General features: G+C 72.3%; 54 protein-coding genes. 25 read left to right on the top strand and 29 right to left on the bottom strand.

Annotated features, from left to right (window positions below):
* Positions 1 to 48 precede the first annotated feature (48 nt).
* Together ABT354_RS12530 and ABT354_RS12535 are read right to left on the bottom strand one after the other, a co-directional pair.
* Positions 49 to 1,395, bottom strand: coding sequence for an MFS transporter (locus tag ABT354_RS12530; protein WP_351492488.1), 1,347 nt, complete (start codon positions 1,393 to 1,395; stop codon positions 49 to 51).
* Positions 1,396 to 1,422: 27 nt separating this feature from the next.
* The gene (locus ABT354_RS12535) at positions 1,423 to 1,890 is read right to left on the bottom strand and encodes a MarR family winged helix-turn-helix transcriptional regulator (RefSeq protein ID WP_351492490.1); all 468 of its coding nucleotides are present in this window, start codon (positions 1,888 to 1,890) and stop codon (positions 1,423 to 1,425) included.
* Positions 1,891 to 2,007: 117 nt separating this feature from the next.
* On the opposite strand from ABT354_RS12535, the gene ABT354_RS12540 reads away from it, so the two are divergent.
* Complete coding sequence (locus ABT354_RS12540) at positions 2,008 to 2,190, top strand: CopG family antitoxin (protein WP_351492492.1); 183 nt, start codon at positions 2,008 to 2,010, stop codon at positions 2,188 to 2,190.
* 193 nt (positions 2,191 to 2,383) lie between these two features.
* On the opposite strand, the gene ABT354_RS12545 is transcribed toward ABT354_RS12540, so the two are convergent.
* Positions 2,384 to 3,832, bottom strand: a complete 1,449-nt coding sequence (locus ABT354_RS12545) for an NCS2 family permease (protein ID WP_351492494.1) — start codon at positions 3,830 to 3,832, stop codon at positions 2,384 to 2,386.
* 214 nt (positions 3,833 to 4,046) lie between these two features.
* Between ABT354_RS12545 and ABT354_RS12550 the strand changes: the two genes are divergently transcribed.
* The 3 genes from ABT354_RS12550 to ABT354_RS12560 all read left to right on the top strand — a co-directional run bounded on the left by ABT354_RS12550 (position 4,047) and on the right by ABT354_RS12560 (position 8,450).
* Positions 4,047 to 4,343, top strand: a complete 297-nt coding sequence (locus ABT354_RS12550; RefSeq protein ID WP_351492496.1) for a DUF2530 domain-containing protein — start codon at positions 4,047 to 4,049, stop codon at positions 4,341 to 4,343.
* A gap of 66 nt (positions 4,344 to 4,409) precedes the next feature.
* The gene (locus tag ABT354_RS12555; protein ID WP_351492498.1) at positions 4,410 to 7,154 is read left to right on the top strand and encodes a cation-translocating P-type ATPase; all 2,745 of its coding nucleotides are present in this window, start codon (positions 4,410 to 4,412) and stop codon (positions 7,152 to 7,154) included.
* A 180-nt stretch (positions 7,155 to 7,334) separates the two neighbouring features.
* On the top strand, positions 7,335 to 8,450 hold the full coding sequence (locus ABT354_RS12560; RefSeq protein WP_351492500.1) for a WD40 repeat domain-containing protein: 1,116 nt from the start codon (positions 7,335 to 7,337) through the stop codon (positions 8,448 to 8,450).
* A gap of 46 nt (positions 8,451 to 8,496) precedes the next feature.
* Here the strand turns inward: ABT354_RS12560 and ABT354_RS12565 are convergent, their stop codons facing one another.
* The 3 genes from ABT354_RS12565 to ABT354_RS12575 form a co-directional block, all read right to left on the bottom strand.
* The gene (locus tag ABT354_RS12565; RefSeq protein ID WP_351492502.1) at positions 8,497 to 9,873 is read right to left on the bottom strand and encodes a DUF4241 domain-containing protein; all 1,377 of its coding nucleotides are present in this window, start codon (positions 9,871 to 9,873) and stop codon (positions 8,497 to 8,499) included.
* Positions 9,874 to 9,959: 86 nt separating this feature from the next.
* Complete coding sequence (locus ABT354_RS12570; RefSeq protein ID WP_351492504.1) at positions 9,960 to 13,109, bottom strand: sacsin N-terminal ATP-binding-like domain-containing protein; 3,150 nt, start codon at positions 13,107 to 13,109, stop codon at positions 9,960 to 9,962.
* 345 nt (positions 13,110 to 13,454) lie between these two features.
* On the bottom strand, positions 13,455 to 14,351 hold the full coding sequence (locus ABT354_RS12575; protein WP_351492506.1) for a DUF3027 domain-containing protein: 897 nt from the start codon (positions 14,349 to 14,351) through the stop codon (positions 13,455 to 13,457).
* A gap of 315 nt (positions 14,352 to 14,666) precedes the next feature.
* On the opposite strand from ABT354_RS12575, the gene ABT354_RS12580 reads away from it, so the two are divergent.
* From ABT354_RS12580 to ABT354_RS12595, 4 genes are all read left to right on the top strand, one after another.
* Complete coding sequence (locus ABT354_RS12580; protein ID WP_351492508.1) at positions 14,667 to 16,016, top strand: MFS transporter; 1,350 nt, start codon at positions 14,667 to 14,669, stop codon at positions 16,014 to 16,016.
* A 290-nt stretch (positions 16,017 to 16,306) separates the two neighbouring features.
* Positions 16,307 to 16,783 (top strand): DUF2771 domain-containing protein, encoded by a 477-nt coding sequence (locus tag ABT354_RS12585; protein WP_351492510.1) that lies wholly within the window; start codon positions 16,307 to 16,309, stop codon positions 16,781 to 16,783.
* 5 nt (positions 16,784 to 16,788) lie between these two features.
* A complete protein-coding gene (locus ABT354_RS12590) occupies positions 16,789 to 17,550 on the top strand; it encodes a futalosine hydrolase (protein WP_351492512.1) in 762 nt (253 codons plus the stop codon).
* Positions 17,547 to 18,386, top strand: coding sequence for a 1,4-dihydroxy-6-naphtoate synthase (locus tag ABT354_RS12595; protein WP_351492514.1), 840 nt, complete (start codon positions 17,547 to 17,549; stop codon positions 18,384 to 18,386). The genes ABT354_RS12590 and ABT354_RS12595 overlap by 4 nt, the downstream gene beginning before the upstream one ends.
* Before the next feature lie 91 nt (positions 18,387 to 18,477).
* Here ABT354_RS12595 and ABT354_RS12600 read toward each other — a convergent pair whose 3' ends face one another.
* Positions 18,478 to 18,861 carry a cold-shock protein gene (locus ABT354_RS12600; RefSeq protein WP_351492516.1) on the bottom strand — a complete coding sequence of 128 codons (384 nt, stop codon included), beginning with the start codon at positions 18,859 to 18,861 and terminating at the stop codon, positions 18,478 to 18,480.
* 184 nt (positions 18,862 to 19,045) lie between these two features.
* On the opposite strand from ABT354_RS12600, the gene ABT354_RS12605 reads away from it, so the two are divergent.
* Entirely contained in the window at positions 19,046 to 19,282 is a 237-nt protein-coding gene (locus tag ABT354_RS12605) for a hypothetical protein (protein WP_351492518.1), read from the top strand.
* Here the strand turns inward: ABT354_RS12605 and ABT354_RS12610 are convergent.
* The gene (locus ABT354_RS12610) at positions 19,279 to 19,956 is read right to left on the bottom strand and encodes an HAD family hydrolase (protein ID WP_351492634.1); all 678 of its coding nucleotides are present in this window, start codon (positions 19,954 to 19,956) and stop codon (positions 19,279 to 19,281) included. The genes ABT354_RS12605 and ABT354_RS12610 overlap by 4 nt on opposite strands.
* 202 nt (positions 19,957 to 20,158) lie before the next feature.
* Here ABT354_RS12610 and ABT354_RS12615 point away from each other — a divergent pair, with 202 nt between their 5' ends.
* From ABT354_RS12615 to ABT354_RS12625, 3 genes are read left to right on the top strand one after another with little or no spacing between them, the layout of a single operon-like run.
* On the top strand, positions 20,159 to 21,169 hold the full coding sequence (locus ABT354_RS12615) for a FecCD family ABC transporter permease (protein ID WP_351492520.1): 1,011 nt from the start codon (positions 20,159 to 20,161) through the stop codon (positions 21,167 to 21,169).
* Positions 21,166 to 22,263 (top strand): FecCD family ABC transporter permease, encoded by a 1,098-nt coding sequence (locus ABT354_RS12620; RefSeq protein ID WP_351492522.1) that lies wholly within the window; start codon positions 21,166 to 21,168, stop codon positions 22,261 to 22,263. Before ABT354_RS12615 ends, ABT354_RS12620 begins: the two co-directional genes overlap by 4 nt.
* Positions 22,260 to 23,078: an ABC transporter ATP-binding protein gene (locus tag ABT354_RS12625; RefSeq protein ID WP_351492524.1), complete on the top strand. Its 819-nt coding sequence runs from the start codon at positions 22,260 to 22,262 to the stop codon at positions 23,076 to 23,078. The genes ABT354_RS12620 and ABT354_RS12625 overlap by 4 nt, the downstream gene beginning before the upstream one ends.
* A 43-nt stretch (positions 23,079 to 23,121) precedes the next feature.
* Here the strand turns inward: ABT354_RS12625 and ABT354_RS12630 are convergent, their stop codons facing one another.
* From ABT354_RS12630 to ABT354_RS12640, 3 genes are all read right to left on the bottom strand, one after another.
* Positions 23,122 to 23,730 (bottom strand): GNAT family N-acetyltransferase, encoded by a 609-nt coding sequence (locus tag ABT354_RS12630; RefSeq protein WP_351492526.1) that lies wholly within the window; start codon positions 23,728 to 23,730, stop codon positions 23,122 to 23,124.
* Positions 23,731 to 24,198: 468 nt separating this feature from the next.
* Entirely contained in the window at positions 24,199 to 24,525 is a 327-nt protein-coding gene (locus ABT354_RS12635; RefSeq protein ID WP_351492528.1) for a hypothetical protein, read from the bottom strand.
* Between the two features lie 194 nt (positions 24,526 to 24,719).
* The gene (locus ABT354_RS12640; protein WP_351492530.1) at positions 24,720 to 25,940 is read right to left on the bottom strand and encodes a hypothetical protein; all 1,221 of its coding nucleotides are present in this window, start codon (positions 25,938 to 25,940) and stop codon (positions 24,720 to 24,722) included.
* A gap of 107 nt (positions 25,941 to 26,047) precedes the next feature.
* Between ABT354_RS12640 and ABT354_RS12645 the strand changes: the two genes are divergently transcribed.
* The 3 genes from ABT354_RS12645 (at position 26,048) to ABT354_RS12655 (ending at position 29,720) form a co-directional block, all read left to right on the top strand.
* The gene (locus ABT354_RS12645) at positions 26,048 to 28,615 is read left to right on the top strand and encodes a helicase-associated domain-containing protein (RefSeq protein ID WP_351492532.1); all 2,568 of its coding nucleotides are present in this window, start codon (positions 26,048 to 26,050) and stop codon (positions 28,613 to 28,615) included.
* Between the two features lie 55 nt (positions 28,616 to 28,670).
* Positions 28,671 to 29,138, top strand: a complete 468-nt coding sequence (locus ABT354_RS12650) for a GNAT family N-acetyltransferase (RefSeq protein WP_351492534.1) — start codon at positions 28,671 to 28,673, stop codon at positions 29,136 to 29,138.
* 192 nt (positions 29,139 to 29,330) lie between these two features.
* Complete coding sequence (locus ABT354_RS12655; protein WP_351492536.1) at positions 29,331 to 29,720, top strand: hypothetical protein; 390 nt, start codon at positions 29,331 to 29,333, stop codon at positions 29,718 to 29,720.
* An 87-nt stretch (positions 29,721 to 29,807) separates the two neighbouring features.
* Here the strand turns inward: ABT354_RS12655 and ABT354_RS12660 are convergent, their stop codons facing one another.
* Positions 29,808 to 30,155, bottom strand: a complete 348-nt coding sequence (locus tag ABT354_RS12660) for a hypothetical protein (RefSeq protein WP_351492538.1) — start codon at positions 30,153 to 30,155, stop codon at positions 29,808 to 29,810.
* Positions 30,156 to 30,298: 143 nt separating this feature from the next.
* On the opposite strand from ABT354_RS12660, the gene ABT354_RS12665 reads away from it, so the two are divergent.
* On the top strand, positions 30,299 to 31,936 hold the full coding sequence (locus ABT354_RS12665) for a DNA repair helicase XPB (protein ID WP_351492540.1): 1,638 nt from the start codon (positions 30,299 to 30,301) through the stop codon (positions 31,934 to 31,936).
* Between the two features lie 54 nt (positions 31,937 to 31,990).
* Here ABT354_RS12665 and ABT354_RS12670 read toward each other — a convergent pair whose 3' ends face one another.
* Entirely contained in the window at positions 31,991 to 32,170 is a 180-nt protein-coding gene (locus ABT354_RS12670; RefSeq protein ID WP_351492542.1) for a hypothetical protein, read from the bottom strand.
* A 408-nt stretch (positions 32,171 to 32,578) separates the two neighbouring features.
* Here ABT354_RS12670 and ABT354_RS12675 point away from each other — a divergent pair, with 408 nt between their 5' ends.
* Positions 32,579 to 34,582, top strand: a complete 2,004-nt coding sequence (locus tag ABT354_RS12675) for a HelD family protein (protein ID WP_502983401.1) — start codon at positions 32,579 to 32,581, stop codon at positions 34,580 to 34,582.
* 144 nt (positions 34,583 to 34,726) lie between these two features.
* On the opposite strand, the gene ABT354_RS12680 is transcribed toward ABT354_RS12675, so the two are convergent.
* Genes ABT354_RS12680 through ABT354_RS12690 form a run of 3 tightly spaced genes read right to left on the bottom strand, consistent with a single transcriptional unit; the run spans position 34,727 to position 36,851 of the window.
* Positions 34,727 to 35,446, bottom strand: coding sequence for a hypothetical protein (locus tag ABT354_RS12680; protein ID WP_351492546.1), 720 nt, complete (start codon positions 35,444 to 35,446; stop codon positions 34,727 to 34,729).
* Positions 35,443 to 35,988 (bottom strand): RNA polymerase sigma factor, encoded by a 546-nt coding sequence (locus ABT354_RS12685; RefSeq protein ID WP_351492548.1) that lies wholly within the window; start codon positions 35,986 to 35,988, stop codon positions 35,443 to 35,445. Before ABT354_RS12685 ends, ABT354_RS12680 begins: the two co-directional genes overlap by 4 nt.
* Before the next feature lie 47 nt (positions 35,989 to 36,035).
* Positions 36,036 to 36,851 carry a hypothetical protein gene (locus tag ABT354_RS12690; protein WP_351492550.1) on the bottom strand — a complete coding sequence of 272 codons (816 nt, stop codon included), beginning with the start codon at positions 36,849 to 36,851 and terminating at the stop codon, positions 36,036 to 36,038.
* A gap of 193 nt (positions 36,852 to 37,044) precedes the next feature.
* Between ABT354_RS12690 and ABT354_RS12695 the strand changes: the two genes are divergently transcribed.
* Positions 37,045 to 37,788, top strand: a complete 744-nt coding sequence (locus ABT354_RS12695; RefSeq protein WP_351492552.1) for a sporulation protein — start codon at positions 37,045 to 37,047, stop codon at positions 37,786 to 37,788.
* 123 nt (positions 37,789 to 37,911) lie between these two features.
* Positions 37,912 to 38,712, top strand: coding sequence for a hypothetical protein (locus ABT354_RS12700; protein ID WP_351492554.1), 801 nt, complete (start codon positions 37,912 to 37,914; stop codon positions 38,710 to 38,712).
* Positions 38,713 to 38,932: 220 nt separating this feature from the next.
* On the opposite strand, the gene ABT354_RS12705 is transcribed toward ABT354_RS12700, so the two are convergent.
* The 5 genes from ABT354_RS12705 to ABT354_RS12725 form a co-directional block, all read right to left on the bottom strand.
* Positions 38,933 to 39,694 (bottom strand): HAD family hydrolase, encoded by a 762-nt coding sequence (locus ABT354_RS12705; RefSeq protein WP_351492556.1) that lies wholly within the window; start codon positions 39,692 to 39,694, stop codon positions 38,933 to 38,935.
* 253 nt (positions 39,695 to 39,947) lie between these two features.
* The gene (locus ABT354_RS12710) at positions 39,948 to 40,889 is read right to left on the bottom strand and encodes a 3-oxoacyl-ACP synthase III family protein (protein WP_351492558.1); all 942 of its coding nucleotides are present in this window, start codon (positions 40,887 to 40,889) and stop codon (positions 39,948 to 39,950) included.
* Positions 40,886 to 41,470 carry a DUF2165 family protein gene (locus ABT354_RS12715; RefSeq protein ID WP_351492560.1) on the bottom strand — a complete coding sequence of 195 codons (585 nt, stop codon included), beginning with the start codon at positions 41,468 to 41,470 and terminating at the stop codon, positions 40,886 to 40,888. Before ABT354_RS12715 ends, ABT354_RS12710 begins: the two co-directional genes overlap by 4 nt.
* 127 nt (positions 41,471 to 41,597) lie before the next feature.
* On the bottom strand, positions 41,598 to 42,374 hold the full coding sequence (locus tag ABT354_RS12720) for an AfsA-related hotdog domain-containing protein (RefSeq protein WP_351492562.1): 777 nt from the start codon (positions 42,372 to 42,374) through the stop codon (positions 41,598 to 41,600).
* 880 nt (positions 42,375 to 43,254) lie between these two features.
* Entirely contained in the window at positions 43,255 to 43,854 is a 600-nt protein-coding gene (locus ABT354_RS12725) for a TetR/AcrR family transcriptional regulator (RefSeq protein ID WP_351492564.1), read from the bottom strand.
* Between the two features lie 351 nt (positions 43,855 to 44,205).
* On the opposite strand from ABT354_RS12725, the gene ABT354_RS12730 reads away from it, so the two are divergent.
* The 4 genes from ABT354_RS12730 to ABT354_RS12745 all read left to right on the top strand — a co-directional run bounded on the left by ABT354_RS12730 (position 44,206) and on the right by ABT354_RS12745 (position 47,005).
* Complete coding sequence (locus ABT354_RS12730) at positions 44,206 to 45,348, top strand: MFS transporter (RefSeq protein ID WP_351492565.1); 1,143 nt, start codon at positions 44,206 to 44,208, stop codon at positions 45,346 to 45,348.
* Positions 45,349 to 45,479: 131 nt separating this feature from the next.
* Entirely contained in the window at positions 45,480 to 46,295 is an 816-nt protein-coding gene (locus ABT354_RS12735) for a hypothetical protein (RefSeq protein WP_351492566.1), read from the top strand.
* Between the two features lie 40 nt (positions 46,296 to 46,335).
* Positions 46,336 to 46,542, top strand: a complete 207-nt coding sequence (locus tag ABT354_RS12740) for a hypothetical protein (protein WP_351492568.1) — start codon at positions 46,336 to 46,338, stop codon at positions 46,540 to 46,542.
* A gap of 181 nt (positions 46,543 to 46,723) precedes the next feature.
* Complete coding sequence (locus ABT354_RS12745) at positions 46,724 to 47,005, top strand: peptidylprolyl isomerase (RefSeq protein WP_351492570.1); 282 nt, start codon at positions 46,724 to 46,726, stop codon at positions 47,003 to 47,005.
* Between the two features lie 90 nt (positions 47,006 to 47,095).
* On the opposite strand, the gene ABT354_RS12750 is transcribed toward ABT354_RS12745, so the two are convergent.
* Genes ABT354_RS12750 through ABT354_RS12760 form a run of 3 tightly spaced genes read right to left on the bottom strand, consistent with a single transcriptional unit; the run spans position 47,096 to position 48,340 of the window.
* Positions 47,096 to 47,302 (bottom strand): DUF397 domain-containing protein, encoded by a 207-nt coding sequence (locus ABT354_RS12750; RefSeq protein WP_351492572.1) that lies wholly within the window; start codon positions 47,300 to 47,302, stop codon positions 47,096 to 47,098.
* Positions 47,299 to 47,514 (bottom strand): DUF397 domain-containing protein, encoded by a 216-nt coding sequence (locus ABT354_RS12755; protein ID WP_351492574.1) that lies wholly within the window; start codon positions 47,512 to 47,514, stop codon positions 47,299 to 47,301. The genes ABT354_RS12750 and ABT354_RS12755 overlap by 4 nt, the downstream gene beginning before the upstream one ends.
* The gene (locus ABT354_RS12760) at positions 47,498 to 48,340 is read right to left on the bottom strand and encodes a helix-turn-helix domain-containing protein (protein WP_351492576.1); all 843 of its coding nucleotides are present in this window, start codon (positions 48,338 to 48,340) and stop codon (positions 47,498 to 47,500) included. The genes ABT354_RS12755 and ABT354_RS12760 overlap by 17 nt, the downstream gene beginning before the upstream one ends.
* A gap of 874 nt (positions 48,341 to 49,214) precedes the next feature.
* On the opposite strand from ABT354_RS12760, the gene ABT354_RS12765 reads away from it, so the two are divergent.
* Positions 49,215 to 50,465: an alpha/beta hydrolase family protein gene (locus ABT354_RS12765; protein ID WP_351492578.1), complete on the top strand. Its 1,251-nt coding sequence runs from the start codon at positions 49,215 to 49,217 to the stop codon at positions 50,463 to 50,465.
* Between the two features lie 239 nt (positions 50,466 to 50,704).
* Positions 50,705 to 51,574 (top strand): helix-turn-helix domain-containing protein, encoded by an 870-nt coding sequence (locus ABT354_RS12770; protein WP_351492580.1) that lies wholly within the window; start codon positions 50,705 to 50,707, stop codon positions 51,572 to 51,574.
* 70 nt (positions 51,575 to 51,644) lie between these two features.
* Here the strand turns inward: ABT354_RS12770 and ABT354_RS12775 are convergent, their stop codons facing one another.
* The 5 genes from ABT354_RS12775 to ABT354_RS12795 form a co-directional block, all read right to left on the bottom strand.
* Positions 51,645 to 51,893 carry a hypothetical protein gene (locus ABT354_RS12775; protein WP_351492582.1) on the bottom strand — a complete coding sequence of 83 codons (249 nt, stop codon included), beginning with the start codon at positions 51,891 to 51,893 and terminating at the stop codon, positions 51,645 to 51,647.
* Between the two features lie 324 nt (positions 51,894 to 52,217).
* Positions 52,218 to 52,721: a GNAT family N-acetyltransferase gene (locus ABT354_RS12780; RefSeq protein ID WP_351492584.1), complete on the bottom strand. Its 504-nt coding sequence runs from the start codon at positions 52,719 to 52,721 to the stop codon at positions 52,218 to 52,220.
* On the bottom strand, positions 52,718 to 53,611 hold the full coding sequence (locus ABT354_RS12785; RefSeq protein WP_351492586.1) for a protein kinase domain-containing protein: 894 nt from the start codon (positions 53,609 to 53,611) through the stop codon (positions 52,718 to 52,720). Before ABT354_RS12785 ends, ABT354_RS12780 begins: the two co-directional genes overlap by 4 nt.
* On the bottom strand, positions 53,527 to 54,240 hold the full coding sequence (locus ABT354_RS12790; protein ID WP_502983402.1) for a hypothetical protein: 714 nt from the start codon (positions 54,238 to 54,240) through the stop codon (positions 53,527 to 53,529). Before ABT354_RS12790 ends, ABT354_RS12785 begins: the two co-directional genes overlap by 85 nt.
* Positions 54,240 to 54,641 carry a hypothetical protein gene (locus ABT354_RS12795; RefSeq protein WP_351492590.1) on the bottom strand — a complete coding sequence of 134 codons (402 nt, stop codon included), beginning with the start codon at positions 54,639 to 54,641 and terminating at the stop codon, positions 54,240 to 54,242. Before ABT354_RS12795 ends, ABT354_RS12790 begins: the two co-directional genes overlap by 1 nt.
* Positions 54,642 to 54,781: the final 140 nt, after the last annotated feature.

Raw genomic sequence — 54,781 nt, forward strand, 5'->3', positions numbered from 1 at the left:
TCGGGGCGTCGGGGCGGGGAGCCGGGCCGTCGGGGCGGGGCCGGTGGTTCAGGCGGCGGCCGTCAGGCCCTCCGCCGTCTTCTCCCGCGCCTCCTCCCGCCGCTTCGGGACGAAGGCGAGATGCCGGTGGCCCCTGCGGAGGTCCACCTTCAGCCGGAGCCCGCCCGCACGGGCCAGCAGCAGACCCACCACCAGGGCGGCGGTCAGCGAGATCAGCCCGCCGAGGGCGAGGCTGACCCGGGGCCCGTACACATCGGTGAGCCAGCCGAAGACCGGGCCGCCGATCGGGGTGCCGCCGACGAAGACCATCATGAAGAGGCTCATCACCCGGCCGCGCATGGCCGGGTCGGTCGCGGTCTGGACGCTGGAGTTCGCGGTGACGTTCACCGTCAGGCCGAACATGCCGACCAGGACCATCAGCAGCGCGAAGAGCCAGAATCCGGGGGCGAACGCCGCCAGCACCTCCAGCGCGCCGAAGAGCAGCGCCGCGCCGACCAGGATCCGCAGCCGGGAGGTGCCGCGCTTGGCCGCGAGCAGGGCCCCCACCAGGGAGCCGACGGCCATCAGCGTATTGAGCAGGCCATACGTCTCGGCCCCGGAGTCATAGACGTCGTGGACGAAAGCGGTGAGCCAGATGGGGAAGTTGAAACCGAAGGTGCCGACAAATCCGACCAGGACGATGGGCCAGATCAGTTCGGGATGGGTGGAGACATAGCGCAACCCCTCCCGCAGCTGGCCCTTGGCGCGCGGCGGGCGCTCGGTGGGGGTCAGCTCGGCGGGGCGGATGAGCAGGAGCGCCGCGATGGGCGCGAGGAAGGAGAGGCCGTTGAAGAGGAAGGCGTAGCCGCTGCCGACGGCGGTGATCAGGACACCGGCGACGGCGGGGCCGACGAGGCGGGCGGACTGGAAGTTGGCGGAGTTGAGGCTGACCGCGTTGGGGAGCTGGTCACGGCCGACCATCTCGGAGACGAAGATCTGCCGGGCGGGGTTGTCGACCACGGTCACCAGACCGAGGAGGAAGGCGGTCACATAGACATGCCAGAGCTGCACCTGCCCGGTGAGGGTGAGCACCGCGAGCGCGAGACCCGTGAGGGCCATGGCGGCCTGGGTCGCCAGCAGCAGGCGCCGCTTGGGCAGCCGGTCGGCGAGGACGCCTCCGTACAGCCCGAAGAGCAGCATCGGCAGGAACTGGAGGGCGATGGTGATACCGACGGCGGAGGCGGAGCCCGTGAGGGTGAGCACCAGCCAGTCCTGGGCGATGCGCTGCATCCAGGTGCCGGTGTTGGATATGAGGGCGCCGGCGGCGAAGAGCCGGTAGTTCCGGATCCTCAGTGAGCTGAACATGGTGGTAGGGGCGGGTGCGGGTGCGGAGTCTGCTCCGGGTCCCGTACGCAAAAGTGTTCGCCTCCTCGAAGGTGGGGGTTACAGGTGCGCGAGCTTCTCCAGGATCGGGGCGGCGGCACGGAGCTTCGCCCATTCGTCCTCGTCCAGACCCTCGGCGAGATCGGTCAGCCAGACATTCCGCTTGCGGCGGCTCTCTTCGAGCATGGCCTCGGCCCGCTCGGTCTGGCTGACCACCTTCTGCCGGCGGTCCTCGGGGTGGGGCTCCAGCCGGACCAGCCCCTTGGCCTCCAGCAACGCCACGATCCGGGTCATGGACGGCGGCTGGACGTGCTCCTTGCGGGCGAGCTCACCCGGGGTCGCGGAGCCACAGCGGGCGAGGGTGCCGAGCACCGACATCTCGGTGGGGCTCAGCGACTCGTCCACACGCTGGTGCTTCAACCTGCGTCCGAGCCGCATCACGGCCGAGCGCAGGGCGTTGATCGCGGCGGCGTCCTCGGCCTCCGCGCGGGCGGCGTGGTCGGCGCCGCCAGGGGGTTGGTCTGACATGTTCTTTAGCATAACTCATTACCCTTCCTAAGGACCACTCGGGGGTGATATCACCCGTACGGGTGAGATGCGTAGGGAAATCTGCCCGGTGGTACGGCGGCACGGGACCCTGGGCGGATGGCATCGACTGTGCTCAGCCTGCGCATAGACAGTGAGCTGCTGGAGCGGGTCCGCGAGCGGGCCACCAGACGCGGCATGAGCGTCCAGGACTATGTGACCCGGACGCTCCGGCACGACGACTTCGACGAGCGTTTCCAGGCGGCGGTGGAGGAGACCGAGCGGTTCTACGGGCGGGCCTGAGCGCGCCCGTGCCCCGATGTGCCCCGGCGGACCGGGCACCGGACCCCGACCGGGAGGCCACCCGGGCCGGGAGGCCGGGATCCGGCCGCCCGGGGCATGGCGAGGCCCCCGGCCCCGGGCGGTGCGGCCCGGGGTCCGGGGGCCATGAAGCGCGTCGGGCCCGGCGCGGCTCCGCGCCGGGCCCAGCGCGGTCCTACGTGAGGCCCAGCGCGGGCATCGCGTAGTAGAAGACGAAGACCGCCGAGACGGCGTACATCGCGGCCGGCACCTCCCGGCCCCGGCCCACCGCGAGCCGCAGCACACAGAAGGTGATGAAGCCGATCCCGATGCCGTTGGTGATCGAGTAGGTGAACGGCATCATCACCATCGCCAGGAACGCCGGGACCGCGAGGGTCCAGTCGCTCCAGTCGATGTCACGGATCGACCCGGCCAGGATCAGGAAGCCGACCGCCAGCAGGGCCGGGGTCGCCGCCTGCGAGGGGACCATCGTCGCCAGCGGGGTGAGGAAGAGCGCCACCGAGAAGAGCGCGCCGGTGACCACCGAGGCGAGACCGGTACGGGCGCCCTCGCCGACGCCCGCCGTGGACTCCACGAAACAGGTGGTGGCCGACGAGGAGGTGGCGCCGCCGGAGGCGACCGCGATGCCGTCCACGATCAGCACCTTGTTGATGCCCGGCAGATTGCCGTCCTTGTCCAGCAGCTTGGCCTCGTCGCCGACGCCCAGGATGGTGCCCATCGCGTCGAAGAAGCAGGACAGCAGCACGGTGAAGACGAAGAGCGACCCGGTGAGGAGGCCGACCTTCTCGAAGCCGCCGAAGAGGCTGACCTCGCCGACCAGACCGAAGTCGGGCGTGGAGACCGGGTTGCCGGGCCACTGCGGGGTGGTCAGGCCCCAGCTGCCCTTGGGCAGCTCCGCCACCGCCTCGATGACGATCGCGATCACCGTCATCACCACGATGGAGATCAGGATCGCGCCCGGCACCTTGCGGATGATCAGGACCAGGGTGAGCAGCGCGCCGAGGACGAAGACCAGGACCGGCCAGCCCATCAGATGGCCGCCGTGGCCGAGGGTGAGCGGGACGGTGGTCTGCGCGGCGTCCGGGATACGGGAGACAAAGCCGGCGTCGACCAGGCCGATCAGCATGATGAAGAGGCCGATACCGATGGCGATGCCCTTGCGGAGGCTGCCCGGGACGGCGCTCATCACCCGTTCCCGGAGCCCGGTGGCGACCAGCAGCATCACCACGAAGCCCGCGAGGACCACCATGCCCATGGCGTCCGGCCAGGTCATCCGGGGGGCGAGCTGGAGGGCGACGACGGTGTTGACCCCGAGGCCCGCCGCGAGGGCGATCGGGACATTGCCGATGACACCCATGAGGAGCGTGGAGAAGGCGGCGGTCAGCACGGTCGCGGTGACCAGCTGGGCGTTGTCCAGCCGAGCGCCGTTCATGTCCACGGCGCTGCCGAGGATGATCGGGTTCAGCACGATGATGTACGCCATCGCGAAGAAGGTGGCGAATCCGCCCCGGACTTCACGGGCGACCGTCGATCCGCGCTCGGAGATCTTGAAGTAGCGGTCCAGGCCGCTGAGGGGGCCCTTCGGCTGATGCTCGGGGGCGGCGGCGGAGGCCGTCGGGGTCATTCCGTCCTCATTTGCAGCTTGGATGTTCCTACGAAGGATTCAGGTCAAAAGCAAACCGTTTCAGTATGAACATATAAGGGGAAGATCGCCATCTTCGCGCGTAGACCCTTGGGGCGACTGGCACCGCGCCGCGCCGGGCACCCGGATCACCCGAACGCCCGGATGCCCCGAGCGGGGCGGGAGGGCCGAGGGGGCGGCGATCTAGACTGTGGGCATGGCGAAGTGGACCCCCAAGCACGAGGCGCCCGAGCCCCTGGAGGGGCCCGTGGTCGCCACGATCACCGGTGGCACGATCATCTGGTTCGTCCTCTTCCTGGTGCAGATCCCGTTCTACGGCTGGTTCGAGGAACGGGACCTGATGTGGTGGGTCTGGACCTGTCTCGCCGGTGCCGGACTCGGGCTGATCGGCATCTGGTACGTACGGGGGCGCGAAGCCGCTATCGCGCGGGACGAGGCGGCCCGGCGCGCCGAGGCGGCGAAGGGGGCCCAGGGGGCCCAGGGGGCGGTCTAGCCATAGCCGCCCGTTTCAGGCCAATCCAAGGGGTGGGCACTGCCCCGCGCCCGTACCGTACGAATCATGACCCAGCGGGCAGGGATCGACCCGGGCGACGGCCGTGAGCAGGACGGCCCGGCAGACGGCGACGGCGATGGGCGACCGGCCGGCCGGGGAGCGGGCGCCGGGGGAGCCCCGGCGGCGCGGACGGCCCGGCCCCGGGACACCGGACCGGCCATGAGCCGGGGGCCCGCCATCGACGCGGGAGCGGAGCTGGACCCCGTACACCCCAGAAAGCCGCCCCGGCACGGGATCGACGCCGGGTCGGAGCTGGACCCCGTTCACCCGATGCGGTGCCCCGTTTCCCTCACCGCTCCGGCGGCTCCGGTGACCCAGGCGGCAGCGGCTGCGGCGGACGGTCCGCGCGGGCTCACCGCCGCCGAGGTCGCCGAACGGATCGCGCGCGGCGAGGTCAACGACGTACCCGTCCGCTCCTCCCGCTCCACCGCCGATATCGTCCGGGCCAATGTCCTCACCCGCTTCAACGCCCTGATCGGCGTCCTGTGGGCGATCATGCTGGTGGTCGCCCCCATCCAGGACAGCCTCTTCGGCTGGATCATCATCGCCAATACCGGTATCGGCATCGTCCAGGAACTGCGGGCCAAGAAGACCCTCGACGGGCTCGCCGTCATCGGCGAGGCCAGGCCGACCGTCCGCCGCGACGGCCGGGCCACGGAGGTCTCCACCAGCGAGATCGTCCTCGGGGACCTGGTGGAGCTGGGCCCCGGCGACAAGGTCGTCGTGGACGGCGAGGTGGCCTGGACGGACGGCCTGGAGGTGGACGAGTCGCTGCTCACCGGGGAGGCGGACCCGGTGCTCAAGCGCCCCGGCGACCCGGTGATGTCCGGCAGCTTCGTGGTCGCGGGCGGCGGCGCCTTCACCGCGACCCGGGTGGGCCGCGAGGCCTACGCCGCCCAGCTGGCCGAGGAGGCGTCCCGCTTCACCCTGGTCGACTCCGAGCTGCGCAACGGCATCAGCGTCATCCTCAAGTACGTCACCTGGATGCTGGTGCCCACCGCCCTCGGCCTGATCATCAGCCAGCTGGTGGTCAAGGACACCGACTTCCGGGACTCCGTCGCCCGGACCGTCGGCGGCATCGTGCCGATGATCCCCGAGGGGCTGGTGCTGCTCACCTCCATCGCCTTCGCCATCGGGGTCGTCCGGCTGGGGCGCAAGCAGTGCCTGGTGCAGGAGTTGCCCGCGATCGAGGGGCTCGCCCGGGTGGACGTGGTCTGCCTGGACAAGACCGGCACCCTCACCGAGGGCGGGATGGACGTCAGCGGGATCCGGCCCCTCGGCGGCGCGGACGAAGGGGCGGTCCGTACGGTCCTGGGCGCGCTGGGCGCCGCCGACCCGCGCCCCAACCCCTCCCTGCGGGCGGTCGCGGACGCCTGCCCGGCGCCCGCCGGATGGAGCGCGACCGAGACCCTGCCCTTCTCCTCGGCGCGCAAGTACAGCGGTGCCCGCTTCACGGAGGCGGACGGGACCGTGTCGGCATGGCTGCTGGGCGCGCCGGACGTCCTGCTCGCGGGGGCCGCGCCGGGTGCCTCGCCCGACCCCTTCCCCGACCCCTCCCCCGACCCCTCCGCCTCCGCCTCCGCCTCCGCCTCCGAAGCCTCGGCCGCGCTCGCCGAGGCCGAGGAACTGAACGAACAGGGGCTGCGGGTGCTGCTCCTGGCCCGTACCGACGGCCCCCTGGAGACCCCCTCCGCACCCCGGCCCGTCGCCCTGGTCGTCCTGGAACAGCGGCTGCGCCCCGACGCCGCCGCCACCCTGCGCTACTTCGCCGAGCAGAACGTCAGCGCGAAGGTCATCTCCGGGGACAACGCCGTCTCCGTCGGCGCGGTGGCGGCCCAGCTCGGTCTCCCGGGCGCGGACCGCACGGTGGACGCCCGTTCGCTGCCCGAGGACCGGGAGGCCCTGGGTGAACGGCTCGACACCCACTCCGTCTTCGGGCGGGTCACCCCCCGGCAGAAGCGGGACATGGTGGGCGCGCTCCAGTCCCGGGGCCATACGGTCGCGATGACCGGCGACGGCGTCAACGATGTGCTCGCGCTGAAGGACGCGGACATCGGGGTCGCCATGGGCTCCGGCTCCGAGGCGACCCGGGCGGTCGCACAGATCGTGCTGCTGAACAACAGCTTCGCCACGCTGCCGTCGGTGGTCGCCGAGGGCCGCCGGGTGATCGGCAACATCACCCGGGTCGCGACCCTCTTCCTCACCAAGACCGTCTACTCGGTGCTGCTGGCCATCCTGGTCGTGTGCAGCCAGGTCGAATACCCCTTCCTCCCCCGGCATCTGGCGCTGCTGTCCACCCTCACCATCGGGGTCCCGGCGTTCTTCCTGGCCCTGGCGCCCAACCGGGAGCGGGCGAAGCCGCACTTCGTCCGCCGGGTGATGCGGTACTCGATCCCGGCGGGGATCATCGCGGCGGCGGGCACCTTCACCACCTATCTGCTGGCCCGCAGCCACTACAGCGGCCCGAACGCGCTGGACGCGGAGACCAGCGCGGCGACCCTGACGCTCTTCCTGATCGCGATGTGGGTGCTGGCGATCATCGCCCGTCCCTACACCTGGTGGCGCGTGGCCCTGGTGGCGACGATGGGCCTGGCCTTTGTGATCGTGCTGACCGTGCCCTGGCTCCAGGAGTTCTTCGCGGTGAAGCTGGTGGGGACGACGATGCCCTGGACGGCGGTGGCCATCGCGGTGGTGTCGGCGGGACTGGTGGAACTGGCGTGGCGCTGGGTGGACCACCGTTTCCCCGCGTGAGCCCGGGAATCCGCGAGTCCACATGGGCTGTTGCGTCGCGGACCGCTCACATATGACCGAAACCGTATCTCTCGGCATGTGATGTGGCGCATTGACGCATTGACCCCACCGTGCCGTCGCGATTGCATGCGTGGGGTCCTCCGGTGGGGTACCGGAGGCAACGGCAGCCTTGGGGGGAACATGAGGGAGAACACGAACCGGAGCACCAGCAGACGGGTACGGGCCGCTGTGAGTGCGGCGGTCGCGGTCTGCGCGGTCACGGTGGTACTGCCGGGGGCCGCCTGGGCCGGGACCACGGACGCGGCGGACGGCGCGCTCCCCCGGGTGGCCGGTGTCGAGAGGCTCAGTGTCACCACCGACGGCATCCAGGCCGACGACAACTCCGCCGACGCCGCGATCTCGCCCGAGGGCGACCGCGTCGTCTTCTCGTCGCATGCGCGAAACCTCAGGCCCGGGGACACGGGGACGGGCGACCGGGTGTACGTCCGCGACCGGAGGTCGGCGCAGACCACACGGCTCGGGATCCACTCCCCGCTCGAACCTGCGGTGATCAGCCCCGACGGCGGGTATGTCGCCTATCCGGCACGGGTGATGAGGGCCGATCAGATCCACCAGTTCCAGCTCAGCTCGGGACGGTCGATCGGCACCCACTGCTCGGCCCGCGCCTGCCGGGTGGCACAGGGCGCGGACGGCCGCCATCTGGTCTACGGCGTTCTCTTCAACCCGCCGGAGCCCAACCAGCGGGTCGAGGTCTACGACCGGGACGCCAACACCCGCCAGACCATCGACATCATCCACAACATCGCGTCGATCGCGCCGTCCATCAGCGCCGACGGCCGCTTCGTCGCCTACCAGGACGGCGTGGAGCAGGACGTCTTCCTCTGGGACCGGACCGACAACACCCCCGCCGGCCCGATCGAGGGCCCAGCGAAGGCGGCGACCCTCGTCCAGCTCAGCGCCGAAGGCGGCAAGGTCGTCTACCTCTCGGGCTCCGACACCTATGTCCATGACACCGGCTCGGGCACCGCCCAGCTGGTCCCGAACGTCAAGGGCGTGGCCATCGACCCCACCGGCCGCTATCTGCTGTATGCCCCGAACGGCACCGGCGGGCCCTCGCTCGTCCTGCGCGACCTGCGGACCGGGACCGACGAGACCGTCTCCGACCAGCCCGCCTCGGCCCGGGCCGGCGCGGTCAGCGCCAACGGGCGCGATGTGGTCTTCCAGTCCGCCGCCGCCGACATCGTGCCCGGTGACAGCAACGGCAAGACGGACGTCTTCGTCCGCACCTTCCACTGACCGACCCGGCGCACACCGCCGCCCTCACGCGTCACCGTCACCGCCGTCAGGCGTCATCGAGGATCGTGGGCATCCCCTCCACCAGCACCACCACCTCGGCCACGGCCCCGTCCCCGGAGCGCCCCACCCATACGGGGTAGGTGCCGTCGCCGGTCGTCGCGAAGGCGACCAGCTCGCCGCCGGTCGCCTCGTCCCGGGTGCGCAGGAAGTACATCGAGTCGGGTATCGCCTCCCCGGCCTCCTGCTCCCCCTGGACGAGGCTCCGCTCGAAGAGCCGGTGGAGGGGTGCCCAGGCCCCGGCGTCGGCGAAGCATCCGGTCGCGCCGTCGGTGTCGAAGCCGAAGATCCCGTCCGCCCCGAGCAGCCGGGGGTCGTCGTCCGGCCCGAGGCACATCTCCCACGACAGGGCGGGGGCCCCGCCGACGCGCAACCGGACCGCCGTGGTGTCCGTACGGGTCACCCAGGCCCTGCTCCACTCGCAGTCGTAGCCGAAGCGGACCTGTGCCTCTTCGAGGACATGCTCCCCCGGCGGGACGGGGACCGTGAGGGCGGGCCCCCCGCCGGGGCGACGGTCCGGCCCCGAGACGGCGAGCACTCCGCTCGGCACCCGCAGGGTCCCCACCCGGCGCGGCTCCACCACGGTCATCTCGGGGTGGTACCCGTCGGTCACCCGTGTCCCGGGCCGGAAGAGCGCGTCGAGCCGCCCGGCCCGCGCGGGGCGGGGCGGCCGCCAGCAGGTGACGGGGACGGCCCCGGACACCTCGTCGAACACCTCGTCGGGCATCTGATCCGGTATCCCCTGCGGTATCCCATCGGACGGGTCCGCCGCGCCCGGATCCGGCGCCGCCCGGAGCACCACCGGCCCCGCCAACCCCCGTCGGCCGGCGCTCTCCACCGGCCAGCCGCCGAACCCGGGGCGGGGCCGCCAGCGCGGCACATCGGCACCGGGCCGCGTGAAGAGTTTCTCCCCGCGCTCGCCCCGGGGCTCCCGCGCGACCGATCCCTTGCCGTCCGGGAACAGCTCCGTCGCGGCGCGGGGGCACGCGGGATCGAACTCGGCCATCCCCGGCCCGGTGTACCGCCACTCGCTTCTCCGGCGGACGAGCAGTCGGCCCGGGTCGTCCAGCAGCCGCAGGTCCAGCTCGTCGGTGCGGCGGCCCCGGTCGTCGTAGACCCAGAGACCGGCGTAGTGGTCCCGCCAGGAGACCAGCCGGACCTCCAGCGGAATCTCCCGCCCGGGGATCCGGTGCACCACGGCATACGGCAGCCCCGCCGCGTCCCGCTCCCGCGCCGCCCCGGCGGTCAGGGGCCGCCAAGGCGCACGGGCCTCCAGATCCCACCCCAGCGCGTACGCCACCTCGACGACCGTCCCCGGCCCCCGCTCCCCGTCCATCAGGCCCCCGCCCGTCGGATCGACACCCACCAGGTCACCGTCCGTTCCCCCGCGACCTGATGACCACCGTAGGCGCCGCCACTGACAGCGGCACCGACAGCACGGCCCGTCCGGCCTCAGGGGCGGGGGTCGAACCAGCGGTCGCGGGCGAGTTCGTCCGTACGGGAGGGGTCCTCCAGCAGGGCCGCGACCTCGAAGCGGCGCGGCCACTGGCCGGTGGCCCAGGCGAGACCGGCCGCCACGCCCTCCACGGTGGCGGCGTGGACCACCCCGTCGGGGGTGCGGCGCCACTCCAGCTCCACGCCGTCGATCACGATCTCCTCGTGCTCGGTGTACGAGGCCGGGGTCGCCGGGCCGAGCAGGACCCGGACCGCATCCGGTACGGGGTGCTCATCGCCCGCCGAGGGGACCGCCGCCGGGACCGTCTCGCTCAGCCTCCGCACCTGGAACAGCTCCGCGAGATCGGCGGCGCGCTCCGGGGCGACCGGCAGCAGCGGCAGGCCCGCCGCGAGCGGCAGCAGATCGGGGGCGTCGGCGACCACGGCGTCGGCCGCGTCCACCACCCGCACCTCACCGTCCACGACCGCCCGCAGCTCCTCGGGGAGGGTCACCTGCTCCGGGTCGAGATCGGCGAGGGCGGTGTGCAGACCGTGGAGCTGGGCGGGGCGTACCGGCCGCTCCGGGTCGGCGAGCCGGCCCAGCAGCTCCGCCGCGCCGCCGGGCTCGTCCAGCAGGGCCGCCACCGAGGTGCGCACACCCAGCGCCCGCAGCACCAGGGCGTCGTCAAAGCCGGTGGCGTCGACCGCCTCGTACAGCCCGTCCAGGAGCGGGTCTCCCCCGGCGGCGCGCAGACCGGCCGGGCGGCGGCCGTCCAGGACCGGGTGGTCCCGCAGCCACCAGGCGGTGTACGGGCGTACGGACTCGGTGGTGCCGTCCGGGAGCAGCACCCGTACCGGCTCCACGAGGGCGTCCCGCAGCGGCGGGCGGGCGAGCAGGGCGAGCGCCTCGGGCCAGTGGTCGTCGTCCACCAGGTCCAGGTCGCGGACGGCGGTGAGCTCGGTCGCGACCGGCGGTACGGGGGTCTCGGGGAGCCGGTCGAGCAGGTCCTCGCACCAGACGTCGACGGCGTCGAGGAGTCCGGCGTCGTCGGGTTCGGCGAAGTCGCCGTCGCGGGGCTCCAGCTCGTCCGGGTCGAGGACGACATCGGTGGCGCGGACCAGGGTGAAGGTGTCGAGAACCCCGCAGGCGGCGAGGGGGCGGGCGCCCCAGCGGGCGGCGAGGTCGGGGTCGAGGAGGGCGAGTTCGTCCTCGCGCATGATCCGGGCGAAGGGGCTGCCGGGGAGGACGAGTTCTCCGGCGGGGGTGGGCTCGCCCTCGTCGTCGGGGAGGGCGAGGGCGCCGAGCCAGGGCTCGTCGCCGGGCTCCAGATCGGCGTCGCGGACCAGGGTGAGGACGGTCTCGGCCAGCTCCTCCGGGTCGAGGGCGTCCTCGTCCCAGATCTCCCCCTCGTCCAGGGATGCGGCGACGGCGGTGCGGACCTGGGGGGTCGTCAGCACGGCGCGGGGGGTGGCGGGGAGTGCGCCCAGCTTCTCCAGCAGGGGGTGGGCGGCGTCCGGGTGGGCGACCTTGAGGCCCAGCCGGGTGAGGTGGTCCGGGGTCTCGGCGAGCGGCAGCAGCACCTGGCGGGGGCCGATGACGGTGCGGCCGTCGGTGAGCGGGACGGGCAGCCCGGTCAGCCGGTCCGGGTCGACGCCCGCGAGGCTGTCGTAGAGCGCGCGCCACCAGGAGGGGGCGCGTTCCAGTCCGGCGAGGCGGTCGATCGCCTCGGTGAGGGGGAGCCGGGCGACGCCCAGGGTACGGAGTTCCGCGCGGCGCTCCAGTCCCGCCGGGAGCAGGCTGGGCAGCACCTCGGCGAGGACCCGTACGGTCTCGGCGCCCGCGCCCTCCACCACCTCGGCCTCGACGGGGCGGAGCGCGGGCGGGCGGGGGACGGCGGGGAGCCCGGTGCCGTCGTCCGTGTCGGTCGCCGCCTCGGGGAGGGCGGGGGCGAGGAAGGCGGTACGGGGCAGCAGCTCCAGGATGCCCGCGCGCAGCACGCCGTCCAGCTCGCCCTTGCCGAGGGGGCCGGGGACGAGGTCGACGGTGCCGGTGGTGACGGGTCGCCAGGCGCCGAGCAGCTCCGCGTACGCCTCGGCGGCGCGCGCCACCAGGAAGTCGGTGAGGGGGCCGGGGGCGGGGTGGCGGCGGGTGGTGTCCAGCGGCAGCGAGGCGATCAGCAGGGCGGGGACGCCGAGGGGTTCGTCGGTGGGGGTGGGGGCGTGGACCACCGGGGCGGTACGGGGACGGGCGGGGGCGCCGTCGGCGTCGACCGGGACGGCCCAGGTGACGGTCCAGAAGGGGCGGAGCCGTTCCTCGCGGGGGCGGTCGCGCAGCAGCTCGGGGTCGATGGGGCCGGTGTGGCTGACGGTGCGCCAGAGGGTGGTGCCCCGGGCGCTGTCGTCGATCCGGGTGAGGTCGCCGTCGGTCTCCCGGCGCAGGGTGCGGATGCCGTCCGGGGTCTCGATCACGATCTCGGCGAGGCCGGTGAGGGTGAGGAGAAGGGCGTCGTCCGCGCCATCGAGCAGGCGTTCGACCAGGTCGACGGCGGCGCCGTCGCGCAGCGGGAGGACGACGACGGTGTCGTAGCCGTCGGGGGCGGTGCCCTCGGCGGGCAGCGGGAGGCGCAGCAGCGGGACATGGCCGTCGCGGCGGCGCAGCTCCTCGCCGAGGCCGGGGCTGTGGGCGGCGGCCCCGGCGGTCAGCTCGCGGGCCTCGGCGAGGGACCAGCGGACGCCGCCGTGGCGGGCGAGGACGGCGGGCTCGTCGCTGACGGCGAGCACGGCGGCGAAGCCGACGCCGAAGCGGCCGACGCTCGATTCCTGTGTGTCGCGCTTGGCGGAGGCGCGCAGGGTGCTCAGGGATTCGACGCCCTGGGCGTCGATCGTGGCGCCGGTGTTCGCGGCGGCGAGCACGGCGGGGGTGTCGGGGCCGGCGGGGCGGAGGGTGAGACGGAGGCGGCCGGGCCGCCCGGCGCGGGCGGCGGCGTCGGCGGCGTTCTGGGCGAGTTCGATGACGAGGCGGTCACGGTAGCCGCCGAGGACGAGGTCCTCCTCGGCGTTGGCGTCCTCCCGGAAGCGGGCGGGGCCCGCGCCCCAGGCGTCGAGGACTCCTCGGCGCAGCCGTGCGGTGCCGAAGGGATCGGCCGGCTCGGTGGTCGTGGCGCTCACGGTGTGCTCCGCTTCTCTGTGGGTCCCCGGACGCCCGAAGGTACCCCTTGCCCCACACCCCCCGTGCCTCCCCCCAGGGTGGCCCCCCTTTGTCCACGAACCCTTTTCTTCTTCTCATGGGCCTTGCCCCTGAGCCACCCTGGCCAGGCCCGGACGGCAGCCTCACCATTCAGTCCCCAGGGCCCCAAAGTCAGCCCTTCCGGCATTTGAGGAGCGGGGGCCTCAAATTCAGCCTCTCCGGCGATTGAGGAGCGGGGTTCGGGGCTGGCCCCGACGTATGCCCGAGCCGACTCGGGGCTCGGGTCCGTCCTCAATCGCCGGACGGGCTGAATCTGCCCGGCATCGTCAGGAGTGGCCAAGCTCCTCGTCCGGGCTCGCGTGGAGCGGGAAGGCATCCGGCTCCAGGGAGTCCAGCACCGGCGGCGCCGGCTGGGGCGCCTTCGGCATGACGGCCGCCTCGGAATGGCCACCGCACCCGTACGAGAGGGACACCACTCGCCCGTCCGCCGGCGCGTACTCATTCGCGCAGATCCCGAACGCCTGCCGCAGCGACCCCGCCACCGGCACCAGGAATCCACAGGTCGCACAGGACGCCGGCGCCGCCTGCGCCATCGCCGAGCGTTCGCCGAACGCCTCGTCCCAGCGGTCCGCCGCCACCCGCAGGCCATAGCGGGAGAGGACCCGCGCGCGCCGCAGCCCCAGCTCCTCCGCGAGCGCCGCGATCGTCCCGCGGCCGCCGACCGCCTCGTCCGCCGGGGTGCGGTCCGTCAGCTCCGCGTCCTCCGCGTCCACCCGCTCCGCGAGGTCGTGCGAGGGCTCGGCGAAGGCGGAGTTCGGCGGGGGCGTGTCCTCGCCGATGTAGCCGGGCTCCAGGCGCGGGTCGTCCGCCGCCGTCGGCAGCAGGTCGCCCGGCCCCATGTCCCCCGGCCGCAGCCGCTCGCTCCATGGCACCCACTCGGGTGCCAGGAGCGCGTCGGGCCCCGGCAGCAGCACGGTCTCGTCGACGGTCACGTTCTTCGCACGGGAGGCCCGTGCGACGGTGACCGCCCAGCGCCACCCCCGGTAGCCCGGCTCCTCGCAGGCGAAGAAGTGGGTGACGACCCGGTCCCCCTCGGAGGTCAGGGACACATGGTCCCCGACCTTCCCCGGCGCCGCGGCCTCCTCGGCCGCCACTCGGGCCAGATCCACCGCCTCGGCGCACAGGCGGTCGGGGGTACGGCTTCGCGTCGTCGCAGCACTCACAGGGTCTCGCTTCTCTCCTACGCCGTTCAGTGGGTGCGCTGCCGAGACACATACGGTCCGGGCGGAGGGCGGAGCGGACCGGGGGACCGCATCGACGTCCGCGCCCGGACCGGGTGATCCCGGGCGCACCTGCCGTCATCCATTCTGAGGGATGCCGAAGAGGCGCGCGGCCGGACCCCGGTCGCCGGTGGCGCGCTACGCACGCTACCCCGTTCGCGGGCCCCAGCCCACCTGCATGCACCGACCAGGGGGTTCGGGAGGCCCGCCGGAGCGCATCGCGCTTCCTCGCACAGGTCCTTGGGGCACTATGGCGTGGTGACCGCCGCCCGGTCGTCCGACGGGCCCGGACCGCTCGCACGAGCGTGCCGGGCGGTGGGGCGTGCGCTGCGGCTGCCCTTCACGGGCCCGGCGCGGGGAATCCGGCGGGCGACACACGCCCAGGGCGCGGGCGAGTCGGGCCTCGGCCGGCTGATCGAGCTGCACGCGGTGAACGGCGCCGGTGATGTCATGATCACCGTGGCGCTGGCGTCCACCGTCTTCTTCTCGGTCCCCACGGACGAGGCACGCGGCCGGGTCACCCTCTATCTGGCGATCACCCTCGCCCCCTTCGCGCTGCTCGCCCCGGTGATCGGCCCGCTGCTGGACCGGATCCCGCACGGCCGCCGCGCGGCGATGGCGGGGGCGATGCTCACCCGGGCGGTCCTGGCCCTCGGTCTGTCGGGGGCGGTGGCCACCGGCGAGCTGGAGCTGTATCCGGCGGCGCTCGGGGTGCTGGTCGCGTCGAAGGCGTACGGGGTGATCCGCAGCGCGGTCGTCCCCCGGCTGCTGCCGCCGCGCATCTCGCTGGTCAAGGCGAACTCCCGGGTGACCCTCGCGGGGCTGCTGGCCACCGGCGCCGCCGCGCCCATCGGGGCGCTGCTGCACCGGCTGGGCCCCCAGTGGCCGCTGTACGGGGCGTGCGCGCTCTTCGTCCTGGGGACGTTCTGGGCGCTGCGGCTGCCCGCGAAGGTGGACTCCGCCCGGGGCGAGCGGAAGGCGCTGATCCTGCCGCACGGCCGGCCCAGACCGGGGCTGCGCACGGTGGGCCCGTCGGTGCTGCACGGGCTCCAGGCGAATGCCTCGTTCCGGATGCTCTCCGGGTTTCTCATCTTCTTCCTGGCGTTCCTGCTGCGCGAGCATCCGGTCGCCGGGCAGAGCGCCGCGGTCTCGCTGGGGATCGTGGGGGTCGCGGCGGGGCTGGGGAACGCCTGCGGGACGGCGCTGGGCGCCTGGCTGCGGGCCCGGGGCCCGGAGGCCATCATCGCGACCGTGCTGGGCGTGGTGCTGTCGGCGGCGGTGCTGGCGGCGGTGTTCTTCGGGGCGGGGATGGTCGCGGTGCTCGCGGCGACGGCGGGCATGTGCCAGGCGCTGGCGAAGCTGTCGCTGGACGCGCTGATCCAGCGTGATGTGCCGGAGGAGGTACGGACCTCGGCGTTCGCCCGCTCCGAGACGCTGCTCCAGATGTCCTGGGTGGTGGGCGGGACGATCGGGATCGTGCTGCCGCTGAACGGGGTGCTGGGGATGGCGGTGGCCGCGGGCATCGTCTCCACGGGCGCGCTGGTGTCGGTACGGGGGCTGCTGGCCGCCGCCCGGCACGGCCACCGCCCCTGGCCCAGGATCGCCTGACCCCCCGCGGCCGAGGACCTCTCGCAGCCGAGGACCTCCCGCGGCCGAGGACCTCCCGCGGCCGAGGACCACGGGCGCCCCGGGGGCACAGGCGCCCCGGGGGCCACGGGATCACCCGCGCGCACGACTCCGGCTCGCACGCGCGCACGGCCCGTACGGCATCCGGCGTACACCCGTACCCATTCGCGTATGGGGCGAACACCCCCAAGCCCCCCAGCCGCACAGGGGAGGGCCGCGGCACGCCGGACCCCCGCGTGGCCTGGCGGGGCGGGACCGATAGCCTTCCAGCCATGACCGTTGCGTTCTTCTCCGGCAGGCGCCGCCGGGCCGCCGCCGCCATCGGCGCCGTTTCCGCCGGGCTCCTCACCCTCTCGGCGTGCGAAAAGCCGACGCCGCTCGCGACCGTGACGGTCGGCACGGAGTCCGTGAACTCCGAGGCCGCCTGCTACAACGACGGCGACACCATCAAGGAGTCCGCCCTCCAGAAGTGCCTGAACGACGAGCCGGGCAAGACCGTCAAGGTCTCGCTGGACGACCGGATCCGCTTCGGTGTCGACCCGGAGATCGCCGAGAACGGCTGGATGCTCTTCATCGGCGGCCAGCCGGCCGAGCAGGAGCCGTACAAGAAGACCTACCGCTCCATCCCCGCGAGCGCCTTCTTCACCGCGCAGACGGGCCAGGCGCCCAACAAGACGAAGATCAGCATCGTCGAGGCCAAGAACAAGAAGTTCATCGGCATCTGGACCTTCACGCTCGAAAAGAAGTGATCCCGGTGGCCGGGGGCGACACCCGGGACGCCCTCCGTGTCCTCGTGGTGACCGCGGTGGCGGCGGAGGCCGAGGCCGTCGCCGCCGGCCTCGGTGCGCCCGGCTCCGTACCCGGCCTCTCCGTACGGACCGTCGCGGGCGGGGTCGGACCGGCCGCCGCCGCCGCGGCCACCACCCGTGAGCTGGTCCGGGCCGCCGCCGACGGCGCCCCGTACCGGCTGGTCGTCTCGGCGGGCATCGGCGGCGGGTTCGCCCCGCACGCCCCCGTGGGCTCCCTGGTCGTCGCCGACGCCATCGTCGCCGCCGATCTGGGGGCACAGACCCCCGACGGCTTTCTCACCGTGGCCGAGCTGGGCTTCGGCCGGGCCGTCCACCATCCGCCCGCCGCGCTCGCCGCCCGTGCCGCCGAGGCCACCGGGGCCCGGTGCGCGCCCGTGCTGACCGTCTCCACCGTGACCGGGAGCGCCGCCCGCGCCGCCGAGCTGAGCGGGCGTCACCCCCGGGCCGCCGCCGAGGCGATGGAGGGCTTCGGGGTCGCCGAGGCCGCCGCCGCCGAGGGGGTGCCGGTGCTGGAGGTCCGCGCCGTCTCCAACCCGGTCGGGCCGCGCGACCGGACCGCCTGGCGCATCGGGGAGGCCCTGGCGGCGCTGCGGACCGGCTTCGCCGCGCTGGCCCCCGTCCTCGCCACCGCCCCCGCCGACACCACCGCCGACACCACCGTGGTGACCGCCCCCGCCCCCGTTCCCGTATCCGAGGAGCAGCCGTGAGCCTGCGGATCGCCTACTCGCCCTGCCCCAACGACACCTTTGTCTTCGACGCCCTCGCCCACGGCCGGGTGGCGGGCGCCCCCGCGCTCGATGTGACCTTCGCCGACATCGACATCACCAATGGCATGGCCGAGCGCGGCGAGGGCGATGTCCTGAAGGTCTCGTACGCCGTACTCCCCTGGGTCCTGGACGAGTACGCGCTGCTCCCCTGCGGCGGCGCGCTGGGCCGGGGGTGCGGCCCGCTGGTGCTCACCCGGGAGCCGGGGCTCGATCTGACCGGGCGGACGGTCGCGGTGCCGAGCGAGCGTTCGACCGCGTATCTGCTCTTCCGGCTCTGGGCCGCCGACCGGGTCCCGGGCGGTGTCGGGAAGATCGTCGTCCTGCCGTTCCACGAGATCATGCCCGCGGTCCGGGACGGCCGGGTGGACGCCGGGCTGGTGATCCACGAGGCCCGTTTCACCTATCAGGGGTACGGGCTGCACCGCCTGGCCGACATGGGCGAACACTGGGAGGACATCACCGGGCTGCCCATCCCGCTCGGCGCGATCATCGCCAGGCGGTCGCTGGGGACCGAGGCGCTGCGGCGGCTGGCGGAGTCGATCCGTACCTCGGTCCGGATGGCCTGGGACGATCCGGAGGCATCCCGGCCGTATGTGCGCGAGCACGCCCAGGAGATGGATCCGGCCGTCGCCGATCAGCACATCGGACTGTATGTGAACGAGTTCACCGCCGACCTCGGGGAGAGCGGCTACGCGGCGGTACGGGGGCTGCTCACCCGGGCCGCGGCGGAGGGTCTGGTGCCGCCACTGGCGCCGGGGGCCCTGGATCTCGTCTGAGGATCTCGTCCGAGACGGGAGCCTCCGCGAGGCATGGCCCCCGGGGTGCGCGGTCGGCGGGCGCGGCCGGTCCGGGCGGACCGGCCGCGGCTCACACGTCGAGCTGGTCCGCGACCGCGCGGAGCATGTTGGCGATCTTCGCGCCCTGGGGCTTGTCGGGGTAGCGCCCGCGCTCCAGCTGCTGGGTGACGTTCTCCAGGAGGGTCGTCAGGTCCTGCACGATGGACGCCAGCTCATCGGGCTTGCGGCGCTGGGCCGCGGCGACCGACGGCGTGGGGTCGAGGACCGTCACGGAAAGTGCCTGGTCACCGCGCTGGCCGGCGACCACGCCGAACTCGACGCGCTGGCCGGGCTTGAGGGAGTCGACTCCGTCGGGCAGCACTGACGAGTGGACGAAGACGTCACCGCCGTCGTCGCGGGAGAGAAAGCCGAAGCCCTTCTCGCTGTTGAACCATTTGACCTTGCCGGTAGGCACGTCTGTCCTCGTCATTCGTACTCGTCGGGGCGCTGGAGCCGCCGGGAGGGCCTGTCGTCGTCGTCTCGGCCCTGGAAGCACCACAGCGGGTCGTGTGACCCGCCCAACCCAAGGCTAATGGTCCAGGGGCGGCTGACAAGACGTCGCCGATCGGTTCCTCCTCGTGGGGAACTACCCTGGCCGGATGACTGCTACTCCTGACGCCCCCGGTGACGGGCTGGTCCGCATCGGCGGCATCGTCTTCATCGTCGGCGCGGTGGCCACACTCGTCACGATGGCCCCGCTCTTCCTGGGAACCGACCCGTTCCCGCCCATCGCCTACGGCGTCTGCATGCTGATGGGCGTCGGCTTCGCCGTCGCCGGAGTGGGCGTGATGCGCTCGATCGCGGCCCAGCGGCGCGCGGCGCGGGCCCTTTCCTAACCGCGCGCCGGGCGCTCCCCGGCGAGATGGGCGCGGAGCCAGCCGGGGAACTCGGTGAGATCGGCGAGAACCGTGTCCGCACCGGCTTCACGCAGCTCAGCGGCGGTGCAGGGGCCGGTGGGCACCACGACGGAGCGCGCTCCGGCGGTATGCGCCCCCCGGATGTCGCCGAGGTGGTCGCCGACATAGACCCCGGCCCCGTACGCCCGCAGCGCCTCGGCCTTGCCCTCCGCCCAGAGCCCGCCGACCACGGCGTCCGGGGCGATACCGAGGTGGTCGAGGTGGAGCCGGGCGTTGGGCTCGTACTTGGCGGTGACGACGATCGCCCGGCCGCCCGCCGCGCGAACGGCCGCGACCGCCTCACGTGCACCGGGAAGCGCGGTGCTCGGCTCGATCGCGTACGCGGGGTAGAGCGCGCGGTAACGATCGCCCATGGCCTGAATCTGATCACCGGGGAACCAGTGGGCCAGCTCCTGCTCCAGCGGGGGCCCCAGCCGGGAGACGGCGAGGTCGGCGTCGACCCACACCCCGGTCTCCTCGGTGAGCGCGCGGAAGGCGGCGTGGATGCCGGGGCGGCTGTCGATCAGGGTCATGTCGAGGTCGAAGCCGACGGTGATGACGGGAGCGTCCGGGTCGGCGGGCGCGGACGGGACCGGGGCCGGAGCGGGCGTCAGCGACTCGGGGGACGTCAAGGGCTCGGAGGGCGTCAGCGGCTCGGGGGGCGTCGGGGAGGAGTTCACTCCGCCATTGTGCCCATCCGTGGCCTTTACACCCGCCCTCTATAGTTAGCCAAGCCTTACCAACTCCTCACCTGTACGTCCTTTCCGGCATGTTCGGAGCACCCGGCGCGTCGGTCCGTTCCACTGATGGGTTTCCATGTCAGCCAGACGCGCGCTCGCGGTCCGCCGCATCGGGTGGACGGCAGCCGCCGTCGTGGCCCTGGTGCTCGCGGCTCTGCTCAGTCTCGCGGTGGGGGCGCGCGCCATCGCGCCGTCCACCGTCCTCGACGCCCTGCTGAACGGCGGTTCCTCCGGCGACGCCCAGGTCATCACGGAGATGCGGGTGCCGCGCACCCTGATCGCCGTCATGGTCGGGGCCGCTCTCGCCGTGGCGGGCACCGTCACCCAGGGCATCACCCGCAATCCGATCGCCGACCCGGCCATCCTCGGCATCAGCCAGGGCGCCTCGGTCGGTGTCGTCCTCGCCATCGCCTTCGCCGGGGTGCACACCCTCACCGGCTATGTGTGGTTCGGCTTCACCGGCGCGGCCATCGCCTCCGTCGCGGTGTACGCCATCGCCTCCCGGGGGCGCGGCGGCGCGACCCCGGTGAAGCTGGCGCTCGGCGGCGCCGCCATCAACGCCCTGCTGGCCGCGCTGGTCACCGGCGTCCTCACCTCCAAGGCGGCGACGCTGGACGAGTTCCGCTTCTGGCAGGTCGGCTCGGTCGCCGGGCGGGACTCCGAGGTGGTCTCCCAGGTCTGGCCGTTCATGGTGGTGGGCGTGGTGCTGGTCGCCATGGCCGCCCGGGGGCTGGACGCGCTGGCCCTCGGCGACGACATGGCCACCGGGCTCGGGCAGAACGTCGCGGCGGTCCGGATCGTCGGCGGGCTCGGTGCGACCGTCCTGACCGGCGCCGGGGTCGCCGCCGCGGGGCCGATCGCCTTCATCGGTCTGGCCGTCCCCCACATCGCGCGGGCGCTCGTCGGCACCGACCACCGCTGGGTCCTGCCGCTGGCGGCGCTGCTGGGGCCGGTGATGCTGCTGGTGGCCGATGTGATCGGCCGGATCGTCTTCCCGCCGGGTGAGATACCCGCCGGGGTGACGACCGCGCTGATCGGCGTGCCCTTCCTGGTCTTCCTGGTCCGGCGAAAGGCGGTCCCCGCATGAGCACCCCCACCCTCACCAAGGACCCCAACCTCGCCAAGGGCCCCGCCCGGGGCATGCGCCCCGCCGGTTACACCGTGCTGCGCGCCGGGCGCGGCGCCTTGCTGCTCCACCGGCGCTCGGCCGTCGTGGTGGCCATCCTCTCGGTGGTGCTCGCCGCCGTGGTGGTCGTCTATCTCTCCGTCGGCGAGAGCACCGTCCCGCCCGCCGAGGTGCTGAAGGTCCTGCTCGGTCAGGAGACCCCGCACCAGCTGGTCGTCGGGGAGCTGCGGCTGCCCCGGCTGACGGTGGGTCTGCTGGTGGGCCTCGCCTTCGGCGTCGCGGGCGCGCTGATCCAGACCGTCGCCCGCAATCCGCTGGCCAGCCCCGACATCATCGGCATCAGCCAGGGCGCGACCGCGGTCACCGTCGCCGGACTGGTCTACGGGGTCACCTCGTTCACCCTGCTGCCGTACTTCTCGGTCGCGGGCGGGCTGCTCGCGGCGGCGCTGGTCTATCTCTTCGCCTGGCGCGGCGGGCTGCACGCGACCCGTTTCGTCCTCATCGGCATCGGCTTCGCGGTGGTGCTGCGTTCGGTCACCTCGCTGCTGTTGACCAAGACGGACCATGTGGTCGCGGCGCAGGCGCAGATCTGGATGACCGGCTCCCTCAACGGGCGCGGCTGGGAGGAGGCCCGCCCGCTGAGCTGGGCGCTGCTGGTCCTGCTGCCCGCGGTGGTGTGGGCGGCGTACGCCCAGCGGTCGGTCTCGCTGGACGACGACACCGCGACCGCGCTGGGCATCCGGCTGGGGCGGACCCGGGCGGGTCTGGTCCTGGTGGGTGTGGTGCTGGCGTCGATCGCGACGGGGGCGGCGGGCCCGGTGGACTTCGTGGCGCTGCTGGCGCCGCAGATCGCGCGCCGGCTGACCCGTACCGCACAGATCCCGCTGCTCAGCTCGGCGCTGATGGGCGCGGTGATCGTCGTCCTGGGCGATCTGATCGGCCGCAGGATGCTGGCCCCCACCGAACTGCCCGTCGGTGTGCTGACCGCCGCCGTCGGGGCCCCTTATCTGATCTGGCTGCTGATCCGCGGCCGTGCCTCGGGGAGGACATCGTGAGCAGACTGACCGCGCGCGGGCTGACGCTCGCGTACGAGGACCGTACCGTCGTCGAGGAGCTGGACCTGGCCGTCCCGGACGGCCGGGTGACGGTGATCGTCGGCCCCAACGCCTGTGGCAAGTCGACGACGCTGCGGGCGCTGGGACGGCTGCTGAAGCCGGCGGGCGGGGCGGTGCTGCTGGACGGCACGGAGCTGGCCCGGCTGCCCACCAAGAGGATCGCCCAGTCCATCGGGCTGCTGCCGCAGTCGCCGGTGGCGCCCGAGGCGATCACCGTGGCGGATCTGGTCTCGCGCGGGCGGCAGCCGCATCAGTCCTGGTGGCGGCAGTGGTCCGACGAGGACGAGCGGGCGATCACGGACGCGATGGAGCGTACGGATGTGACGGCGCTCGCGGACCGTTCGGTGGACGAGCTGTCCGGCGGGCAGCGGCAGCGGGTGTGGATCGCGATGGCGCTGGCGCAGGAGACGGAGGTCCTGCTGCTGGACGAGCCGACGACCTTCCTGGACATCGCGCACCAGGTGGAGGTGCTGGATCTGGTGCGCCGGCTCAACCATGAGCGGGGGCGGACGGTCGTCGCGGTCCTGCACGACCTCAACCAGGCGGCGCGGTACGCGGACCATCTCATCGCGATGAAGTCGGGCCGGATCGTGGCGGAGGGCCCGCCGGGCGAGGTCGTCACGGCGGAGCTGGTCGCCAAGGTCTTCGGCCTGGAGTCGGTGGTGGTCCCGGATCCGGTGACGGGGTCGCCGCTGGTCGTTCCGGGGATGCCGTACGGGGCGCTGCCCGGGCAGCGGTCCGGCGCGGCGGAGTAAGGGGTGTTCCGGGTGGGTCGTGGACCCACCCGGAGCGCGTCCGTCAGGCCCCGCCGGCCGGGCGCGCCTCGCGCCACATGCCCCACAGGGTCGGGCCGCCGCCCGGGAGCCTCACCTCGTGCCGCACGGTGAAGCCGAAGTGCTCGTAGACCGGGAGGTTGGCCTCCTTGGAGGACTCCAGGTAGGCGGGCATCCCGGCGGCGTCGGCCTGGGCGAGGCCGGAGCGCATCAGGGCACCGCCCTGGCCCTGGCCCTGGACGGCGGGGTCGGCGCCGATCAGTGCGAGGTACCAGTGGGGCTCCTGCGGGGTGTGCTGGGCCGCCGCGCCGACGGCGTCCCGGAACAGCTCGGCGCGGTCGCCGAGGAGCTTCTGCAGCTCCCCGATGGTCTCCGCGTCGGGCACGGCCTTCTCCGCCGCCTCCGGCGGCACCCAGAACGCGGCGGCGGAGCCGGTGCGTTCGCAGACGGCGCTGTGGACGTACTGCCGGGTGAAGATGGTCCCGAAGTAGGCGCTCAGGTCGGCCTCGCGGGAGGCGTCCTGGGGGAAGAACCAGCGCATCATCGGGTCGTCGTCGAAGGCGCGGGCGAGGGAGCCGCTGATGAGGGCGGCGTCATCCAGGATCGCCTTCTGGGGCGTGTTCGCTGTGGACATAGATGCATTCTGCATCCACCACCCCCCGCCCCAACCCCGGGGCCCCTCCCCCGCGATGGCCCTCGCAGGACGCTCCCACCCAAAGCCGGACGAAGGGCCCGCCGGGGGGTCCCGCCCCCGGACGGGCGGGCGAGGTAAGCCACCTGATGCCGGATCACCTCGGTCGGACACCGGGGCCGGGGTGCCATTTTTCAGCGGGCCAGGGTGCCAATTCTTAGCCCGTCCGGCGATTGAGGACGGACCTCGGCACCGAGCCACCTCGGGCGGACGTCGGGGCCAGCCCCGAACCCCGCTCCTCAATCGCCGGAGGGGCTTGATTTCGAGGCCCCCGCTCCTCAAACTCCCCCAGACTTCGTCCGGGGGGACCCCATGAGGCTTGAGTTTGAGGCCCCTAGCTCCTCAAACACGGGTAGAGCTGGTTTTTGAGGCCACCAGGGGTACGGGAAACGCATCCGCGCAGCGGGCCGGTCAGGGGCACGTGTGGTCGCGGCTCGGGCGGCTGCCCACCGCCAGGAGGGGGGTCAGTTCACGGGCCGCGCAGAAGTTGACGCGAGGGTCACCCGCAGGGACCTCGTCGCAGCTGACACCCGCGACGGTGTCCACCCCCGGCACCGGCACCGCCACCAGCTCGGCCAGCCGGCCGATGACAGGGTCCTGCGCGGGCGAGCCGACCCGTTCGCACCGCAGGGCCGTCGTCTCGGCGGCATGGGCGGGCGCGGCGGCCGCGAGGGCCGCGCCCAGGGCCAGTACGGCGGCGGCGGTCGGCGAGAGGAGGCGGTGGGCGGTCTTCTGCATGGCGCTGTCCTGTTCCCGAAGTGCGGTCCTGTTCCCGACGTCCCGACCGAGGGGGTCCCGAGTCGATGAGGTCCGAGCGAACGACCACTCTGGGCCCTCCGGCCGCCCGCCGGGCCCCGAGGGGCGGAAAACCACCCGAACGCGGCACGCGGACACCTCCCGGACGACGGCCCGAGCACGACGGGAAACGGTGCTCACGCCCGGCGGGACCGCCAGAGCAGAAAGAGCGCGGAGGCGACGGCCGCGCCCTTGATGGTCCAGGGCGCCGCGCCGGAGATCGCGTCGGAGAGGCCGCCGTCCGGCGGGATCGGCTCGCCCCAGCGGCCGTCCTCCCGGCCCCAGAGCCAGACCAGGGTCACCGCGACCGCCGCGCCCGGCATGCCCAGGACCGCCGTCCGGCGCTCGGTCTCGGAGAGCCGGCCGAAGCCCCAGGCCAGCAGCCATCCGAGCCCGAGGGCGATCCAGGAGGCGAGGACCGCGCCGGTGACCAGCAGCCCCGCCGCGAGGATCAGCACCAGGCCGCCCGCGCGGGGCACGGCGGCGGGCGCCTCCACCGTGTCCGGGGCCGGGGCCCGGCGCCGGAGCAGGGCGAGCACCCCCAGTACCCGCAGCGCGCCCCCGCCCCGCCGCGCCGGGGCCTCCTTCTCCACGGGGAGGTCCACCGGACCCTCCGCACCGTCCCCCTCGGCGTCGTCATCGCCGTCGGCGGCGTCGGCGGGGGGCTCCACCGGCCTGGGCGGCGCCAGTATCTCGGGGATCTCCACCCCGCCCGTGAACCCGGCGATCCGCTCCCCCGGCCCGAACGGCTGCGGGCCGGTGTGCCACCAGTCCGCCTCCTGCTCACCGGAGCCGAGTTCGTCCAGACCCGCCAGATGCGGGGGCCGCCCCCCGGCCGGCGGGGACGGCGGCACGGGCGGGGCGTCGGAGGCGGGGGCGGCCTTACGGGGACGCGGCAGCCGCATCCGTACCCCCGCGAAACCGGAGGAACCAGCAGAATCCTCACCGGACCCGTTCTCCGCCGAGGCCCCCGCCGCCCCCGAAGGCGGCCTGGACGTGCCCCACGACGGTTTGGACATACCCCACGACCGCCCGCCCGGGCCCGAGGACCGCCCGCCCGGGCCCGCAGACGGCGCGGACGGCACATCCGCGCCCCCCGGCTCCACCGGCGCACCCCCGCCCGCCGCCGTCACCACCTCGTCCGGCGTACCCAGCCGCCCCAGAATGCGGCGGACCGCCGCCGGACTGTCCGCCGACCCCCGCGCCCGCTCCCGGTCGATCTCCCCGCGCAACCCCGTGACCAGTTCCCGCCGTGCCCCCGACGGCAGTTGGCGCTGCTGGGCCAGATCGCCGACCCGGCTCAGATAGTCGTATACGAGCTGGTCGCTCTCGATCCCCACGGCCGCATCCCCTGCCAATCCCCGGACGGTACCCCCGGCGCTCCCGCCGTTCCCCGCCGACCGTAGCGCGCCCCCCGGGGCGGTGGGCACTGCCACCGCCCCCGTCAGCGACTAACGTGGGGCGGATGGGGACAACGCCCGCAGGACCCGAGGGAACAGACGAAGCCGACACCGCGACCAGAGGCGGCGGCGTTCCACGCACCCTGGCCGAGGCGCTGCGCGCCCGTACCGATGAAGAACTGGCCGCGCTGCTGCGCGTACGACCCGATCTGGTCAGCCCCGTACCGGGTGATCTGACCCAGCTGGCGACCCGTGCCGGCACCCGTGCCTCCGTGCTGCGCGCGCTGGAGCGGCTGGACCGTTTCACGCTCCAGACCGCCGAGGCGCTGGCCGTGGGGCCGGACCCGACCCCCTACCCCGTCCTGCTGCGACTGCTCGGCGGCGACGACGGCGATCCGCAGATCACCGCCACCCTCCCGGACGCGGTGGCGACCCTGCGCGCCCAGGCGCTGATCTGGGGCGGCGACGACCGGCTGCGGCTGGTGCGGACCGCCCGTGAGCTGCTGGCCCCGGCGCCGGGGCGCCCGTCGCCCACCGGTCTCGGACCGACGGTCGCCGAGGCCACGGCGGGCATGTCCCCGGGCCGGCTCCAGACCATCCTGGTCACGGCCGGGCTGCCCACCACCCACGACCCGGTCTCCGCGGTCGCCGCGCTGACCGCCCTCTTCACCGACCGGGACCGGATGGCCGCCCTGCTGGACTCCGCTCCCATGGAGGCGCTGGCGGTCCTGGACCGGCTGGTGTGGGGGCCGCCGTACGGGGAGGTCACCGCCGACCCCACACCCCCCGTGCGCTGGCTGCGGGACCGGGGGCTGCTGCTGCCCGCGTCCCCGCGCACGGTGGCGCTCCCGCGCGAGGCGGCGCTCTATCTGCGCGCCGGGCGGGCGCACCGCGAGCCGGAGCCGCTGCCACCGGAGCCGCAGCCCGCACACGGTGTCGCCGGGACCGGCCGTCCACAGGTTGTGGACAGCGCGGCGGCGGCCCAGGCGCTCACCGCGCTCTCCACCGTGGAGGAGCTGCTGCACGACTGGCACGAGGGCGGCCCGCCGGTGATGCGCGCGGGCGGTCTGGCGGTACGGGACCTCAAGCGCACGGCGACCGCGCTGGAGACCGGCGAGCCGATGGCCGCGTTCTGGCTGGAGGTGGCGTACGCGGCGGGGCTGATCGCCTCGGACGGCGACGCGGACGAGCGGTACGCCCCGACCCCCGTGTACGACGAGTGGCTGGACCGGCCGCCGGCCGAGCGCTGGGCGCTGCTCGCGGACGCCTGGCTCACCGCGAGCCGGGTCCCGGGCCTGGTCGGCGGGCAGGACGTCAAGGGCCGCCCGCTGGCCGCGCTGGGCCCGGGCCTGGACCGCCCGGCCGCGCCCGAGGTACGGGCCAGGGTCCTGGAGCTGCTGGCGACCCTGGAGCCGGGGACCGCCGCCGAGGCGGAGAGCGTGCTGGCCCGGCTCCGCTGGGAACGCCCGCTGCGGACGGGCACACCCGCCGACACCCCGCTGGACCCGCGCTCCCGGATCGCCGCGTGGACGCTGGGCGAGGCGGAGGCCCTGGGGGTGACGGGCCGGGGCGCCCTCTCCACCCATGGCCGGCTGCTGCTCGGCCTGCCGCCGGAGCCCGGGGCACCCCGCCCCGCACCCCTGACCGAACGGCTGCCGCTCACCACCGCCGAGCGGGGCGCCGCCCAGGCCGCCGCCGCCGTGGCGCTCGCGCCGATGCTCCCCGTACCGCTCGATCACATCCTGCTCCAGGCCGACCTCACCGCCGTGGCGCCCGGCCCGCTGGAGCGCCCCCTCGCGGAGACCCTGGCCGTCCTCGCCGATGTGGAGTCCAAGGGCGGTGCGACGGTCTACCGCTTCACCCCCGGATCGGTCCGCCGGGCGCTGGACGCGGGGCGGACCGCGACCGATCTGCACACCTTCCTGGCCACGCACTCCCGTACCCCCGTGCCGCAGCCGCTCAGCTATCTCATCGACGATGTGGCCCGCCGCCACGGACGGCTCCGGATCGGGGTCGCCTCCGCCTATGTCCGCTGCGACGACGACGCCCTGCTGGACGAGATCCTGGCGGACCGGCGCTCCCAGGGGCTGATCCTGCGGCGGCTGGCGCCGACGGTGCTGGCCTCGCAGATCGATCAGTCGTCGCTGCTGGAGGGGTTGCGGACGATGGGGTACGCGCCCGCCGCCGAGTCGAACGCGGGCGATGTGGTGATCGCCCGCGCCCATGCCCGCCGCACACCCCCGCGCACCCCGCCCGTACCGGTCCCGGAGAGCCCCCAGGCCCCCGAGCCCGTGCTGCTCACGGCGGCGGTCCGGGCCATCCGCGCGGGCGATCTGGCCGCGACGGTCGCCCGCGCCCCCGGCCCCGCCACGGCCGCCGCCCCGCGCCCGGGCGAGCTGCCCCGCTCCGCCCCGGCGGAGACCCTGGCGACGGTCCAGGCGGCGGTGATGACCGGTTCCACGCTCTGTATCGGCTATGTGAACGCGGAGGGGTCGGCGAGCCAGCGGGTGATCGCCCCGGTGCGGGTGGAGGGCGGCTTCGTGACGGCGTACGACCACACGGCGGACGAGGTGCGGACCTATCCGCTGCACCGGATCACCGGAGTGGCGGAGCTGGCGGACGAGCTGCCCTGATCCCCGCTACCGCCCGTCCCCGAAAATCGGTTGATCGTCTTCGTAGGCTGACCGCATGAGCGACACCCTCCGGCTGGAGAAGATCACCAAGGCCAATGTCGAGACCGCGATCGGTGTGCGGATCCGCCCCGACCAGGAACACCTGGTGGAGCCGGTCGCGCACTCGCTCGCCGAGGCGTATGTCCGCGGTGACACCGCCTGGCCCCGGCTGATCCTCGATGGTGACCGTGCCGTCGGCTTTCTGATGGCCTTCCTGGACATCGACTGGAAGGGCGACGGCTCGGGGGACCTCCGCTCCGGTCTGTGGCGGCTCAACATCGCCGCCGGGGAGCAGGGGCGGGGGTACGGCCGCTTCGCGGTGGACTCGGTCGCCGCCGAGATCCGCCGCCGGGGCGGCACCCGCCTCTTCGTCACCTGGCACCCGGGCCCCGACGGCCCCGAGGGTTTCTACCTGGGCCTGGGCTTCCGCCCCACCGGCGAGACCAGCGGCGGCCAGACCGTCGCCGTCCTCGACCTGCCCTGACCTGCTCTGACCTGCCCTGATCCGCCCGCACCCGCCTACACCCGCCGCACATCAGAGCGAGTGATAGGTCGGATCAACATTCGGTATTTGTGGCTTCGCCGTCCGGCGGAAAGACTCGTCGTCGGCTCCATGAGGAGCAGAACGATGGCGTCCGCGCCTCACCGCGTGGAGATCAGGACATCGGAGGCAGGCATGAGATCACTGTCGGGCAGGCTCGCGCGGACGACGGCCATCCTGGGGCTCACCGTGGCCGCGTTCGGCTCCACGGCGGTGTCGCCGGCCATGGCGGACAGCTCCGGTACGGCCGGCTGCACCCGCGCGTTCACGTTCCGGGGGTCCGAGGTCCAGGTGGACAACTGCTCGTCCGGCTGGGTGTGGGCCTGGGGCGGCAACACGGACAACTGGACCACCGTCTATGTGACGGACAACTTCAACCACAAGGGCGAGTTGCGGACCTGGCGGAACCAGGCTCAGCAGCGCAGTTTCACGGTCGTGAAGAGTTTCCATATGTGTGTGGGCGGAACGGTCGGCTGGGCGCCGCCCATTCCGTACCACTTCTGCACGGAGGAAGTGACCCTGTAGCGCCCGTCCCGGCAGACGGTGGCCCCGGCGAGAACCTTCGCGCGGGGCCACTCCCCTCGCGCCCCCGGCGGGCGTCCCGGACCCGCCTCAGAACGCCCCGGCGAAGGACGTGACCACCCACCACACCGCGAGGATCCCGATCACCATGTCCGTCAGCCCGTACGCCACCGTGCACCCCACCGCCGCCAGCACGACCCGCCGGGGCCGCAGCCGCTCCGTGCGCTCCCCGAACCAGCCCGCCCCCACCAGGGCCAGCGGCACCAGATAGCCCAGCAGGAACGCCGGCGGCCACCCCTCCCCGAAGGCGGCGAGATCGAGGTACGCCAGCCCCGGCACCGCCACCGTCCCCCCGGCGGGCGCCACCCACCACCACCGGTCCGCCCCGCCCCCGACACTCCCGGCCCCGGCCCGCGGCGGCACATATCCGTACGTCATGCCCCCACCCAACCGCCCCGCCCCCGGCCCCGGCAGCGTCCGCGTACTCACTCCCACGCGCCCGGATACTCAGGCACGCCCCCGTCGGTACGGCACACTGGAGGTTTGGCCTCCAGAATGTGGCCTCCAGAAAGGGCGCAGGTGTGAACGGACCCCTCATCGTCCAGAGCGACAAGACTCTCCTCTTGGAAGTCGACCACGACCAGGCCGACGCCTGTCGCCGCGCCATCGCGCCCTTCGCGGAGCTGGAGCGGGCGCCCGAGCACATCCATACCTATCGGCTGACCCCGCTGGGGCTGTGGAACGCGCGAGCCGCCGGGCATGACGCCGAGCAGGTGGTGGACGCGCTGGTCCAGTACAGCCGCTACCCCGTCCCGCACGCGCTGCTGGTCGATGTCGCCGAGACGATGGCCCGGTACGGGCGGCTGTCGCTGGTGAAGCATCCCGTCCACGGGCTGGTGCTGAGCAGCACCGACCGGCCGGTGCTGGAGGAGATCCTGCGGTCCCGGAAGGTCCAGCCGCTGGTGGGCGAGCGGATCGACCCGGACACCGTGGTGGTGCACCCCTCGGAGCGGGGGCAGATCAAGCAGGTGCTGCTCAAGCTGGGCTGGCCCGCCGAGGACCTCGCCGGATATGTGGACGGGGAGGCCCACCCCATCGAGCTGGCCGAGGACGGCTGGGCGCTGCGCCCCTATCAGCGGCAGGCGGTCGAGGGGTTCTGGCACGGCGGTTCCGGGGTGGTCGTCCTCCCCTGTGGCGCGGGAAAGACGCTGGTCGGCGCGGGGGCGATGGCCGAGGCCAAGGCGACCACGCTGATCCTGGTGACCAATACGGTCTCCGCCCGGCAGTGGAAGCACGAGCTGGTGAAGCGGACCTCGCTCACCGAGGACGAGATCGGCGAGTACAGCGGGACGAAGAAGGAGATCCGCCCGGTCACCATCGCCACCTACCAGGTGCTGACGACCCGGCGGAAGGGGATCTACCCCCATCTGGAGCTGTTCGACTCCCGTGACTGGGGCCTGGTCGTCTACGACGAGGTGCATCTGCTGCCCGCGCCGGTGTTCAAGTTCACCGCCGATCTCCAGGCCCGGCGGCGGCTCGGGCTGACCGCGACCCTGGTCCGTGAGGACGGCAGGGAGTCCGATGTCTTCTCCCTCATCGGGCCGAAGCGCTTCGACGCGCCGTGGAAGGAGATCGAGGCACAGGGCTATATCGCCCCCGCCGACTGTGTGGAGGTACGCGTCAATCTGACCGACTCGGAGCGGCTCGCGTACGCCACCGCCGAGACGGAGGAGAAGTACCGCTTCTGCGCCACCACGGCGAGCAAGCGGAAGGTGACCGAGGCGCTGGTGGCCCGGCACCGGGGTGAGCAGACGCTGGTCATCGGCCAGTACATCGACCAGCTGGACGAGCTGGGAGCGCATCTGGACGCCCCTGTGATCAAGGGCGAGACCTCGAACGCCCAGCGCGAGAAGTTGTTCGACGCGTTCCGGCAGGGCGAGATCTCGGTGCTGGTGGTCTCGAAGGTGGCGAACTTCTCGATCGATCTCCCGGAGGCGACGGTCGCCATCCAGGTCTCCGGCACCTTCGGCTCCCGGCAGGAGGAGGCGCAGCGGCTGGGCCGGGTGCTCCGTCCCAAGGCGGACGGGCATGAGGCGCGGTTCTACTCGGTGGTCGCGCGGGACACGATCGACCAGGACTTCGCGGCGCACCGCCAGCGGTTCCTGGCGGAGCAGGGGTACGCGTACCGGATCGTGGACGCGGACGAGCTGCTGGGCTGAGGGCCGAGGGGACACAGACGCTCCCCGGGCGGGGTGCCCAAGGGCGGGCGGGGGTCAGCGGCGGACGACGCCCGCGTCCCGCCCGTACTCCCCGAGGACCGCCACGCTGAACAGGGTGCCGACGAAAACCTTCACCGCGCGCATCGCACCGGCGGCGCCATGCGGGGTGTGGTTGTCCGAACCGGGGGCGGTACCGGTCTGGGGGGCGCTGGGGCTGAAGGTCGCTGTGCTCATGTACCCCATACTCCGCTTCCGGGGCGTCATCGGGCATCGGCCCACGGGCGGAAACGGATCACCGGTCCTCTACGACTCCAGGTATAGGGGTAATCCTCAGGGTGCGGCACCTGAGGAGGAGGGGAACGTCCTCCCTCCCGCCGACAACCGCGTGGCCCGATCCTCCGTCCGCTGGCTAGAATCCCCGGTCTTGCCCGCCTCCTGCCAGGAGCGCCGCCGCCCGGACGGAAACCGGGTGGCCCCGCCACGTACGCCCGTATCCATGCCGGAGGCCGTTCCGTGTCCGTACCCGTGCCCGCGCCTGTTCCCGTGCCTGTGTCCGATCCGAACCGTACGCCCGCGTCCCCACCCGACCCCCTCGCCTCGGAGCGCGCCCATCTCGCCTCCTCCCGCTCCGCCCTGCGCACCATGCGGGAGGACGTGGAGGCCCTGGACCTGCGGAATGTCACCGCGAACTGGGTCAACTCCGCCGTCCTCCAGGCCCAGATGGAGGTACGGATCAAGGAGCTGGCGGATCTCTCCCACACCCCGCTCTTCTTCGGCCGCCTCGACTACGCACCCGGCAGCCGCACCCCCACCGGAAGCATCGGAAGCACCGAGAACCCCGGGGACGACAGCGGGGACGAGGCCCACCGCTTCTACATCGGCCGCCGCCATGTCCACGATGCCCACGGCGACCCCATGGTCGTGGACTGGCGCGCCCCCGTCTCCCAGCCCTTCTACCGGGCCTCCCGCAAGGACCCCCAGGGCGTCGAGCAGCGCCGCCGCTTCGGCTACACCGCCGGCGAGCTGACCGCGTACGAGGACGAGCACCTCACCGACCCCACCGAGGACGACCGCACCAGCCGGCTGCTCCAGGCCGAGATCGAGCGCCCCCGGGTGGGCCCCATGCGCGACATCGTCGCCACCATCCAGCCCGAGCAGGACGAGATCGTCCGGTCCGGACTCTCCGGCACCGTCTGTGTCCAGGGCGGCCCCGGCACCGGGAAGACCGCCGTCGGCCTGCACCGGGTCGCCTATCTGCTCTACGCCCACCGTGAGCGCCTGGCCCGTACCGGCACCCTGGTCATCGGCCCCAACCGCTCCTTCCTCCACTACATCGAGCAGGTGCTGCCCGCCCTCGGCGAGCTGGAGGTGGCGCAGTCCACCGTGGAGGACCTGGTCTCCCAGGTGGAGGTCCGGGGCACCGACGACGCCACCGCCGCCGTGATCAAGGGCGACGCCCGGATGGCGACCGTGCTCCGCCGCGCCCTCCGTGCCCAGGTCACCGAGCCGACCGAGCCGGTCGTCGTGGTCCGGGGCTCACGCCGCTGGCGGATCCCCGCCTATGAACTCGCCGAGATCGTCGCCGAGTTGCAGGCCCGGGACATGCGGTACGGGGCCGCCCGCGCCGCCCTCCCGCAGCGGATCGCCCATGCCGTCCTGGTCCGTATGGAGGAGTCCGGCGAGGCCCCCGACGACCGGGTGCAGGACGCCGTCGCCCGCAACCCCGCCGTGAAGGCGGCGGTCAAGGCGATCTGGCCGCCGGTGGACCCGGCCCGGCTGGTGCTGCGGCTCCTCGGGGACCCCGCCTTCCTCGCCGAGCACGCCGACGGTGTCCTCACCGAGGACGAGCAGCAGGCGATCCGCTGGGCGAAGCCCGCCCGCAGCGCCCGTACCGCGAAGTGGTCCCGCGCCGACGCCGTCCTCGTCGACGAGGCCACCGATCTGATCGAACGGACCCACTCCCTGGGCCATGTGGTCCTGGACGAGGCCCAGGACCTCTCCCCCATGCAGTACCGAGCGGTGGGCCGCCGCTGCACCACCGGGTCGGCGACCGTCCTCGGCGATCTGGCGCAGGGCACCACCCCCTGGGCCACCGGCAGCTGGGCCGAGGCCCTGACCCACCTCGGCAAGCCGGACGCCGCCGTGGAGGAGCTGACCGCCGGTTTCCGCGTACCGCGCGAGGTGATCGCGTACGCCTCCCGGCTGCTCCCCCATATGTCCCCGGGCCTTGCCGAGGTCACCTCCGTCCGGGAGTCCCCCGGCTCCCTGGAGATCCGGCCCGTGGCGGGCGATCCGACGGCCGCCGCCGTGGCCGCCTGCGAGGAATCGTTGCGCCATGAGGGCTCCATCGGGCTGATCGCCGCCGACGATCTCGTCCCCGGCCTGGCGAAGGCGCTGGCCGCCGCCGGGCACACCCCGCTCGCCCCCGGTGAGGAGACCAACGCGCGCTCCCGGCTGACCCTGGTGCCGGTCTCGCTGGCGAAGGGTCTGGAGTACGACTACGTGGTCCTCACCGAACCCGCCGGGATCGTGGCGGGCGAGCCCGACGAACGGACCGGGCTGCGCAGGCTGTACGTGGCCCTGACCCGCGCGGTCTCCGGGCTGACGGTCCTGCACGCCGAGCCGCTGCCGGAGCAGTTGGGCTAGTTCGTCTCTTTCTCAGGCCGACCGGACCGGGTGTTCCGCCGGGTGTTTCCGCCGGGAGTTCCGCCCCACCCCCGTTGTGTGCGGGGCGGACCTCCCGGCGGCGCTCAGGAGCCGGCGACCGTGATCAGGAGCCGACGACCGCGCTCAGGGTTTCTTCCGGTCCGACGAGCACTCCGCCTTACCGGGATCGTCCAGGATCCGGTCGATGAGCCGCCGGTGGTACGAGCGCTCCCCGCTGCCCTCGTGGAACACATCCGCCTCCACCTCGCGGTCGGCGGGGACCACGATCAGCAGATTGTCCCCGGTCCGGAACTCGGTCCCGAGCTTGCTCCCCGGCTGGAGCGGAAGGTCGAGTTCGACCCGGTCGTCCCCGCGCTCCGGCTTGATCCGGTCGGTGAGGTCCAGCGTCAGCCGGACCCGGCCCTCCCCGCTCCCGGGGAGCAGGGTGACGATGTCGCCCTCCCCGATGAAACGGGCACAGGCCACCCACTCCTCGTCGGTCACCTCCCGCGCGGACCGTCCCCCCGAGGACAGGCCCTCCGGGTACGCCGGAGCCACCTGCGAGTCGGTCACCGCCTGCTTGGCGGAGGCCCCGCTGCCCATGGCACCGCCCAGCTGGTCACCGCCGACCGTCAGGGTCACCACCAACGCCACCGACGCCGCCACCGCGACCACGCCGAGATAGGTCCCGGGCCGCCGCCACCGGGACCGCCGTCCCTCCCTCTCGGCCGCCCGTCGCAGCGGGGTGACCTTCCCGTCCCGACCGGGCTCCGGGCGGCCCGCCTCCTCGCCGATGATCCCCAGCGCGAGACGCAGCCGGTCCTCCTGCTCCGGCGAGAGTTCCGATCCCTCCGACCCCTTCACGCCGATTCCTCCTCACGGTCCGGCCCCAGGACGTTCCGCAGTGCGGCCGTCGCCTTGTGCAGCCGGCTCTTGACCGTCCCCTCGGGCAGGTCCAGCAGCCGGGCGATGTCCTTCACCGGGAGATCCCCGTAGTAGCGCAGCACCAGCGCCTGCCGCTGGTTGGCGGTGAGCCGTGCCAGCCCGTCCGCGACCTCCAGCGCCAGGGTGCGGTGTTCCTGGGGATGTTCCACCGGGGGCCGGTACGACCAGCGCGCCGCGAGCCGTTCCCGCAGCCCGGTCTCCCGGCGGCGTTCGCGGTGCCAGTCCATGGCGACCCGGGAGGCGACCACCGCGCTCCACGCCTGCTCGTCGCGGATGCCGCCGTCCCCGTCCCCCTTGCGGGCCCGCTCCTCCAGCAGTTTGAGGCGCACCTGCTGTACCCCGTCGTCCAGTTCGTCCCAGGGCATACCGCTCATCAGCAGCACCGCACGCAGCCTGCCGCTGTCCCCCTTCCCCAGGGCGACCACGGTCGCCGGTGGGGTGTCGCCGCGTCTTCCGCGCATCCTCCGCCCTTCCCTTTGCCGTACGACGGAGAAGGCGCCGGAAACGTTCACCCCCGCTTCCCGGGGCAGGGCGCGGGCTCGGGTCCGTACTCCCGCTCGCCCGGTTTCGCCGCCGTCAACTCCGCGACCAGGAGATCTGCGGTCCGGCCGTGCAGACGCTCCGCGAGCGAAGCCCCGTCGAGGGAGGTGGGCGGCTTCCCCTCGACCCTCGGCACCTCCCGTATCCCGCCCTCGTGCTCCCCGTTGCCGAGGGTCCCGCCGTCGAACGGGAGCATCGCGCCGTCGCCGACGGGATCCCAGCTCGCGGGCTCCCGCTCGGCACCCTTCGCGCACCGGGCCTCGCTCCAGTGGAGGGCGAGGACATAGCGGTGGCCCGGTTCCAGCCGGGGTTCGCCGCTCACCCGCGCCGAGGCGCGCCGGGACGGGTCGCCCTCGAAGTGCCAGCCCTGTACCTGCCGTTTCCACCGCTCGGGCACCTTCCGCTCCATCCCCGGCCGGGACCACAGCACCTGCTCGGTCCGCAGGACCACCTCACGGCCGATGACCCCGGCGCCCTTGTCGATCTCCTTCCGCGAGGGTGGGATCTCCGACTGCGACCGCACCGAGACGACCACCGCGTGATCGGCGTAGGTCACCCAGTCCTCCGCCGAGTGGCTGGGCCGGACGTACTCGGCGGTGAGGACCGGAGCGATCACATCGGGGTGGTCCGACACGATCGGATCGGGGTGGTCCGCCACGACCTCGGGGCGGTTCACCGCCCCCGGGGCCTTCCACTCCGGGCCCCGTACGGCCCATAAGGCGGAGACGGAGACCGTCCCCGCGACCACGACGGCCGAGCCGATGAGCCAGGTGCGGCGCTTCATAGGGTGTTCCTCCCGTGATTCCGCTGTCCCGAAGGTGGGGCCTCCTGTTGACGCCGGAGCGGAGAGAAACGTTTTCGCCGAACCCGTGATCACCGGCCGCAATCACCGGTGATCATCACCGCAACCACCGGGGCGGCTCAAGGATCTACCCCCTCAAGGGATCATCACCGATCCGTCGACGAGGGGATACTCCATGGCATTCCGCACCTTCCTCAGCTCCCTGGGCATCAACGCGCCCGAGGTGGACACCCGGCCGGGCCGTACGGTGGTCAGGCCCGGGGAGGAGCTGGGCTTCACGGTCGTGGTCCGGGGCGGCGGCGCGGCGGTCGAGGTCGACCGGCTGCTGGTGGAACTGGTGCTGCGGACCGAGGCGTCCGAGAACTCCGACACCTCCTGGGCCAACCCCGACACCGCGCTCTCCGTCGTGATCGACCCCTTCGAGCTGGCCGCCGGGGAGGAGCGGGTCTTCGAGCGGACCCTCACCGTCCCGTGGACCCTTCCGCTCACCCACGCCCGGGGCACGGCACTGAAGGGGGCGCGCTCCGCGCTCCGTACCACCCTGGAGATCGACAACGCGGTCGACCGGGGCGACTTCGACGAGATCCAGGTGCACGGTCTGCCGGTGCAGGACGCCTTCTTCGCCGCCTTCGAGAAGCTGGGCTTCCGCTTCCATGAGGCGGAGGGCAAGAAGGGCTACGCCCGCCAGCAGAAGACCCGGACGGGCGGCTTCCGGCAGGAGCTGGAGTTCTGGTTCCCGGCGTCGTACCGCTACACAGCGGGGGGCCAGCTGGAGGTGGGGCTCGTCCCGACCGGCCCGGACGAGGTCGAGGCCCTGATCGGCTCGCTGGACCCGGTCTTCTTCACCGCGAAGGAGATGACGGTGGAGAAGTGGGCGGAGTGGCTGGACGCGACCTGCCGCCCGCGCTGGGCGAACTGACCCGCGCCCCGGTCCCGCAGGATGGTGTGGTCCGGTGCGGGACCGGGACCGGCGTCACCGAATCGGCGCCCGGATCGGTGGATTCCGCCCCGGCGGTCGCCCCGCCTGCCCCACAATCACCGCATGACACAGGCACCATCCCTCTCCACCCCGTCCACCGCCGACGTGACCGACGACTGGACGGCCCTGCTCACCCACGCGTTCGAGCTGCTGCTCGACCGTCCGCTGACGGAGTACGACCCCGACGCCGAGTACGCCGTCTACCTGGACGGCAACTTCATCCACGAGATCGACTTCGACCGCGATCCGGCCTGGGTGGCCCCCGCCGCGCTCAGCGGCGCCGAGCCCGTCGTCTGGGACTATCCGCCGTACGACCTGGGCGAACCGGCGATACGGCTCGACGCGTCCCGCTCGGTCTACGAGATCACCGGCGCCGGGCTGCCGCCGGCCTTCGCGGCCGATCTGGCGGCGGCCTGCTTCACCGAGGGGCTGATCAGGGGCGCGGACCTGGCTCCGCTGCTGACGCGGCACGGGATCGACCTCAACGGCCCGGACTTCCCCGGCGAGTGGGCCGTCCACCTCCACCGGATGGTCTCGGACGGCACCCTCTTCGACGCGATGCGGGTCGCCACCGGTCTCGGACATGGCCCGGAGAGCCTGCTGGAGTACGAGGGGGAGGCCGACGAGGAGTGGACGGAGCGGCTGGCGGCCGTCCCCCACCCCGGGCTCCGCGCCCATCTCGCCTTCTTCTGCACGGACGGTGCGGAGGGCCTGATGTTCTACCCCGGTGACCGGGAGGACGACGAGAACTTCACGGGGTTCGCGGACTGTGAGGAGATCGCCCGCTGGGACGAGGGCCAGAACCAGTTCGAGTTCGCCGTGGTCAGGCTCAGCGACACGGTCGCCGGGCGGCCGACCGACTGACCGACTGACCGACTGACCGGCTCGCCGGCCGACCGGCCGAGGCTGGCCGACCGACCGGCTGGACGGCTGATCCCGGGGGCCGGAGGGGGGAGGTCCGGCCCCCGGGAAGCTCTGTCCCGGGCCTGGGGGCGCCCGGGACCGGCCCGCCGCCGGTGCGTCGGCGGGCCCGGGGCCCGGGGATCGGATCCGCTCGCCGACGGATCCGGGGCCCCGGGGGTCTCTAGCCCGCCGCCGGGGCGTCGCTCGGGCGGGCGAAGCGGACGCCGCCGACCCGCTTGCCCTCCGGGCCGCCGACCGGCCGCAGCGGGTTCAGCCGCATCCGCAGCGACGCCACCTCGCGCTCCGCCAGATAGGAGAGCATCTCCGGCTGGTCCCCGACGACGACCGGGATGCCCACACAGTTCAGCATCGGGATGTCGGAGGTGTGGTCGCCGTAGGCGTAGCACTCGGACGGGTCGACGCCGGGGTGCGCGGCGAGCAGGGCGCGCACCGCGGTGGCCTTCGCCTCACCGATCACCGGGACCTCGACCTCGCCGGTGTAGTGGCCGTCGCTCGACAGGGGCCGCGTGCACAGCAGATGGGCCGCGTCGACCCGTTCGGCGACGGGGGCGAGGAGGGCCGGGAACGAGCCCGACACCAGGACGATGGCGGCACCCCGCTCACGGTGCTCGCGCAGGGCGGTGCGGGTGCTCTCCAGGAACAGCCCGGCCGCGTCCCGCTCGGCGAACCAGCGGGCCGCCAGCTCGGCCACCCGGGCGACCGACTCACCCGCGTAGAGCGAGTAGTAGTAGCGGTTGATCTCCTCGCGCGGTACGCCGGCGTCCGCCTTGGCCTGGACTTCCCCGCGGATGCGGAGGTACTCGGCCGCGCCCTGGATGCCACGCTCGGCGGTCAGGCGGTACTGGAGGAAGTCGAACATGCTCTTGCAGTTGATCAGGGTCTCGTCGACGTCCGCGAAGACCAGGTAGGAGGGCGTGGACATGGCTCCGGCTCCTTCGTGCGACGCACGGTCGCGGCCATTGCTGAGGGGGTCCCGGACCGGATGGTCCGGCCCGGGAGGGGTGCGCGGGCGACGGGGGGCGGTACGGGGTGGGGTGACCGGAATCCCGGACGGGGGGTACCCGGAATGCGGTGCTTCCCCGCTCCGTACCGCCTGTTCGCCGTCTCCGACGGTGTGCGGTTCCGCAGGGCCCAGGGTCCTTCTCTCGGATCAGGCTGGATCCGGAGGACAGGGCCTAACTCCTCATCAGGGCCGCACCCGTCGCCATCCCGCCGCCGAAGGCGAGCAGCAGCGTCAGCCCGTCACCGGTGAGGGCGTCCCGGCGGAGCGCGTCGTCCAGGGTGATCGGCACCGACGCCGACGCGGTATTGCCGTACCGGTCGATCGTGCGGTGGACCGTGACGTCCTCGGCGAGCCCCAGCGACGGCACTAAGGCGTCCAGGATCACCCCGTTGGCCTGGTGGGCCACCAGATGGCGGACCTGCCGGCCGTCGACGCCCTGTTCGCCCAGGAAGTCCTTGACCGCCAGCGGGACCTCGCTGAGGACGAAGTCGCGGACGCCCGCCCCGTCCATCCGGAAGTGGTCGCCGGGCTCCATGTGGATCAGCTCGCCGAGATGGCCGTGGCTGCGCATCCGGGTGGCGAGGATCTCCCCGTGGCCCCCTTCCTCGTCCGGGCCGAGGACGACCGCGCCCGCTCCGTCGCCGAAGAGCACCACCGTGCGGTGGTCGGTGGGGTCGATGATCCGGGAGTAGATATCGGCCCCGATGACCAGCGCGTACCGTCCCGCGTCACCGGTGGCGAGCATGCCGCGCGCGGTGGCCAGGGCGTACAGGAACCCGGTGCAGACGCCGTTGATGTCGACGGCCGCGGCGCCGGTCGCGCCCAGTGCGTGCTGGACCGCGGTGGCGGTGGGCGGCTGGGGCCGGTCCGGGGTCGAGGTGGCCAGGACGATCAGGCCGACCTGCTCCGGCTCGATCCCCGCCCGCTCCATCGCCGAGCGCGCGGCGAGGGTGGCGGCGTGTGCGGTGGTCGTCTCCGGGTCGGCCCAGCGACGCTCGACGATCCCGGTCTTACGGGTGATCCAGCCGCTGGGGCCGCCGGTCCGTGCGACGGTCTCCTCGTTGGTCACCACCCGCTCGGGCAGCCACGATCCGGTCCCTATGACGGCGCTCACCGGGCTGTCTCCCGCTCAAGAGCACGCGAGGCCACCGGCAGGATGTTGGTGAGCAGGGCGACCAGGGTGCCGATGATCAGCAGGGTGAAGTGGACCATCTGGACCGGGCCGAGGTGGAGCCAGTAGCCGAAGTAGAGGCCGCTGATGAGGAAGCCGGCGAAGAGGAGCAGGAAGAGCACGAGCGAGTGGTTGACCCGGCTGATGTACGCCAGGAGGCTCGGCGAATCTGATCTCAAGGCCTGCACGCCGGTGGCGACCGCGCGCCACATCAGGGCGACCGTGGCGAGCTGGTAGATGATCACCGCGATCAGGGCGGGTGCGGCGAGTTCATTGGGCAGGGCCCGCCATTCCAGGCCGTTGCCGCGCACCGGATCGTCGATCAGGGCCTCCATGTTCATGGTGGCCTGGAGGAGGGCCTTGTTGGTCCCGAAGTCATTGATGTTGTTGATCGCGATCAGGGTCAGCCAGGCGGTGACACCGGCGAGGAGCACGACCGAGAGCAGCAGCAGTCCGCTGCGGTTGTGGATTGGCTTGGCGGTGGCCGGCTTGGCTTCGGTTGGGCTGCTGAGGAGAGCGGTCACGAAGGACTCCATTTCATCCGGCCCGGGTGCTCGGGCCGTGATCGGGTGTGCGGTGTGTGCGGTGTGCGGTGTGCGGTTACAGGGCGCCGGGCGTGGTGGAGATGAGTGCCCGGGTACGGGGAAGGGGTCAGGCGACGGCGACGGTGGTCTCGGCATCGCCGCCCAGCGCCTTCGCCACCGCGGCGGCGGCCAGCCGGTGTTCCTTGGGCGCCAGCCGGGCCGCGTCGTACGCGGTGAAGGTGGTCCGCGCGTGCGCGGCGCGGCTGCCGGCCTGGTGCAGCTCCTGGTCCACGGTGAACTTCAGCTTCGCCGGGTCGCTGGTGTCGGACTCGGTCACGACGCAGGTGATGTCCGCGTCGAGGGGGAAGAGGAAGTTGTCGAAGCTGATCTCCATCGAGTGCCAGATGTAGTAGTACTTGCGCTGCGGCCACTGCGCGGCGACGAACTTCTCGCAGAACGCGATGAACATCTGGCGGAACGCCTCGATGGCGACCATGCCCTGGACGTGCTCGCCGGTCTGGTGGTCGAGCAGCAGCTCATTGTCGGAGTGCAGGCGCAGTCCGGCCCGGTAGGTCTGGTCGTCCTGCCGCTGCAACCCGGCGACCAGGACGTTCGCCTCGCGGTACTTGTGGGCCTCGGCCCGTGCGGCGATGACGGGGTTGTTGGGCTGCATCAGGATCTTGCGGCTGAGACCGGCGCGCTCCAGGGCGGAGCGGATGTAGCCGCGGTCGAACTCGTCGATCCCCTGCCCCTCCCACAGGAGCATGGGGCCGGCCAGGTCGTCGTAGGTTCCCGAACCGACCGCCGACACAAAGCTGCTGACGGTGCGCACTGACTCGTGCCGGGCGAAGGCCGCGAAGCGGTCCCCCACCAGGCAGACGCTCTTGAGACTGTGTTCGGACATGGCTCCTCCGATAAATCGGGTGGTTACGGCCTTGTGAAAACCTGATGGCAGGCCGCGGAAACATGACGGTCCGCTGGCGGAGGTGACACGTTTCGCCAGAATGAGTGAGATGGTCGATTACCAGCCACAGGACACAACGATGTGCTGGGCTTCTACCGATCAGCGGCGATGGGGGCCTGGTCCCCAAAGGTGGTCAGCCTTATGGGGACTGGCGCCGCGACCTGCGACGGAACAAAGAATGCACGCTTGTTCCGCAGCGGCGTAAGGGGTTCGGATTTCACGGCGTGTCGGCGATTTTCGGCAGCCCGCACACAAAAGCGGAACCTCGCCATCCACGGAAATCACAGAGTCGTGAAAAGCATGGGAGTCACAGGGTGTGGGGACCCCGTGCAGACCACACGGACACATGACGCAGGAGCGCCCGGCGTGTGGAGATGGCCTTGCGGACGCGGCGGTGCGTACGCAAAGGACTAAGGAATCGTTAAATCCGCATCAGGAACGCCGAGTTGGCCGCGCCGGAGCAGGAGTGTACGCTTGAGAAAGCCTCACCCATTCGGCACGAGACGGCCGAGGGCGACGGCAGACAATTCAGCGGCGCTGGACCAGTTGGCCGGTACACCTGGTCAGGGCGTACCCGACGGAACAGCCCGCAGGGCACCGAAGCACCCAGCTGACCTGGTCGTTTACTGGAGCGGCCCGGTCTTTCGCTACGCAGAACACAGATCCCCCCACGGGTCTATCAGCACTGTCCCCCGTGCTGTATCAGCACGGTCCCCTGTCGCGGGAGCACTTCCCTTTACTCCTCGCGACAGGTGGAACTTTGCCAAACATCTAGTTGGTTGGCAACCCCAAGTGACACGCGCCACGCAATTCACATGAGCTACTCCGGTGCCCCGGTCGAGCGAATTCCTTTCACCAGGCCAGATGCCAGGTCCACGACAGCACTTCGGATGACTTCAGCCGAATCCTCCGCATCCAGGCGGGATCCGATGATCAATCTCGCCAGCTGAGGCACCGCATTCGGCCAGGCGGCGAGGCCGATGAGGGACAGCAGCACGACCGCCGCCCCCGGACCGGGCTCCACACCGAGCCGGCCCGCCAGCGCGTCCACCTTCAGGGCGTAGCCGTCGGCGCGCCGCTCCTCGCCCGGAAGCTCGCTCCCGCCGCAACTCAGCGCCTCCCACAGCAACAGCCGCAACAGCTCCGGCCGCTCCCGGTGGAAGTCGTACACCGACCCCACCCAGGCCGCGATGTCATCACCCGGCTTGCCCACCTGTTCGGTCAGCTCGTCCATCGCGGCACTCACCGTGGACGCGAACAGCCCCTCCTTGCTTCCGAAGTGGCCATAGACCCGCTCCTTGTTGACGCCGGCCAGCTCCGCGATGCGGTCGACCCGGGCCCCCGCCACCCCCAGGGCGGCGAACTCCTGTCGAGCCGCTGCCAGGAGCTTCTGCCTCGTAACGGCTGTATCTCTTGCCATGCTCACACTTTACCCAACCAACTAGTTGGCTATCTCTTGACATCCAACTAGTTGGTTGGTCTCATATGAGCCATGACAACCGACTCGAACGTGACGCCACGGTCGGCCTTTCGGGTCGGTGCGCCGACCCCCGCGCCAGGCGCGACCAGCGCCCAGGGCGCCTCCCCCGCCCCCCACACCCCGGCCCCGGTCACGGTCTCGACCGGGGCCGGGTCCGGGACCGGCACAGGGACCGGCGCGACAGACACCGGAGCCGGGACCGGTACAGGGATCGGCGCCGCGAGCACCGGAGCCGGGACCGGGACTGGGACTGCCGGGACCGGCTCCGGGTCGGCGTCCTTCGCCAGGACCGTGCCCGCCCTCTGCGCCGTGGGCATCCTGGTCGTCGGGCAGCTCTACACCCTCCTCCCCGTCCTGGACGAGCTGGGCGGCTCCTGGTCCACGACCACCTCGGCGGCCGGCTGGGCCACCACCGCCTTCGGCTTCGGATACGCCGCCGGATTCCTCTTCTCCGGCCCCCTCTCCGACCGCTTCGGCCGCCGGAAGCTCATCGTCACCGGGCTGCTGCTCACCGCCCTCGCCACGGTCGCCGTCACCCTGGCGTCCAGCCTCGCGGTGGGCTGCGCCGCCCGCGCCGTCCAGGGACTGGCGGCGGCCACCTTCGCCCCCGCCGCCTTCGCCTATATCGCCGAACGGATCGAACCCACCCGCCGGGTCGCCGCCATGACCTGGCTGACCAGCTCGTTCCTCTCGGCCGGAGTCCTCGGCCAGGTCTTCTCCCAGTCCGTGGCCGACGCCTGGAACTGGGAAGCCGTCTTCTATATCTGCGCCGCCGCCATGGTCGGCGGAGCGCTCCTGCTCCACACCACGCTCCTCCCCGACCGCGCCAGTGCCGCCGCCTCCGCCCTCGACGCCTACCGGGCCATGGGCAAGCTGCTCACCAAGCCGTCGCTCGTCCTGTTCCTGCTGACCACGGTCACCCTGCTCTGCGGCTTCGTCGCCGTGTACACCGCGCTCCAGCTCATGGGCCCCGCGTCGCTCTCCGACCGGCCCGACGCGATGCTGCTCCTGCGGGCCAGCTCGCTCCCCGCCATGGTGCTGGTCCCGCTGGTCACCCCCTTCCTCGTGAAGGTCCCCGCCGCCCAGCGGGTGATCGGGGCGCTGCTCCTGGCGGGCACGGTCAGCGGAATGACGGCCCTGCTCGCCGCCGGGGACGGCCTCTCCCCCGTGGGCCTGGGCGCCCTGCTCTTCGTCTTCGTCTTCGGTATCGCGGTCACCGCCCCGGCCCTGGTCGAGGCCATCGCCTCCCAGGCGGGACCGGCCCGCGGCGCGGCGGTCGCGCTCTACACCTTCACCCTCTTCGTCGGAGCGAGCCTCGGCCCACTGCTGGCGACCTCCGCCGGGGACAGCTTCGCGACCGTCTCCACCGTGATCGCCGGAGTGCTCTGTGCCGGAGCGGCGCTGGCGGCCACGGGTCAGTACCTGCGCCGCTGATCCGCCGCGGGTGCTCCGGCCGGACCGGCCCGCTCCCCCGGGCCCGGTCCCCGCCGGAGCACCCTGCGGCACCGCGCACCACCGCCGCCACCGCACGGAAGGCCCTCACAGCAAGGAAGGAACGTCACACCATGCGATCCCGGATCATCATCCCGGCCCTCGCTCTCGGCGGAGCCGTCGTGCTGGGCACGACGCTGCTGGTCAACGCCGACGACAGCGACGCGACACCGGCCGCCGCCAGCTCCCAGCTGACCCGCCCGCCGGGCGCGCCGGCCGCGGACTCCGCGGAGAAGGCGCAGGAGAAGAAGCAGGAGAAGAAGAACGTGAACACAGCACCCCAGGGCGGCAAGGAGACCGACGCCGCCGCCGAGCGGGCCGAGGAGTCCCTGAAGGACGCGGGCCTCTCCATCCCGGACGGCTGGAAGCCCGTGCAGGTCCGCGCGGAGAAGCACGAGAACAACGACGTCACCGTCGTCCGCTACGAGAAGGGCGCCGAGCGCACCATCGGCGGTGAGCACATCACCACCGTCGTGGACGGCGAGGGCACCCTCCTCGGCTACACCCGCAACACCCTGGACGCGGCCAAGTCCACCGTGCCCGAGGAGGACACGGCGGAGAAGGCGGCCTTCGACTGGATGGGCCGCTTCGTCCCCGAGCACTCCAAGGGCCTCTCGGTCCAGTGGGTCGCCAAGCACGACGAAGAGGTCCACGACGCGTCCGGCAAGAAGCACATCATCTCGGGCGCCAAGGTGAAGAGCCACCACGACAACGGCCTCTACACCTGGGTGATCGTGGACCAGGACGGCGAGGTCCTCTCGTACGAGCGGGACATCCGCTGGGACGGCTCCGAGGGCCGCCGCGCCACCCAGATGTGGCTCCACGACAAGTGGATCGAGGCCCACGAGGGCACCGGCCCCCAGCAGGCCGCGCCGTACGCCCGCGCCTGACCCCCATCGCACACCCCACGCCGAGAGAAGGGCGACGCCTGTGAGCACCGTCGGAACCACCGCACCGAGATCGGCCGCCCACGAGAGAAGAACCGCCGGCCCCTCGGGCCCGGTCCGGGCCTCCCTCGACCCGGCGTTCTGCACCTGCGGCTGCGCGGTGGCCACCTGGTCCATGCCGGATGTCCCCCACCATCCGCCGGACCACACCGGCCGCACCGTGAAGCGGCACCACTCGGGCACCGTCTGATCCCGGCGGTATCCGATCGCCGGTCCCGGCAGCGGGCCATTCATCCCCCGCGGCTCCTGCCGGGACCGGTCCCTACCCGTCTCCCCCTCTCCGGTGGGGAGGCGGGTTCCGCCGTTCCCGGCCGGGTGGCTCGCGCGCGTAGCCTTGACGGCGTCCACCGACACCACCGAAAGGCATGATCATGGCTAGGGCCACCGCGCGTCACATCCTCGTGAAGAACGAGACCCAGGCGCTGGAACTGAAGACCCAGATCGAGGGCGGCGCCGACTTCGCCGAGCTGGCCAAGCAGCACTCCTCGTGCCCCTCGTCCCGCGACGGCGGCGACCTCGGCGCGTTCGGTCCGGGACAGATGGTCCCCGAGTTCGACCGGGTCGTCTTCTCGGCCCCGGTCGGCGTGGTCCAGGGACCGGTCAAGACCCAGTTCGGCATGCACCTCGTCGAGGTCACCAGCCGCCAGGACTGACCCCGCGCGACGGGCCGCACCACGCGAGCGCCCGAAACGGCAAGAGCCCCGCCGGTCGACCGACCGGCGGGGCTCTTCGTGGACGAACGCCTACACCTCGGCGGTACGGGCGAGGCCGACGAGGCCGGCGAAGGCGGCCGCCGAGACCATGAGGACGGGGCCGCCGGGGGTCTTGCTGTCCCGGACGGGGACGGTGCCGGTGGTACGGGCGTGGGCGGGGGCCCACTCGACGCAGGCGCTACCACCGTTGCTGCTGTACGAGGACTTGGCCCAGCCGGGGTCGGGCGCGGCGCTCACAGGCTCGTGCCTTCGTCGCGACGGGCCAGAGTGACCAGGCCCGCGAACGCGGTGGTGGAGACCATCAGGACCGGGCCGCCGGGGGTCTTGCTGTCCCGGACCGGGACGGTGCCGGTGGTACGGGCGTGAGCCGGAGCCCACTCCACGCAGGCGCTACCACCGTTATTGCTGTACGAGGACTTGACCCAACCAAGGTCAGGGGTGGTGCTCATCAGGAATTGCCTCCATCACGGACCGGAGAAAGTCGATCGACATCTTCGGGGGCAGTGCGGCAGCACTAAGCCGATCGTAGCGCCGGACCCGTTCCATGACGACCTCCTTGTCCTCCAGCAACGTCCCCGTGGTAATGGATTCCTCGTAAGCCACTTGCTGCCCGCCCTCCAGGGTGCAGAGCGAGAGCAGGCCGCCCACCAGCGAGTGATTGCCGTGGCTGAATGGAATCACCTGGATGCTGATGGACGGCCTCTTCAGCGCGCACTCCAGCAAATACTTCAGCTGCTCACGCATCACAGCCGGACTGCCACATGGCCGACGCAGTACCGCTTCGTCAAGGATCACCGCGTACTCCGGCCCGCCCTCTCTCAACAGCCGCGCCTGTCGGTCCAGTCGAGCCGCTACCAGCTTCTCGATTTCCTCGGGCTTCGCCATGGGGTTGCCGATGGTGAACAGCACTCGCGCGTACGCCTCGGTCTGGAGCATGCCCGGCACGATCTGCGGGCTGTACTCCTTGATGACGACCGCCCGCCCTTCCAGCTCCATCAGGCGCTTGAACCTGTCCGGGTGGATCTCGTTGCGGGCGACCCCGAACAGGTCGCGGAACTCCTTGCCCGCCTCGAACAGCGTGTCGAGCTTCGGCGGAAGCTCGGGCGGGATCATCTGCTCCGCCGTCTCGATGCGCGCCAGCTGGCTCCTGCTGACTTGAACCTTTCCCGAGAGCGCTTCGAGGGACCAGCCCTTGCCCTCCCGCCGTTCCCGCATCTTCGCCCCGAACAAATGTCGGGCACTTCGATCGGGCGTCAGATCCTTTGACCGGGCCATGCGCAACCCCCTTGTCTCAGCGCGGCTTTAGGGACACCTGATGCTGGAGTCAGCAGGTCCCGACAGGGATGATGGCATTGCGACAAGGAAGTCATCTACCGGTTCGGGGAAAATTCCTTCCCCGACTCCCCCCGAAGAAAGAGATCCCGCCACCCTTCACTCGAATGGCCCACTCCGCTATCAGGGCCGTGACAACAGAACCACGTTTTCGGAACACCCCCGCACATCAGAGGGAGGTGGGCGTGAGCCAGCCCACGCCCCGGAATTCGGTATTCGCGGATTTCAACGTTCTCCGATATCCGCCCTGCGAATGCCCGGAGCCCGACTGTTCGTTGAAGAGACCCCCACAACAGGAGACTGACGAGTCCCCCACTCTCGTCAGCATCCGCGAGCGCGTACAGGCCGACCTCGAACGCCGTCGGCTGTTCGGGAACTTCGGCCGGTGAGGCCGGGAAGGAGCGGGACCCCATGAAGCACCCCGTGAGGCGCCGCAGGTATCACCGGTTCGAGTCGATCGTGGGCGCGGTGACGACGCTCGCCGCGTGTTCGCTGTCGGTCGGGTTCATAGCGTGGGGCCTGGTCGACAGGCTCTGACCCCGACGACGTACTCCCCAATCCCCCCAATCCCCGCCTTCCATGGCACCGGACGGTTCAGCGGTGTTCCTCTCACGGGCCATGGAAGGCGGTTCGATCCGCCGTCCCCCGGGACGGCGTCCTCCGGCCCCAACCCCTGCCCGGGGCCGGGGGGTTCGAGGGGCCCCGGCCGTTCCCCCGCCGATCAGTGGCCGGGGTCCCTCACATCAGCCCTTCGGGGGACACAGGGTCCTCCGGGATAGGGATGATCTCCTGATCCCGCGCACCTAGATTTCCCGGCATGAACAGAACTCGACGTACTGCCGTCGCCTCGCTGGTCACCCTGGCGTTAACACTGCCGCTCGCCGGAGCCGCCCCCGCCTGGGCAAACGATTCGGCGGCGCCCTCCCCCGTACCGGCACTGCCCCTCGTACCGGAATCAGCGTCCGCAGCCGCACCCGTACCCGTACAGGAGAAGGCCGGACAGGAGCGGCTGGAGCTGCCGCGTCCGACGGGGCGGTACGCGGTGGGGGCGAAGACGCTGTCGCTGACCGACACGGAGCGGACCGATCCGTGGGTGCCGGAGTCCGGGGACCGGCGGCTGCTGGTGGATCTGCGGTACCCGGCGCGGCCCGGGGGCGGTCCCCGTACCCCGTACATCACGGTGGAGGAGGCACAAGGTCTGCTGGAGCGGACCAGTACCCATCTGCTGATCCCCAAGGGGAACGCGGAGCTGCTGGCCGCGACCCGGACCCATGCCAGGGAGGGGGCGCGGCCGGCGAAGGGGAAGTTCCCGCTGGTGGTGCTGTCGCCGGGGTTCACGCTGCCCCGGACGACGCTGGGGCTGCTGGCGGAGGAGCTGGCGAGCCGTGGGTATGTGGTGGCGTCGGTGGACCACCCGTACGAGTCGGAGGCGACGGCATTCCCCGGGGAGGGGGTGCTGCCGTGTGCCGCCTGCCGGAAGGTGCAGAACGACGAGGTGCCCATCCGTGCGGTGCCGGAAGGCCGTTCCCGGGATGTGTCGTTCCTGCTGGACCGGCTGACCGGGCGGGAGCCGGTGTGGCGGCACGCGAAGATGATCGACCGTAAGCGGGTCGGGATGGCCGGGCACTCCATCGGCGGGAACACCGCGTCGCGGGTGATGGAGGAGGACCGCCGGGTGCGGGCGGGGGTGAACATGGACGGCGGGTTCTTCGCCCCCGTACCCGAGGACGGGCTGGACGGGCGGCCGTTCATGATGCTGGGGAGCGAGGATGCGGCGCCCGGAGGGGCGTTCACCAACTGGGACTCGACCTGGCCCCGGCTGGACGGGTGGAAGCGCTGGCTCACCGTGACCGGGGGGCATCACTTCAGCTTCCTCGACGGGCCCGCGCTCGCGGACCAGGTGGAGGGGGCGCCGGTGTATCCGGGGGTGCCGTCGGGGGAGCGTTCGGCGGCGATCACGCGGACGTATGTGGGGGCGTTCTTCGACCGGCATCTGAAGGGGCTGAAGCGGCCGGTGCTGGACGGGCCGTCGCAGGGGAACCCGGAGGTGGTGTTCCACCGACCGTGAGCCCGGGCGGGGGGCCGGACCTTCGCGGTCCGGCCCTGTCGGACGCGGTCCACTTCCGGTGGGGCGGCGGGGCGACATCTCCCATGTGGTTCTTGAACTGTACGGATTCCATGGTGGATGCCCTTTCGGCAATGGCATTCGACCAGCCGGGCAATGGGTGATTTCGCGCCCCTGACAGGATGGCTCCGGGACAGTTCCTTCCCCTTACAGGAGAGGCTTTCTCTGCGAGACTTTCTGCCATGAGCAGTGATGCGCACTCCGGCCACTCCCATGAGCTGGGGGAATTCCTCAAGGCCCGGCGGGCGGAGGTCAGCCCCCGGACGGTGGGGCTGCCGGGGACCGGGGCCAAGCGGCGGGTGAAGGGGCTGCGGCGGGAAGAGGTGGCGCTGCTGGCGTCGATCAGCACGGATTACTACACGCGGCTGGAGCAGGGGCGGCGACAGGCTTCGGCGCCGGTGCTGAATACGCTGGCGCGGGTGCTGCTTCTGGATGACGAGGAGCGTGCGTACCTTTTCGAGCTGGCGGGAAAGGCGGGCGCACGACCGGCGCGGCGGGCGGCGCAGAAGGTGCAGCCGCAGTTGCGGCGGCTGCTCGATGAGCTGGTCACGACCCCGGCGATGATTCTGGGGCGGCGGATGGACATTCTCGCCTGGAATCCGATGGCGGCGGCGCTGCTCACCGATTTCTCGAACATTCCCGAACGAAATCGAAACTATGTGTGGCTGGTCTTCTCCGACCCGGGGGTGCGGGAGCTGCACACGGAGTGGGAGAGCACGGCGCGGGCGTGCGTGGCGATGCTGCGGATGGAGGCGGGGCGCAATCCGACGGACCAGCGGCTGGCGGCGCTGGTGGGTGAGCTGTCGGTGCGGGACGACGACTTCCGGCGGTGGTGGGGGGAGAACCGGGTGGCCTCGCGGGGCCGGGGGAGCAAGGTGCTGAGGCATCCGGTGGCGGGGGAGCTGACGCTCGACTGGGACGCGTTGGCGTGTGCGGACGATCCGGAGCAGCAGCTTGTGGTGTGGACGGCGGAGCCGGGGAGTCCGTCGTGGGACGGTCTGCGTTTTCTGTCGTCGTGGGGGAGCAGCACGAGCCGGACGCGCTCGGGGTGATCGGCCGCCTGGGGGGACGGCCCGCGCCCGGTGGCCCTCTCCTCCACCGGGTGCGGATCCGTGCGGTGTGTCAGACGAGCCAGATCTCCAGCTGGTGGGGGCCACCCGGGTAGCCGTTGCAGCGGAAGACGGCGGTGTTCCCCATGGCCACCCACCTGTTGCCCGCCTGGAGGCAATCGCCGAAGGAGGCGTAGGTCCCACGGTCCGACCAGAACCCGGTGGTGGGGGCGGCCTGGGCGGCGGGGGCGGTGAGCAGGGCGGCGGCTCCCAGGAGGGAGGCGGTGACGGCGGTGGTCGCGAGGGCGCGGCGTATGGGCATGGGTGGGTGTGCTCCTTCGTCATCAGTCGCATCGGTGATCACGGTGGCGCTGGCGCAATGCTTCCCGTCACGTAGGCCGCAAAACAATAGGAAGTGCACATTCCGATTGGTCTGGACCAGATAGTGGACGATCATGCCCTCGGAAGCCCTGCCTCTCCGTCGCGGTCTGCCCGCACCATCTCAGCCTGTCCGGCGATTGAGGACGGACCTCGACCCCGAGACGGCTCGGGCACACGTCGGGGCCAGCCCCGAACCCCGCTCCTCAAACTCCCCCAGACTCCGTCCGGGGGGACCCCCACGAGGCTGATTTTTGGCCCCCGCGCCTCAAGCGCCGGAGAGGCTTGGTTTACCTGCCAGGTGAAGGCGGACGTACTCCGCTCGGGCTGCCGGCGGCGCGGGGCCGATCAGGGTGAAGCCGGTCTTCGTCAGCACGCGGCCCGAGGCCAGGTTGGCGGGGTGGTGACGGGCGCCGAGGGAGGTGAAACCGGCCACGGTGAAGGCGAACGCGACGAGCTGGTGGACGGCGCTCGTCGCGTAGCCCCGGCCCCAGCAGTCCTCGCGCAGGACATAGCCGACCCGACCATGGCCACCCGGTCGACCCCACCGACCCGTGAGTTTGACGATGCCGACCACCTCCCCGGCCTCGTCCACACCGAGGACATATCGCTCGACAGGTTCGACCGTGGCCGACTCCCGTGCACGGGCGACGTACTCCTCAGCCTCGGGGCCGGTCATCGCGGGGCGTCCCAGGAATTCGACGGCGGCCCCGCTGTAGACACGACGGACGGCCGGGGCGTCGGAAGGCAGAAGGGCGCGGAGGCTGATCATGAGGTGGTGAGGAGGGCCACCAGCTCGGCGGCGGACGGCCGGTCCCCCGGGGCCGGTGCCAGACACGCGCGGATCGCCTCCTCGAACTCGGGGAACGCCCAGGGCCGGACGCTGTCGAGCGGCGGCACTGCGGTCGCCGCGATAGCCCTGAGCTTGTCCTCGCGCGGGACCTCGTCCTCGTAGAAGACCGGTCGGTGCCCGGTCCAGCACCAGAAGAGTGAGGCGCCCAGTGCCCAGATGTCGGCCGGTGGCTCCGCCCGGATGTGGACGTCGGCGGCGGTGGAGAGGATCGCGTCCGCGATCTCGGGGGCGGTGGTGTGGGTGAGCGCACCCCGGTAGGGGAGACGCAGCTCGTCGTCGGGGCCGCAGGCGAGGGCGTAGTCGATGATCGCCGCAGTGCCGTCGCTCGCGATCAGGGTGTTGGTGGGCTGGACGTCGGCATGGGTCCACCCGGCGGTATGCATTCGCGCCAGCCGCTCGGACCAGCTGCGGGCGACGCCCAGAAGCCACGGCCGTACCGAGGGACGGTCCCCCTCCGGCCCCCGCGCCGGGGCGAACGCGCGCCAGACCGGGACGCCGTCGATCCAGCGCACCGCGAGCCACCGGCCACCGGCCCAGGCTCCGGCGTCGACCCGGTAGCCGGGGTTCAGCGCGCCCGCGTCGACGAGACGGACGAGGTGGCCGTCCTCCTGGGCCATCTCCCTGGCCTTGTCGCGTGAGGTGACCGCCTCGGGGTTGTTCGCCTTCAACGCGACGGCTCCCCGGAGGCCCTCGATCTTCCACGCCCGCGAGCCGCGCCGGTCGCTCAGGAGCCGGGTCGTGAAGGGCTCGCCGACATGGTCCCCGAGGAGGCCGATGGCTTCGGCGGGGGGAGGAAGCGCTTCGCCCATGTGCGGATCTCCGTCCAGTCGGATGGGATGCCCTCGAAGACGTCCCGGCCGTCGTCGTCGGCCACGGCGAGCGCGGCGGCCAGGTCGGGGGTCGCCTGGAGGAACCTCGGGTCGCGGCGGCGGATCGCGGCTCTCACGGGGAGGAACGAGACCGGGGCAGCCGGGGTGTGCTCCCCGGAGCAGGGATTTCCCTCCTCACCGGCGGAGAACTTGCCGAACATGATCCCGACGGGACCGTACAGGTTCTTGAGGACCCAGTGCGGCCACGCCAACAGGTCACGGCGCCGGGCGGCCTCGCCCAGGATGACGATGTTCTCGCAGCGCAGGAACCCGTACGGCCGGTGACGCAACGGGCGCAGCCACTCGGCGGCCCGCGCCCCGGCATGGAACAGTTCGGCTTCCACCGCGTCCGCCCCTCCGTCGGCACTCGCGTCAGTGCTCGCGTCAGCGCGGTAGACGGTCCAGGTGGTCAGTCCGCGCTGGACAGAAGGTGAAATATAGGGACAGTGGACCATCATCCGTTCGACGTAGCCGCTGATGTCGATGGACCTCGGCCCGGTGGTGGCCGCCTCGATCAGGCGGAGCGCCCCTGCGGTCGGCCGGGGCACTCCGCCGGAGTGGGTGAGGATCACCGTCCGACCGACAGCTCGTCGTCGCCGTCGCCGTCCCCGGTGGTGGGGACACAGTCCCACTCGGCCACGACCTCGCCAGTCTCCTCGTAGCGGGCGAGCGCGGCCTTGTCGAGAACGCCGTCGGCGTCGGTGAACCAGATCCCGGGCAGCGGCCCGTACTCCTCCTCGTACACGGCCACCCAGGAGATCGGGCCGGAGCCGTTCGTCTCGCGGTGCCCGAGAACGGTACCGGCGTGCTCGATGCTGAACGCCGCGTACCCGGGGATGGTGAGCATCCGGTGCCACACGGCGTCCACGGCCCGGGAGAACATCCCGGCGGGGCCCTCGCCGTTCTCGAACCGCTGTCCGGCGATGGCCAGGAAGCGGCCGAGTTCCCGGCGTTCGGCGGTGGTACTCATGGTGGTGCTCCTCTCTCGGGCGTGTGACCAGTGAACGACGATCCGTTACCGTCTCCCAGAGCGGACCCCGCGCATCGGCCGGGCGTTTTCCGCGCACCGGGTGTCGCGGGCAGGGAAGGTGCTCTTCTTCGTGAGGGGAG

This window comes from Streptomyces sp. NPDC000594, from assembly GCF_040299965.1.
In the GTDB taxonomy this organism is placed as follows: Bacteria; Actinomycetota; Actinomycetes; order Streptomycetales; family Streptomycetaceae; genus Streptomyces.

Excerpts from the sequence above, each read along its gene's own strand:
- ABT354_RS12745 (WP_351492570.1), top strand. The coding sequence starts at position 46,724 with ATGGCTAGGGCCACCGCGCGTCACATCCTCGTGAAGAACGAGACCCAG.
- ABT354_RS12585 (WP_351492510.1), top strand. The coding sequence starts at position 16,307 with ATGACCGTTGCGTTCTTCTCCGGCAGGCGCCGCCGGGCCGCCGCCGCC.
- ABT354_RS12650 (WP_351492534.1), top strand. The coding sequence starts at position 28,671 with ATGAGCGACACCCTCCGGCTGGAGAAGATCACCAAGGCCAATGTCGAG.
- ABT354_RS12535 (WP_351492490.1), bottom strand. The coding sequence starts at position 1,890 with ATGTCAGACCAACCCCCTGGCGGCGCCGACCACGCCGCCCGCGCGGAG.
- ABT354_RS12685 (WP_351492548.1), bottom strand. The coding sequence starts at position 35,988 with ATGCGCGGAAGACGCGGCGACACCCCACCGGCGACCGTGGTCGCCCTG.
- ABT354_RS12765 (WP_351492578.1), top strand. The coding sequence starts at position 49,215 with ATGAACAGAACTCGACGTACTGCCGTCGCCTCGCTGGTCACCCTGGCG.
- ABT354_RS12655 (WP_351492536.1), top strand. The coding sequence starts at position 29,331 with ATGAGATCACTGTCGGGCAGGCTCGCGCGGACGACGGCCATCCTGGGG.
- ABT354_RS12780 (WP_351492584.1), bottom strand. The coding sequence starts at position 52,721 with ATGATCAGCCTCCGCGCCCTTCTGCCTTCCGACGCCCCGGCCGTCCGT.
- ABT354_RS12645 (WP_351492532.1), top strand. The coding sequence starts at position 26,048 with ATGGGGACAACGCCCGCAGGACCCGAGGGAACAGACGAAGCCGACACC.
- ABT354_RS12770 (WP_351492580.1), top strand. The coding sequence starts at position 50,705 with ATGAGCAGTGATGCGCACTCCGGCCACTCCCATGAGCTGGGGGAATTC.
- ABT354_RS12695 (WP_351492552.1), top strand. The coding sequence starts at position 37,045 with ATGGCATTCCGCACCTTCCTCAGCTCCCTGGGCATCAACGCGCCCGAG.
- ABT354_RS12785 (WP_351492586.1), bottom strand. The coding sequence starts at position 53,611 with ATGGGCGAAGCGCTTCCTCCCCCCGCCGAAGCCATCGGCCTCCTCGGG.
- ABT354_RS12760 (WP_351492576.1), bottom strand. The coding sequence starts at position 48,340 with ATGGCCCGGTCAAAGGATCTGACGCCCGATCGAAGTGCCCGACATTTG.
- ABT354_RS12775 (WP_351492582.1), bottom strand. The coding sequence starts at position 51,893 with ATGCCCATACGCCGCGCCCTCGCGACCACCGCCGTCACCGCCTCCCTC.
- ABT354_RS12630 (WP_351492526.1), bottom strand. The coding sequence starts at position 23,730 with ATGTCCACAGCGAACACGCCCCAGAAGGCGATCCTGGATGACGCCGCC.
- ABT354_RS12555 (WP_351492498.1), top strand. The coding sequence starts at position 4,410 with ATGACCCAGCGGGCAGGGATCGACCCGGGCGACGGCCGTGAGCAGGAC.
- ABT354_RS12540 (WP_351492492.1), top strand. The coding sequence starts at position 2,008 with ATGGCATCGACTGTGCTCAGCCTGCGCATAGACAGTGAGCTGCTGGAG.
- ABT354_RS12700 (WP_351492554.1), top strand. The coding sequence starts at position 37,912 with ATGACACAGGCACCATCCCTCTCCACCCCGTCCACCGCCGACGTGACC.
- ABT354_RS12550 (WP_351492496.1), top strand. The coding sequence starts at position 4,047 with ATGGCGAAGTGGACCCCCAAGCACGAGGCGCCCGAGCCCCTGGAGGGG.
- ABT354_RS12690 (WP_351492550.1), bottom strand. The coding sequence starts at position 36,851 with ATGAAGCGCCGCACCTGGCTCATCGGCTCGGCCGTCGTGGTCGCGGGG.
- ABT354_RS12605 (WP_351492518.1), top strand. The coding sequence starts at position 19,046 with ATGACTGCTACTCCTGACGCCCCCGGTGACGGGCTGGTCCGCATCGGC.
- ABT354_RS12545 (WP_351492494.1), bottom strand. The coding sequence starts at position 3,832 with ATGACCCCGACGGCCTCCGCCGCCGCCCCCGAGCATCAGCCGAAGGGC.
- ABT354_RS12705 (WP_351492556.1), bottom strand. The coding sequence starts at position 39,694 with ATGTCCACGCCCTCCTACCTGGTCTTCGCGGACGTCGACGAGACCCTG.
- ABT354_RS12735 (WP_351492566.1), top strand. The coding sequence starts at position 45,480 with ATGCGATCCCGGATCATCATCCCGGCCCTCGCTCTCGGCGGAGCCGTC.
- ABT354_RS12725 (WP_351492564.1), bottom strand. The coding sequence starts at position 43,854 with ATGGCAAGAGATACAGCCGTTACGAGGCAGAAGCTCCTGGCAGCGGCT.
- ABT354_RS12755 (WP_351492574.1), bottom strand. The coding sequence starts at position 47,514 with ATGAGCACCACCCCTGACCTTGGTTGGGTCAAGTCCTCGTACAGCAAT.
- ABT354_RS12635 (WP_351492528.1), bottom strand. The coding sequence starts at position 24,525 with ATGCAGAAGACCGCCCACCGCCTCCTCTCGCCGACCGCCGCCGCCGTA.
- ABT354_RS12670 (WP_351492542.1), bottom strand. The coding sequence starts at position 32,170 with ATGAGCACAGCGACCTTCAGCCCCAGCGCCCCCCAGACCGGTACCGCC.
- ABT354_RS12675 (WP_502983401.1), top strand. The coding sequence starts at position 32,579 with ATGCGGGAGGACGTGGAGGCCCTGGACCTGCGGAATGTCACCGCGAAC.
- ABT354_RS12795 (WP_351492590.1), bottom strand. The coding sequence starts at position 54,641 with ATGAGTACCACCGCCGAACGCCGGGAACTCGGCCGCTTCCTGGCCATC.
- ABT354_RS12720 (WP_351492562.1), bottom strand. The coding sequence starts at position 42,374 with ATGTCCGAACACAGTCTCAAGAGCGTCTGCCTGGTGGGGGACCGCTTC.
- ABT354_RS12660 (WP_351492538.1), bottom strand. The coding sequence starts at position 30,155 with ATGACGTACGGATATGTGCCGCCGCGGGCCGGGGCCGGGAGTGTCGGG.
- ABT354_RS12620 (WP_351492522.1), top strand. The coding sequence starts at position 21,166 with ATGAGCACCCCCACCCTCACCAAGGACCCCAACCTCGCCAAGGGCCCC.
- ABT354_RS12560 (WP_351492500.1), top strand. The coding sequence starts at position 7,335 with ATGAGGGAGAACACGAACCGGAGCACCAGCAGACGGGTACGGGCCGCT.
- ABT354_RS12615 (WP_351492520.1), top strand. The coding sequence starts at position 20,159 with ATGTCAGCCAGACGCGCGCTCGCGGTCCGCCGCATCGGGTGGACGGCA.